This is a genomic window from Cyanobium sp. ATX 6E8 (assembly GCF_024346335.1).
In the GTDB taxonomy this organism is placed as follows: domain Bacteria; phylum Cyanobacteriota; class Cyanobacteriia; order PCC-6307; family Cyanobiaceae; genus Cyanobium_A.
In genome coordinates, this window is the sequence record NZ_JAGQCT010000013.1 from 1 (window position 1) to 55,140 (window position 55,140).

General features: G+C 66.8%; 57 protein-coding genes and 1 tRNA gene (1 of these 58 only partly in view). 33 read left to right on the plus strand and 25 right to left on the minus strand.

Going from position 1 to position 55,140, the window contains the following annotated elements; genetic code table 11:
- Positions 1-639: 639 nt before the first annotated feature.
- Positions 640-711 (minus strand) — tRNA-Thr (locus KBY70_RS10715).
- A gap of 49 nt (positions 712-760) precedes the next feature.
- Between KBY70_RS10715 and KBY70_RS10720 the strand changes: the two genes are divergently transcribed.
- On the plus strand, positions 761-1,015 hold the full coding sequence (locus KBY70_RS10720) for a DUF3493 domain-containing protein (RefSeq protein ID WP_094561566.1): 255 nt from the start codon (positions 761-763) through the stop codon (positions 1,013-1,015).
- Here the strand turns inward: KBY70_RS10720 and KBY70_RS10725 are convergent.
- The 6 genes from KBY70_RS10725 to KBY70_RS10750 all read right to left on the minus strand — a co-directional run bounded on the left by KBY70_RS10725 (position 932) and on the right by KBY70_RS10750 (position 7,658).
- Entirely contained in the window at positions 932-1,696 is a 765-nt protein-coding gene (locus tag KBY70_RS10725) for a low-complexity tail membrane protein (protein ID WP_094561565.1), read from the minus strand. The genes KBY70_RS10720 and KBY70_RS10725 overlap by 84 nt on opposite strands.
- Before the next feature lie 5 nt (positions 1,697-1,701).
- A complete protein-coding gene (gene infB, locus KBY70_RS10730) occupies positions 1,702-4,965 on the minus strand; it encodes a translation initiation factor IF-2 (RefSeq protein ID WP_254988500.1) in 3,264 nt (1,087 codons plus the stop codon).
- 85 nt (positions 4,966-5,050) lie between these two features.
- Positions 5,051-5,329, minus strand: a complete 279-nt coding sequence (locus KBY70_RS10735; protein ID WP_198953901.1) for a YlxR family protein — start codon at positions 5,327-5,329, stop codon at positions 5,051-5,053.
- Positions 5,326-6,705: a transcription termination factor NusA gene (gene nusA / locus KBY70_RS10740; protein WP_254988501.1), complete on the minus strand. Its 1,380-nt coding sequence runs from the start codon at positions 6,703-6,705 to the stop codon at positions 5,326-5,328. The genes KBY70_RS10735 and nusA overlap by 4 nt, the downstream gene beginning before the upstream one ends.
- A gap of 43 nt (positions 6,706-6,748) precedes the next feature.
- A complete protein-coding gene (rimP, locus tag KBY70_RS10745) occupies positions 6,749-7,222 on the minus strand; it encodes a ribosome maturation factor RimP (protein ID WP_254988502.1) in 474 nt (157 codons plus the stop codon).
- Between the two features lie 136 nt (positions 7,223-7,358).
- The gene (locus tag KBY70_RS10750; protein ID WP_254988503.1) at positions 7,359-7,658 is read right to left on the minus strand and encodes a hypothetical protein; all 300 of its coding nucleotides are present in this window, start codon (positions 7,656-7,658) and stop codon (positions 7,359-7,361) included.
- Positions 7,659-7,859: 201 nt separating this feature from the next.
- Here KBY70_RS10750 and KBY70_RS10755 point away from each other — a divergent pair, with 201 nt between their 5' ends.
- Both KBY70_RS10755 and rpiA read left to right on the plus strand, forming a co-directional pair.
- Positions 7,860-8,999, plus strand: a complete 1,140-nt coding sequence (locus tag KBY70_RS10755; protein WP_409996056.1) for a trypsin-like peptidase domain-containing protein — start codon at positions 7,860-7,862, stop codon at positions 8,997-8,999.
- Positions 9,000-9,036: 37 nt separating this feature from the next.
- The gene (gene rpiA, locus KBY70_RS10760; protein ID WP_254988505.1) at positions 9,037-9,750 is read left to right on the plus strand and encodes a ribose-5-phosphate isomerase RpiA; all 714 of its coding nucleotides are present in this window, start codon (positions 9,037-9,039) and stop codon (positions 9,748-9,750) included.
- Positions 9,751-9,760: 10 nt separating this feature from the next.
- On the opposite strand, the gene hisD is transcribed toward rpiA, so the two are convergent.
- Positions 9,761-11,068, minus strand: a complete 1,308-nt coding sequence (hisD, locus tag KBY70_RS10765; RefSeq protein ID WP_261356095.1) for a histidinol dehydrogenase — start codon at positions 11,066-11,068, stop codon at positions 9,761-9,763.
- A 157-nt stretch (positions 11,069-11,225) separates the two neighbouring features.
- Between hisD and rpsT the strand changes: the two genes are divergently transcribed.
- The 7 genes from rpsT to rlmN all read left to right on the plus strand — a co-directional run bounded on the left by rpsT (position 11,226) and on the right by rlmN (position 23,391).
- Complete coding sequence (gene rpsT / locus KBY70_RS10770) at positions 11,226-11,534, plus strand: 30S ribosomal protein S20 (RefSeq protein WP_094561558.1); 309 nt, start codon at positions 11,226-11,228, stop codon at positions 11,532-11,534.
- Positions 11,535-11,630: 96 nt separating this feature from the next.
- A complete protein-coding gene (locus KBY70_RS10775) occupies positions 11,631-12,452 on the plus strand; it encodes a TatD family hydrolase (protein ID WP_254988506.1) in 822 nt (273 codons plus the stop codon).
- A 209-nt stretch (positions 12,453-12,661) separates the two neighbouring features.
- Positions 12,662-15,952, plus strand: coding sequence for a DNA-directed RNA polymerase subunit beta (rpoB, locus tag KBY70_RS10780; protein ID WP_254988507.1), 3,291 nt, complete (start codon positions 12,662-12,664; stop codon positions 15,950-15,952).
- 80 nt (positions 15,953-16,032) lie between these two features.
- The gene (locus tag KBY70_RS10785) at positions 16,033-17,937 is read left to right on the plus strand and encodes a DNA-directed RNA polymerase subunit gamma (RefSeq protein ID WP_254988508.1); all 1,905 of its coding nucleotides are present in this window, start codon (positions 16,033-16,035) and stop codon (positions 17,935-17,937) included.
- Positions 17,938-18,008: 71 nt separating this feature from the next.
- Positions 18,009-22,124: a DNA-directed RNA polymerase subunit beta' gene (locus KBY70_RS10790; RefSeq protein WP_254988509.1), complete on the plus strand. Its 4,116-nt coding sequence runs from the start codon at positions 18,009-18,011 to the stop codon at positions 22,122-22,124.
- 5 nt (positions 22,125-22,129) lie between these two features.
- Positions 22,130-22,303 (plus strand): chlorophyll a/b-binding protein, encoded by a 174-nt coding sequence (locus KBY70_RS10795; RefSeq protein ID WP_094561570.1) that lies wholly within the window; start codon positions 22,130-22,132, stop codon positions 22,301-22,303.
- 38 nt (positions 22,304-22,341) lie between these two features.
- A complete protein-coding gene (gene rlmN, locus KBY70_RS10800; protein WP_094561569.1) occupies positions 22,342-23,391 on the plus strand; it encodes a 23S rRNA (adenine(2503)-C(2))-methyltransferase RlmN in 1,050 nt (349 codons plus the stop codon).
- On the opposite strand, the gene KBY70_RS10805 is transcribed toward rlmN, so the two are convergent.
- A complete protein-coding gene (locus KBY70_RS10805; protein ID WP_254988510.1) occupies positions 23,392-24,660 on the minus strand; it encodes an AmpG family muropeptide MFS transporter in 1,269 nt (422 codons plus the stop codon).
- A gap of 69 nt (positions 24,661-24,729) precedes the next feature.
- Between KBY70_RS10805 and KBY70_RS10810 the strand changes: the two genes are divergently transcribed.
- From KBY70_RS10810 to KBY70_RS10835, 6 genes are all read left to right on the plus strand, one after another.
- The gene (locus tag KBY70_RS10810) at positions 24,730-24,855 is read left to right on the plus strand and encodes a hypothetical protein (protein ID WP_254931229.1); all 126 of its coding nucleotides are present in this window, start codon (positions 24,730-24,732) and stop codon (positions 24,853-24,855) included.
- 9 nt (positions 24,856-24,864) lie between these two features.
- On the plus strand, positions 24,865-25,713 hold the full coding sequence (locus KBY70_RS10815; protein WP_409996055.1) for a HEAT repeat domain-containing protein: 849 nt from the start codon (positions 24,865-24,867) through the stop codon (positions 25,711-25,713).
- Positions 25,714-25,803: 90 nt separating this feature from the next.
- Positions 25,804-26,031 (plus strand): DUF2997 domain-containing protein, encoded by a 228-nt coding sequence (locus KBY70_RS10820; protein WP_254988511.1) that lies wholly within the window; start codon positions 25,804-25,806, stop codon positions 26,029-26,031.
- 21 nt (positions 26,032-26,052) lie between these two features.
- Complete coding sequence (locus KBY70_RS10825) at positions 26,053-26,442, plus strand: DUF1257 domain-containing protein (RefSeq protein ID WP_254988512.1); 390 nt, start codon at positions 26,053-26,055, stop codon at positions 26,440-26,442.
- Between the two features lie 50 nt (positions 26,443-26,492).
- On the plus strand, positions 26,493-26,858 hold the full coding sequence (locus KBY70_RS10830; protein ID WP_094561550.1) for a ferredoxin: 366 nt from the start codon (positions 26,493-26,495) through the stop codon (positions 26,856-26,858).
- Complete coding sequence (locus KBY70_RS10835; RefSeq protein ID WP_254988513.1) at positions 26,858-28,072, plus strand: aldo/keto reductase; 1,215 nt, start codon at positions 26,858-26,860, stop codon at positions 28,070-28,072. Before KBY70_RS10830 ends, KBY70_RS10835 begins: the two co-directional genes overlap by 1 nt.
- Here the strand turns inward: KBY70_RS10835 and rsmG are convergent.
- Positions 28,050-28,826 carry a 16S rRNA (guanine(527)-N(7))-methyltransferase RsmG gene (gene rsmG, locus KBY70_RS10840; RefSeq protein WP_094561548.1) on the minus strand — a complete coding sequence of 259 codons (777 nt, stop codon included), beginning with the start codon at positions 28,824-28,826 and terminating at the stop codon, positions 28,050-28,052. The genes KBY70_RS10835 and rsmG overlap by 23 nt on opposite strands.
- 95 nt (positions 28,827-28,921) lie before the next feature.
- Here rsmG and KBY70_RS10845 point away from each other — a divergent pair, with 95 nt between their 5' ends.
- Positions 28,922-29,434 carry a J domain-containing protein gene (locus KBY70_RS10845; RefSeq protein ID WP_094561547.1) on the plus strand — a complete coding sequence of 171 codons (513 nt, stop codon included), beginning with the start codon at positions 28,922-28,924 and terminating at the stop codon, positions 29,432-29,434.
- A complete protein-coding gene (locus KBY70_RS10850; protein WP_094561546.1) occupies positions 29,431-29,697 on the plus strand; it encodes a DUF3143 domain-containing protein in 267 nt (88 codons plus the stop codon). Before KBY70_RS10845 ends, KBY70_RS10850 begins: the two co-directional genes overlap by 4 nt.
- A gap of 70 nt (positions 29,698-29,767) precedes the next feature.
- Here KBY70_RS10850 and KBY70_RS10855 read toward each other — a convergent pair whose 3' ends face one another.
- The 5 genes from KBY70_RS10855 to KBY70_RS10875 are packed head-to-tail and all read right to left on the minus strand — an operon-like array spanning position 29,768 to position 33,212.
- On the minus strand, positions 29,768-29,923 hold the full coding sequence (locus tag KBY70_RS10855; RefSeq protein WP_198953899.1) for a hypothetical protein: 156 nt from the start codon (positions 29,921-29,923) through the stop codon (positions 29,768-29,770).
- 13 nt (positions 29,924-29,936) lie between these two features.
- Positions 29,937-30,593 (minus strand): dethiobiotin synthase, encoded by a 657-nt coding sequence (gene bioD, locus KBY70_RS10860; RefSeq protein WP_094561545.1) that lies wholly within the window; start codon positions 30,591-30,593, stop codon positions 29,937-29,939.
- Positions 30,590-31,381: a methyltransferase domain-containing protein gene (locus KBY70_RS10865; protein WP_254988514.1), complete on the minus strand. Its 792-nt coding sequence runs from the start codon at positions 31,379-31,381 to the stop codon at positions 30,590-30,592. Before KBY70_RS10865 ends, bioD begins: the two co-directional genes overlap by 4 nt.
- On the minus strand, positions 31,378-32,061 hold the full coding sequence (locus KBY70_RS10870) for an alpha/beta fold hydrolase (protein WP_254988515.1): 684 nt from the start codon (positions 32,059-32,061) through the stop codon (positions 31,378-31,380). The genes KBY70_RS10865 and KBY70_RS10870 overlap by 4 nt, the downstream gene beginning before the upstream one ends.
- The gene (locus KBY70_RS10875; protein WP_094561567.1) at positions 32,052-33,212 is read right to left on the minus strand and encodes an aminotransferase class I/II-fold pyridoxal phosphate-dependent enzyme; all 1,161 of its coding nucleotides are present in this window, start codon (positions 33,210-33,212) and stop codon (positions 32,052-32,054) included. Before KBY70_RS10875 ends, KBY70_RS10870 begins: the two co-directional genes overlap by 10 nt.
- Before the next feature lie 258 nt (positions 33,213-33,470).
- Here KBY70_RS10875 and KBY70_RS10880 point away from each other — a divergent pair, with 258 nt between their 5' ends.
- The 5 genes from KBY70_RS10880 to KBY70_RS10900 all read left to right on the plus strand — a co-directional run bounded on the left by KBY70_RS10880 (position 33,471) and on the right by KBY70_RS10900 (position 38,031).
- Positions 33,471-33,740, plus strand: a complete 270-nt coding sequence (locus KBY70_RS10880; RefSeq protein ID WP_094561371.1) for a ribbon-helix-helix protein, CopG family — start codon at positions 33,471-33,473, stop codon at positions 33,738-33,740.
- Positions 33,737-34,114, plus strand: a complete 378-nt coding sequence (locus KBY70_RS10885) for a type II toxin-antitoxin system PemK/MazF family toxin (protein ID WP_233128708.1) — start codon at positions 33,737-33,739, stop codon at positions 34,112-34,114. The genes KBY70_RS10880 and KBY70_RS10885 overlap by 4 nt, the downstream gene beginning before the upstream one ends.
- A 79-nt stretch (positions 34,115-34,193) precedes the next feature.
- Entirely contained in the window at positions 34,194-36,956 is a 2,763-nt protein-coding gene (locus KBY70_RS10890; protein ID WP_254988516.1) for a DEAD/DEAH box helicase, read from the plus strand.
- A gap of 22 nt (positions 36,957-36,978) precedes the next feature.
- Complete coding sequence (locus tag KBY70_RS10895; protein WP_094561376.1) at positions 36,979-37,413, plus strand: 23S rRNA (pseudouridine(1915)-N(3))-methyltransferase RlmH; 435 nt, start codon at positions 36,979-36,981, stop codon at positions 37,411-37,413.
- Positions 37,414-37,542: 129 nt separating this feature from the next.
- A complete protein-coding gene (locus KBY70_RS10900) occupies positions 37,543-38,031 on the plus strand; it encodes a YbhB/YbcL family Raf kinase inhibitor-like protein (RefSeq protein ID WP_254988517.1) in 489 nt (162 codons plus the stop codon).
- 35 nt (positions 38,032-38,066) lie between these two features.
- On the opposite strand, the gene purB is transcribed toward KBY70_RS10900, so the two are convergent.
- Both purB and KBY70_RS10910 read right to left on the minus strand, forming a co-directional pair.
- Positions 38,067-39,362, minus strand: coding sequence for an adenylosuccinate lyase (purB, locus tag KBY70_RS10905; RefSeq protein ID WP_254988518.1), 1,296 nt, complete (start codon positions 39,360-39,362; stop codon positions 38,067-38,069).
- Between the two features lie 69 nt (positions 39,363-39,431).
- Positions 39,432-39,644 carry a hypothetical protein gene (locus KBY70_RS10910; protein WP_094561367.1) on the minus strand — a complete coding sequence of 71 codons (213 nt, stop codon included), beginning with the start codon at positions 39,642-39,644 and terminating at the stop codon, positions 39,432-39,434.
- Between the two features lie 112 nt (positions 39,645-39,756).
- On the opposite strand from KBY70_RS10910, the gene KBY70_RS10915 reads away from it, so the two are divergent.
- On the plus strand, positions 39,757-40,680 hold the full coding sequence (locus KBY70_RS10915) for a TlyA family RNA methyltransferase (protein WP_254988519.1): 924 nt from the start codon (positions 39,757-39,759) through the stop codon (positions 40,678-40,680).
- A gap of 31 nt (positions 40,681-40,711) precedes the next feature.
- Here KBY70_RS10915 and KBY70_RS10920 read toward each other — a convergent pair whose 3' ends face one another.
- Positions 40,712-41,050, minus strand: coding sequence for a P-II family nitrogen regulator (locus tag KBY70_RS10920; RefSeq protein WP_094561365.1), 339 nt, complete (start codon positions 41,048-41,050; stop codon positions 40,712-40,714).
- 203 nt (positions 41,051-41,253) lie between these two features.
- On the opposite strand from KBY70_RS10920, the gene queF reads away from it, so the two are divergent.
- Positions 41,254-41,679 (plus strand): preQ(1) synthase, encoded by a 426-nt coding sequence (gene queF, locus KBY70_RS10925; protein WP_094561364.1) that lies wholly within the window; start codon positions 41,254-41,256, stop codon positions 41,677-41,679.
- A 9-nt stretch (positions 41,680-41,688) separates the two neighbouring features.
- On the opposite strand, the gene KBY70_RS10930 is transcribed toward queF, so the two are convergent.
- The 7 genes from KBY70_RS10930 to KBY70_RS10960 all read right to left on the minus strand — a co-directional run bounded on the left by KBY70_RS10930 (position 41,689) and on the right by KBY70_RS10960 (position 49,776).
- The gene (locus tag KBY70_RS10930) at positions 41,689-42,999 is read right to left on the minus strand and encodes a cytochrome c biogenesis protein ResB (protein WP_254988520.1); all 1,311 of its coding nucleotides are present in this window, start codon (positions 42,997-42,999) and stop codon (positions 41,689-41,691) included.
- Positions 42,996-43,742 (minus strand): cytochrome c biogenesis protein CcdA, encoded by a 747-nt coding sequence (locus tag KBY70_RS10935; RefSeq protein ID WP_094561362.1) that lies wholly within the window; start codon positions 43,740-43,742, stop codon positions 42,996-42,998. The genes KBY70_RS10930 and KBY70_RS10935 overlap by 4 nt, the downstream gene beginning before the upstream one ends.
- 9 nt (positions 43,743-43,751) lie before the next feature.
- The gene (locus tag KBY70_RS10940; RefSeq protein WP_254988538.1) at positions 43,752-44,903 is read right to left on the minus strand and encodes an FtsW/RodA/SpoVE family cell cycle protein; all 1,152 of its coding nucleotides are present in this window, start codon (positions 44,901-44,903) and stop codon (positions 43,752-43,754) included.
- 221 nt (positions 44,904-45,124) lie between these two features.
- The gene (locus KBY70_RS10945) at positions 45,125-45,325 is read right to left on the minus strand and encodes a phycobilisome linker polypeptide (protein WP_094561360.1); all 201 of its coding nucleotides are present in this window, start codon (positions 45,323-45,325) and stop codon (positions 45,125-45,127) included.
- Positions 45,326-45,360: 35 nt separating this feature from the next.
- On the minus strand, positions 45,361-45,849 hold the full coding sequence (apcB, locus tag KBY70_RS10950; protein ID WP_094561359.1) for an allophycocyanin subunit beta: 489 nt from the start codon (positions 45,847-45,849) through the stop codon (positions 45,361-45,363).
- A gap of 42 nt (positions 45,850-45,891) precedes the next feature.
- Positions 45,892-46,377: an allophycocyanin gene (locus tag KBY70_RS10955; protein WP_094561358.1), complete on the minus strand. Its 486-nt coding sequence runs from the start codon at positions 46,375-46,377 to the stop codon at positions 45,892-45,894.
- Between the two features lie 375 nt (positions 46,378-46,752).
- Positions 46,753-49,776, minus strand: coding sequence for a phycobilisome rod-core linker polypeptide (locus KBY70_RS10960; protein ID WP_254988521.1), 3,024 nt, complete (start codon positions 49,774-49,776; stop codon positions 46,753-46,755).
- 163 nt (positions 49,777-49,939) lie between these two features.
- On the opposite strand from KBY70_RS10960, the gene KBY70_RS10965 reads away from it, so the two are divergent.
- The 8 genes from KBY70_RS10965 to atpA all read left to right on the plus strand — a co-directional run.
- Positions 49,940-51,139 (plus strand): class I SAM-dependent methyltransferase, encoded by a 1,200-nt coding sequence (locus KBY70_RS10965; RefSeq protein ID WP_254988522.1) that lies wholly within the window; start codon positions 49,940-49,942, stop codon positions 51,137-51,139.
- 133 nt (positions 51,140-51,272) lie between these two features.
- Positions 51,273-51,710, plus strand: a complete 438-nt coding sequence (locus KBY70_RS10970) for an ATP synthase (RefSeq protein WP_254988523.1) — start codon at positions 51,273-51,275, stop codon at positions 51,708-51,710.
- 54 nt (positions 51,711-51,764) lie between these two features.
- Positions 51,765-52,484 (plus strand): F0F1 ATP synthase subunit A, encoded by a 720-nt coding sequence (gene atpB / locus KBY70_RS10975; RefSeq protein ID WP_094561356.1) that lies wholly within the window; start codon positions 51,765-51,767, stop codon positions 52,482-52,484.
- Between the two features lie 159 nt (positions 52,485-52,643).
- A complete protein-coding gene (atpE, locus tag KBY70_RS10980; RefSeq protein WP_010315318.1) occupies positions 52,644-52,892 on the plus strand; it encodes an ATP synthase F0 subunit C in 249 nt (82 codons plus the stop codon).
- 97 nt (positions 52,893-52,989) lie between these two features.
- The gene (locus KBY70_RS10985) at positions 52,990-53,460 is read left to right on the plus strand and encodes a F0F1 ATP synthase subunit B' (RefSeq protein ID WP_094561355.1); all 471 of its coding nucleotides are present in this window, start codon (positions 52,990-52,992) and stop codon (positions 53,458-53,460) included.
- Entirely contained in the window at positions 53,457-53,981 is a 525-nt protein-coding gene (locus KBY70_RS10990; RefSeq protein WP_094561354.1) for a F0F1 ATP synthase subunit B, read from the plus strand. Before KBY70_RS10985 ends, KBY70_RS10990 begins: the two co-directional genes overlap by 4 nt.
- Entirely contained in the window at positions 53,981-54,529 is a 549-nt protein-coding gene (atpH, locus tag KBY70_RS10995; RefSeq protein ID WP_094561353.1) for an ATP synthase F1 subunit delta, read from the plus strand. The genes KBY70_RS10990 and atpH overlap by 1 nt, the downstream gene beginning before the upstream one ends.
- Positions 54,530-54,617: 88 nt before the next feature.
- Positions 54,618-55,140, plus strand: partial view of a F0F1 ATP synthase subunit alpha gene (gene atpA / locus KBY70_RS11000; RefSeq protein WP_254988524.1) — the 5' end (the start) only. It continues 995 nt past the right edge of the window; only the first 523 of its 1,518 coding nucleotides appear in the window; it begins with the start codon at positions 54,618-54,620; its stop codon lies off the right edge, out of view.

Consider the following 55,140-nt stretch of genomic DNA (forward strand, 5'->3'; position numbering starts at 1 on the left):
GCAGAAGCCACCCCCGTGGCTCTGACCGCACCGGCAATCGGCTGAGGCAACAGCCTCTGCTGAGCGTGACGCTCAAACGGAATCCCTCAAGCCCCCTCCTCGGAGGGGGCTTTTTCATGGGAGATGGATGTGGATATCGATCTGAGTGTGGGTGCGGAGATGGATGTGAATGTGGTTGTGGCGTTGTTGCACAGGCTGTTTCACAACCGCAACAGCGGCTTTAAATACACCACCTGGGGATCGGGATCAGGCCTTCCGCCAGATCACCGCGCTGCGGCGCCGGGGATACAGCTCTCGGCACAGTGGGCAGCTGGAAGTCGACGGGCCTTCTGCTGTTTTCTTGGGGTTAGTGAGCAAGGAGAATGGATATCAGTTTTCTTGGGTACTCTTTGCTTCTAGTGATTTTGCCGCGATCATTATCGGCTTTTGAAAGATTTAAATTCTGAGTGCTGCTGGCTTTTCGTACTCTGAATGGTGAAGAAGCTTTTCTTTTGATGAGCTGAAGTCAGACCAGCTTGCGCCTGGCGTTGCATTTCGGCAAGCAGGCAGCTTGGCTGGGGCCCTCTGCTCAAAAGCCCTGGCTTCATCTGCCAGAGGGCTCTTTCGATTGCGACTGCTCGACTTTCTCTGTGTGGATCAAGCCGGTGATCGGATTTGAACCGACGACCTACTGATTACGAATCAGTTGCTCTACCCCTGAGCTACACCGGCATTCTGTTGAAATTAGCATTCAGCGGTCAGCCTGAAGCGGTGCGTGACGATGGGATCCAAGCCTGAATCGATTGATCCCGCATTGAGGGAGCGACTGTTGCTGGAGGCTCGCACTCCGTGGCGGGGGCTGCGCCGTGCGGTGTGGCTTGCCCTAGCGGCCTCGGGGGCGGTGGGGTTGGCGACGATGGCGATGCGATCAGCGAGTGGGGCTGACGTGCCCTCAGGTGATCTCCTCATCCAGATCGGCGCTTTCGCCCTCTTCGGTGGGTTGCTCTGGTTCGATCGCAACCGTGCCACCAGCTAACGGCTCAGGAGCGGAGGTTGGCGCTGGAGGCTCCGGCTCAGGCTCAGGTGTCACTTCCGACGCGGTGGGCGTTGGCTGGGGCGGGGTGGGATTGGTGATTTGCAGGGGGCTCAGCAGCAGCAGCGGCAACCCCAAGCACAGCCGCTCGGATTCCAGTTGCACGGGGGTGAGGGGCACGCAGGTGGCGAGTGCAGCTGGGCTCCGGCTCAGCAGCCCGATCGCCTGGCTCAGTTGTTGCCACTGCCACAGCATCAGGGCCAGCAGAGGGCAGGCCAACAGCAGCCCAACAAAACGGGGGCTGGCCGCCAGGGGCGAGAGGGGGGAGGCCAGGGCGGCGTGCTGATCCATCCACCAGAACAGGGGCAGCAGGGCCGCCGCTGCCAGCACCAGGGCCACCTTTGCGGGCAGCGGACTCTGCAGGGCAGCCAGGCTGCGCTGGGCTTCGCTGCGCGCTCTCACGGGCACCTGGACCAGCAGCAGTGAGCAAACGTCAGCAGGACGCTGCCAGAGCACGATGGCGGGCCCCAGGGCCCCGATGGCCCAGGCCAGCAGGCGCTCCAGGCCAGGCAAAGGGCCGGGATCCGCGCCAGCAAGCACCAGCAGCAGCCCCAGCAGCTCCAGCGGAATGGCCCCGAGGGCCACGAGCTGGAGCCAGAGCAGGGGCTCGCTGCGAGGGTTCACAGGGCTCAGGTGCTGAGGGTGCGGCGCTGGGTGACCAGCTTGTAGGCCTCGACGCGATCCGCTTCCTGCCAGCCGGTGTAGCGATCGGTGCCGATGCCACACTCGAAGCCAGTGGCGACTTCCTTGACGTCGTCCTTGTTGCGACGCAGGGAGTCGAGGTCGCCCTCGAACACCTTCTCCTTGCCGCGCCACACCCGCACCTTGCAGTTGCGCTGCAGCTTGCCGGTGGTGACATAGCAACCGGCCACCGCACTGCGCCCGATCGTGAACACGGCGCGGACCTCGGCTTCGCCCAGGGACTCCTCAACCAGCTCCGGTTCCAGTAGGCCTTCCATGGCCATCTGGATGTCTTCCAGCAGCTTGTAGATGACGTCGTAGTCGCGTACGTCGACGCCGGTGGCATCGGCGGCTCGCTTGGCCCCTGGCGCCATCGAGGTGTTGAAGCCGACGATCACCGCGCCCGAGGCGGCGGCCAGGTCGACGTCGGTTTCGGTGATTTCGCCCGGAGCCGAGAGCAGCACCCGCACCTGCACTTCGCCTTGGGGCAGCTGCTCGAGGGAGCCGAGGATCGCCTCGACGGAGCCCTGCACATCGGCCTTGAGGATCAGGTTGAGCTCCTTGAGCTCGCCTTCGCTGGCCTGGCCCGACATCGAAGCCAGGGACACCCGGCGGGAGGCCATCTGTTGGGCCAGGCGGGTGGCGCGGGCCTCGTTGGCCCGATCGCCCACCACGGAGCGGGCGGTCTTCTCGTCGGGGTACACCTCAAACTCGTCGCCGGCGGTGGGCACTTCGCTGAAGCCGAGGGCTTCGACGGCATAGGAGGGGCCGGCTTCCTTCACGCGCTTGCCGGTGTCGTCGACCATGGCGCGCACCTTGCCGAGCACCGGACCCGCCGCCAGCACGTCGCCGGCCTTCAGGGTGCCGTTCTGCACCAACAGCGTGGCCACTGGTCCCTTGGCCTTGTCGAGGTGAGCCTCGATCACGGTGCCCCTGGCCATCCGATCCGGGTTGGCCTGGAGGTCTTCCACCTCCGTCACCAGCAGGATCATCTCCAGCAGCTTGTCGACGTTCTCGCCCTTTATGGCGCTCACCTGCACCATCACGGTGTCGCCGCCCCAGTCTTCGGCCACCAGTTCGAGGGCCGAGAGCTCCTGCTTCACGCGGTCGGGGGAGGCGCCTTCCTTGTCGATCTTGTTGATCGCCACCACGATCGGCACCTTGGCCGCCCGAGCGTGGCTGATCGCCTCCAGGGTCTGGGGCCGCACGCCGTCGTCGGCGGCGACCACCAGCACGGCCACGTCGGTCACCTTGGTGCCGCGGGCCCGCATGGCGGTGAACGCCTCGTGGCCCGGGGTGTCGAGGAAGGTGATCTTGCGCTGTTCGCCCGCGTGGGGGATCTCCACCTGATAAGCACCGATGTGCTGGGTGATGCCCCCGGCTTCGCCGGCGGCCACACGGGTTTTGCGGATGGCGTCGAGCAGGCTTGTTTTGCCGTGGTCGACGTGGCCCATCACGGTGACCACAGGCGGGCGACGGATCAGGTAATCGCGGTCACTCTCCTCGATCATTTCCACTGTCTTGGCGGCGGCTTCCTCGACGTCGTCCTCGAGCACCGGCACGCCGAATTCTTCGGCCACCGCTTCGATCGTCGAGAGGTCGAGGCTTTGGGTGACCGTGGCGATGATCCCCTTGAAGAAGAGGCTCTTGATGATTTCGGAGCTCTCAACGCCGAGTTTCTCGGCCAGCTCCTGCACCGTGAGGTTGCCCTCCGGCACGATCAGCATCTCGGGCCGCACGGCCTTGGCTTCGCGGGAGGCCCGCAATTCCATGGCGCGGCGGCGCTGCCGCTGACGGGTGGTTTCCTTCTTGCGCTTCCGCATCGCCGCAATGGGCTTGGCGGCAGGGGTGGAGGCGGTGCGGGGCTTGGCGGGGCGGGCCAGGCTGGCCTGCAGCACGAAGGCTTCCTGCTCGCCCGCGTAGCCGCCGGTTTCGGCGGTGAGCGCATCATCGTTTTCGCCGATGATGTGCACCTTGGTGCGCTGCTTTTGCGGCGTGCGGCTGCGCAGCGCCTCCAGTTTGGCGCTGTCGTCCCAGTCGGGTCGGCGGGGGCGTCCTGCTGCACCAGCGGGCGTGGGGGCCCGGAAGCCAGGCCGCCGCGGTGCGGCCGGTGGGGTGGCGCTGGGGCGCACCAGATCGGGCGTGCCCGGGCTTGACGGTGCGCCGGCTTCGGTTCGATCCCCGGGGCGCCGTGGCGGTGGAGCAGTGGGTCGGCCGGAGGGCTTCTGGAGCTGCATCAGCTCGCCAGGGGCCATCGGCTTGCGCATGCCGGCGGGCATGCCTGGGCGGCCCGGGGCGGCGGGGCGCCCAGGGGCTCCGGGGGCGGCGCTATCGCGGCGAATCGGTTTGCCGACCAGCTCGAGAGGGGTTGGGCCGGGACGACCTGGTGCCCCTGGCTTGCCGGGGCGAACAGGGGCCGGAGCTCCAGCCCGCTGGGGTGGTGCCGGCCGCTGGCTCAGTGGCGGGCGGCCCGCCGGAGAGGCGGGGCGGCTGCTGGTGCCGCTGCCAGCGCCGGCGGGGGCGCTGGTGGGGGCGCTGGTGGGACGTCCCACCAGTTGAGGCTTGCTGGGGGCAGGTCGAACGGGCAGCTCAGGTTTCCGACTTGGCGTGGGAGCTGCCGCTGCTGGGCGGGCTGGGGGTGGGGTGCCGGGGCGAGCGGGTTTGGAGGCAATCACAACCGGCTTGCTCGGTGCGGCCGCCGCAGGCCGGGCCGGTGCTGCGGGCTTGCTGGGTGCGGGGGGCTTGCTTGCCGCCGCAGGCTTGCTGACCACGGTTGGTTTGCTAACCACTGCAGGCTTGCTGGGAGCGGCCGGTTTGCTTGAGGAAGGCGGTTGGTTGGCTGGCTTGGCCGCCACGGGCCGGGCCGGGGGCATGGCTGGCTTCGCGGCCATGGGCGGTGCTGCGGCCGTTTGGGTTGGGGTCGCTGGCCGTGGGCCGGCGGCAGGCTTGGACGCCTCGGCAGCATCATTGGTGGCCTTCTTGACCGAGAGAATCGCCTTCGTCGGGGCGGTGGGGGCAGCGGCAGCCGCCCGGTTGCCGTTGCTGCCCGCCTCGATCAGGGAGCGGATCCGGGACGCTTCGTCGTCGCTGATCGAGCTGCTGTGGCTCTTGGCCGCAACCCCCAACTTCTCGGCGGCATCGAGCACGTCCTTGTTCTCCAGGCCCATGTCCCGGGACAGCTCATAAATTCTGACTTTGCCGCTGCTGGTCATTCAGGTCTCCATGGATCGGGGCCCAGGGGCCGCCAAGCGGGGCCAAGGGGCACACCAGGCCGCACGCACACTCTGCGGCCAATGTTCATCTTGCCTTAGAGGCGAGATCAGCGCCGGGTGTTAGGCGCTTTTGCAGGGTTTCAACGATGGAATCTGAAACCTGACAGCGCAGGGCCCGTTGCAGACGCTTGCGTCGTCTGGCCTCTTCCAGGCACACCGGATTGGGGCAGAGGTAAGCCGAGCGGCCCATGCCCTGGTCCAATCCGATTCCTCCTTCGGCCAGCCGGATCACCCGCCAGAGCTGCTGGCGATCCAGCAGCGCACGACAGGCCACACAGCGCCGAAGCACGATCCGGGGCGTCACCGGGCCTCATCCTCTGCGAGGGTCTCCTGTGCGACGGCCTCCTCGGCAGCAAAATCTTGGCCGTCTTCGCCAAGGTCCTCCTCGTCTTCGGGCAGGGGGTAGAGCTCCCGCAGGCGGGCGTCTTCCTCGGCCCGGGCCGCCTGCTCGATCTCCAGACGGGCTTCGGCTTCGGCCTGGAGAGCCTCCTCCTCCTGGCGCTGGGCGATCAGCTCAGACACCACGGCATCTTCGGCGGACTGGTCGTATTCGCTGGCGTTCTTGATGTCGATCTTCCAGCCCGTGAGGCGGGCCGCCAGACGCACGTTTTGCCCTTCGCGGCCGATGGCGAGGCTGAGTTGGTCAGGGGGCACCAGCACGTGGGCGTGCTGGCCTTCCGGGTCCACCAGTCGCACCATCTCCACTCGCGCCGGGCTGAGGGAGTTGGCGATGTATTGGCCCGGGTCGGGCGACCAGCGGATCACGTCGATCTTCTCGCCGCGCAGCTCGTTGACCACCTGCTGGATGCGGGAACCGCGGGCGCCGATGCAGGCACCCACTGGGTCGACTTCGCGCTCCACGGAATCCACGGCCACCTTGGTGCGCGGCCCCACTGAGCGGGAGGGGGGATTGGCTTCCCGCGCCACAGCCACGATCCGTACCGAGCCCTCCTGGATCTCGGGCACCTCGTTCTCAAACAGGTACACAACCAGGCCGGCGTTGGAGCGGCTCACAAACAGTTGGGGGCCTCGCCGGGCCACCTCGCTCACTTCCTTGAGGAACACCTTGAAGGTGGCGTTGGCGCGGTAGTTGTCGTTGGGTAGTTGGTCGCGGCGGGGGAGCTCAGCCTCCACCTCGGGCCGGCCCAAGCCACTGCTCACAGCCATGATCACGCTCTGGCGCTCGAAGCGGATCACCCGGGCCGTGAGCACGGGGTCTTCGAGGTCGGCGAATTCCTCCTGAATCATGCGGCGCTGTTGGTCACGCAGCTTCTGGGCCAGCACCTGCTTGGTGGTGGCGGCGGCCATGCGGCCGAACTCTTCTTTTTCGGGGGTGACGTCGAGCACCACGGTGTCGCCGATCTGGGCGTCATCGGCGACCTGTTGCACCTCGGCCAGGGAAATCTGGTGGTCTTCGCTCTCCACCTCCTCGACAATGATTTTCGAGGCCAGCACCCGGTAGCCCTCCTCTTCCAGGTCGAGGCCGACGTCGAAGTTGGAGAAGTAGTCCTCCTCAAAAGGGTCTTCGCTGATTCCCAAATACAGGGTGCGGCGATAGCGCTCGTAGCCCTTGAGCAGGGCTTCACGCAGGGCGGCCTCCACAACGGCGGGTGGCAATTTCTTCTCGTCGCTGATGTCCTCGATCAGGTTGTTCAGACCGGGGAGCAAAACCAGGGCCATGGATCAGGGGTGAGAAATGGTCAGGGAGCGGTGAAGAGGCGGATCAGGTGGGCTGGGTCGGGGTGGCCAGGCAGACGCTGATCACCGAGTCCCGCGGGATGCGCTGGGTGCGGCCGCGGATGTTGAGGTGCACATCCGTTGCATCGCGCCCTAGCAGGAGCCCTTCGCGCCGCACTTCAAGGCCCTTGCTATCGCGGCAGTGCACGGCCACTGGAAATCCGCGAAAGCTGCGGAAATCCCGGTCGTCGTGCAGATCGTCGCTGACGCCAGGGCTGCTGACCTCCAGAACATAGGCGTCGCCGAGGAGCTCGGCTGCTTCAATCGCCTCGCCGAGGGGCGCGCTCAGGGAGGCGCACTCATCGAGGCTGATGTCGCTGCCATCGGCGCGTTGCACCAGCACCTGCACCGTCATGGGGATGCGGTGGGTGAACAGATGCACGCCCTTGAGCGCGAAGCCGGATTGCGCCACAGCCGCTTGGGCCAGGCGCTCCAGATCGGGCAGGAGGGGGTGGGGCAACGCTGCAGTGGGGCTGGGGGCAGGAGGCCCGCCGGCTTTTGCAGTCTGGAAAACTGCCCATCTGCACGGTCTGTTGCATGCGCCCTTGGGCGCAAAGCTGAACCGTGACGATTGGGATTGCCCGCCGGGCAAGCCATCACCCTAGGGGATGGTCCGTCCCAGGCCCCATGCCGCCCAAGGGAGGCATCTCAATCACCGGGGCTTCGGCGAAGTAGTCGCTGGGCTGCACGGTGCCGCGCTGGCCGGCGTCCTGGTTGAGGCACTGGCCCTTCTGCTCGGCGGTGCGCAGGTATTGGCAAACCCTGGCCCAGAGCTTGGCGCGCGTGCCCGGGGCGCCCTGGCTGAAATGCACCAGGTCGTTGCCGCCAACCATGCCCTGGATCTCCACCTGGCAGAGCGTGCAGCGCTGGCGGGTGCCGGGGGGGATTGCTGCCATGGCCGCCTATGCGATCAAACGCCAACTTAGGCGGATGGGCCTGCCTCAGTTCACTCTGCTGTGTTGGCGGCGTCCCTAGCCTTGGAGCCGCGATTGCAGGGCTCCTGCCCCTTTTCCGTGAATGGGTTGTCGATGAAGTGGGTGAGGGTTTGCTCCGTGCTGCTGGTTCCCCTGCTCTGGCTGGGCTCGGCAGTTGGCCTGATGGTTGCCTGGGAGGCCGGTTGGGGGGGTGGCGAGTCTGCAGCCCTGGCCCTGGAGATGCCCGCCACTGCCGTGGTGCCAACCAGTCCCGTGGTGCCAACCAGTCCCTTGGTGCCCACCAGTCCCCATAGCTTTGTGGCTGATGCGGCCCGGGCCGTGGCCCCCGCGGTGGTGCGCATCGACACCGAGCGGGAGGTGGCCCGCCAGCCCTTTGATCCCGCCCTGCTGGATCCGTTGTTGCGCGACCTGTTTGGCGATCCCTCCGGCAGCATGCGCGAGCGGGGTCAGGGCTCCGGGGTGGTGATCGATGCCGGCAAGGGCTTGGTGCTCACCAATGCCCACGTGGTCGACCAGGTGGACAGCGTTGAGGTGACCCTGGCCGATGGCCTGCACGTGGATGGGGCTGTGGTGGGGGCCGACTCGGTCACCGATCTGGCCGTGGTCAAAATTCCTGGCTCCCGGGATCTGCGCGCCGCGCCCCTGGGGGATTCCGAAGCCCTGGAAGTGGGCGACTGGGCCATTGCCATGGGCAGTCCTTACGGACTTGAGCGCACGGTGACGCTGGGGATCGTGTCAAGCCTGCACCGCAACATCAACAGCCTCGGTTTCGCCGATAAGCGCCTCGACCTGATCCAGACCGACGCCGCGATCAACCCCGGCAACTCCGGGGGGCCGCTGATCAATGCCACTGGTGAAGTGATCGGCATCAACACCCTCGTCCGCTCAGGCCCTGGTGCTGGCCTCGGCTTTGCGATTCCGATCAACCTGGCCCGAGGGGTGGCCGCCCAGCTCAGCACCGGCGGCCAGGTGGTGCACCCCTATCTCGGGTTGCAGCTGGTGCCGCTCACCGCCCGTCGGGCCCGCGACAACAACCGCGACCCCGACGCCCTGTTGCAGCTTCCGGAGCGGGATGGGGCGCTGGTGCAGCGGGTGCTGCCCGCCAGTCCGGCGGAAACGGCGGGCTTGCGTCGCGGCGATCTGGTGGTGGGCGTCGCCGACCAGCCGGTGCCCGATCCGGCCAGCCTGCTTGAGCGGGTGGAACGCAGCAGTGTTGGAGAGCCCCTGCCGCTGACCGTGGTCCGCGGCCAGCGGGAGCTCAGCCTCACGATCAAGCCGGCGGCGTTGCCCCACACCGGATGAACGCTGCTACGGTCGCGGCCCGAGAGAGGAGCACTGGATGTCGGACCTGCAGGACCGGATGAAGCAGGCCGTGGCAACGGCTGCCACCGAGCAGATCCGCAGCGGCATGGTGGTGGGCCTGGGCTCCGGCTCCACCGCGGCCCTGATGATTCAGGCCCTCGGGGCGAAGCTCAACAGCGGCGAACTCACCGATGTGGTGGGGGTCACCACATCGTTTCAGGGGGAGGTGCTGGCCGCCGAGCTGGGCATTCCGCTCAAGAGCCTCAATGCGATCGAGCGCATCGATCTCGCCATCGACGGGGCCGATGAGGTCGATCCCTCCTTCCAGCTGATCAAGGGCGGTGGCGCCTGCCACGTGCAGGAGAAGCTGGTGGCCCGCCGCGCCGAGCGCTTTGTGGTGGTGGTGGATGCCACCAAGCTTGTCGACACGCTCAACCTGGGCTTTCTGCTGCCGGTGGAGGTGCTTCCCGGCGCCTGGCGTCAGGTGCAGGCTGAGCTCGCCGCCATGGGCGGTGATGCCCAGCTGCGCATGGCTGTGAAGAAGGCCGGCCCGGTGGTGACCGACCAGGGCAACCTGGTGCTGGATGTGAAATTTGCCGGCGGGATCAGCGATCCGGCGGGCCTGGAAGCGGCGATCAATAACCTGCCCGGCGTGCTGGAGAACGGTCTGTTCGTCAACATCACCGACCAGGTGCTGGTGGGTGAAATCGTTGATGGCCAGCCGCGGGTGCGTGATCTGGTGAAGCGCTAGGCCAGCCCGCTCACGTCAGCCGGCGCCGCACCGATTCGGCGTGGCTGTGGAGTCCTTCACTCTCCGCCAGGCTGATGACGGCAGCCCCGGTGGCCTCCAGGGCCTCCCGGTTGAACCGGATCAAACTGGTGTGGCGCAGAAAGGTCTCCACGCTCAGGGCGCCGGCAAACCGTGCCGTGCCTGAGGTGGGCAGGGTGTGGTTGGGGCCGGCGAGATAGTCGCCCACGGCCTCGGGTGTGTAGGGCCCCATGAAGATGGCGCCGGCGTGCTGGATCTGCTCGGCCAGGCGCTCCGGGTCTTCGACCAGCAACTCCAGGTGCTCGGGCGCAAAACAGTCGCTGAGCCGGGCCGCCTGGGTGAGGCTGTCGCACACCACGATCAGGCCCCAGTCGTTCAGGGCCGTGCGGGTGATCTCGGCCCTGGGGTGGTTTTCAAGCTGGGCCTCCAGCGCTGCGGGTAGGGCCGCAGCCAGCGCTTCGCTGGTGGTGAGCAGGATGGCTGCGGCCAGGGGGTCGTGTTCGGCCTGGGCCAGCAGGTCGGCTGCCACTTGGTCGACGCGGGCTGTGTGGTCGGCGATCACCAGCACCTCGCTCGGGCCGGCGAGGGAATCAATCGCCACCCGGCCAAATACAGCCTTTTTCGCCAGGGTCACGTAGAGGTTGCCCGGGCCGCTGATCACGTCCACCTGGGGAATGGTTTCGGTGCCGTAGGCCAGGGCGCCGATTGCCTGAGCACCCCCCACCCGGTACACCTCCTCCACACCGGCCAGATGGGCGGCCGCCAGCACGGTGGCGTTGGGTTCGCCCCCGGGGCCGGGGGGCGTCACCATCACCAGCCGTTGCACCCCTGCCACCCGCGCCGGCACGGCGTTCATCAGCACGGTGCTGGGGTAGGAGGCCCGCCCCCCCGGCACGTAGAGGCCAGCCCGCTCCACCGGTCGCCAGCGCCGACCCAGCTGTTCGCCGTGGGGACCGGTGATGGCGAGGTCGGCGGGGAGTTGCTGCTGGTGGAAGGCCAGGATTCGCTGGTGAGCCAGGCGCAGGGCTTCCTGCAGTGGCACGGGGGTGGCCTGCCATGCCGCCGCCAGCCGTTCGCGCGGAATGCGCAGCGGATCGGGTCGCACGCCATCAAACCGTTCGGTGAGCTCCAGCAGGGCCTGATCCCCCTGGGTCTGCACCTGGGTGAGGATCGCCTCCACACGGGCCATCTCCTCCTGCATGCGGCCGCCGCTAGTGCGTTCGGCGATGGCGGCTAGGCGTTCGGCCGCGGGGCTGCCACCGGCCGAGGGCCTGGCAACGGACGAGGCGTCATCCCGCAGGCAGGTGATCGACAGAGCGGTAGGCGACGCGACCACGGGTCAGGACTGGCGGCAACACGTCGACAAGCTAGTGCGGCACTGCCTTGGCAAGGTTTTGGGGGTTGCTGGGCAGCCTGGCGGTAGGATCCGCGTTTGCCGATCCAGCGTCCGTCCGCCTGTGGCTAATAACAAGTCGTCGAAGAAGCGCATTGAAGTTGCCGAGCGCAATCGCCTCCGCAACCGCAACTACAAGTCGGCCCTGCGCACCTTGATGAAGCGCTGCTTCACCGCCTGCACCGCCTACAGCCAGGAGCCTGGCGAAACCGCCAAAACGGCCGTTCAGACCAGCATGAACGCCGCTTTCAGCAAGATTGATAAGGCCGTGAAGGTGGGTGTGCTGCACAGCAACACCGGTGCTAACCAGAAGTCGCGCCTCAGCGCGGCCGTGAAAAAAGTGATCGAGCCGGCGGTGGCCGCCAAGGCCTGAGCTCCTGCCTCGACACCTTGAGCCTCCGGTGCCCACCGAGGCAGCAGATCCTGGGAATGGCCACAATGGTTGCCATCCCCAGGATTTTGTTGTGCCATGGCTCTGAGCCCAGCCACAGCCGTGACTCCAGCGGCGCTGGTCGACAGCCACTGTCACATCGTGTTCCGCAATTTCGACGAGGACCTCGAGGAGGTGGCCCAGCGCTGGCGGGATGCCGGCGTGCAGGCTCTGGTTCATGCCTGCGTGGAGCCTTCGGAGATTCCAGCGATCCGGGCCCTGGCCGATCGCTTTCCCGAGCTGCGCTATTCCGTGGGAGTCCATCCCCTCGATACCGAGCACTGGCGCGACGACACCGCTGGCGTGCTGCGCCAGGCCGCCCAGGCCGATTCCCGCGTGGTGGCCATTGGTGAGCTGGGCCTCGATCTGTTTCGTGACCACAACCTCGAGCAGCAGCTCGCCATGCTGGAGCCCCAGCTGGATCTGGCGGTGGAGCTGGATCTGCCGGTGATCGTGCACTGCCGCGATGCGGCCGAACCGATGTTGGCCCTGCTGCGCCAGCGGGCTGCGCGCGGTGCTTGCCCCCGCGGCGTGATGCATTGCTGGGGGGGCAACCCCAAGGAAATGGAGGGGTTTCTGGAGCTGGGTTTTTACATCAGCTTCAGCGGCACCGTCACGTTTCCCAAAGCGGAGGCCACCCATGCCTGTGCCCGGCAGGTGCCCGCGGATCGCTACCTGGTGGAAACCGACTGCCCCTTTCTGGCGCCGGTCCCCCGGCGGGGCAAACGCAATGAGCCGGCGTTCGTGGCGTCGGTGGCGGCGCGGGTGGCCGAGCTGCGTGGGGAAACCCTCACGCAAGTGGCCAATACCAGCACTTCCAATGCGGCCGAGCTGTTCCGACTGCCGCTTCACAATGTATGATGTTTCATTGGCCTGGAAGCGGAAGCGCTCCTTGTTGTCGACGTCTGCAGTCTTGAAGCAATCCCGTTGAGCAAGCCCCCTCGGGCAGCCGTTCCCCGCTCGGGGGGCGGCTGTTTGTGTGGGCGGCTGCGGGCCGTCAAGACTGCAGCGCCCGCCATGGGGTGCCCCACCGGCCAGTCCTTTCCCACCCGTTCCTGCAGGTTCACCGCATGAGCAGCGCGATCCAGGTCGCTAAGACCGTTACTTACCTGCCCGATTTGGTGGAGGTGCAGCGCGCCAGCTTCAAATGGTTCCTGGAGAAGGGGTTGATCGAAGAGCTCGAGAGCTTTTCGCCGATCACCGACTACACCGGCAAGCTTGAGCTGCACTTCATCGGTAGCGAGTACCGTCTGAAGCGCCCCCGCCACGATGTGGAAGAGGCCAAGCGCCGTGACGCGACCTTCGCGTCCCAGATGTATGTCACCTGCCGCCTGGTCAACAAGGAGACCGGCGAAATCAAGGAGCAGGAGGTGTTCATCGGCGAACTGCCGCTGATGACCGAACGCGGCACGTTCATCATCAATGGCGCCGAGCGCGTGATCGTCAACCAGATCGTCCGCTCGCCCGGCGTCTACTTCAAGGACGAGCAGGACAAGAACGGCCGCAAGACCTTCAACGCTAGCCTGATCCCCAATCGCGGTGCCTGGCTGAAGTTCGAGACTGACAAGAACGACCTGCTGCACGTTCGCGTCGACAAGACCCGCAAGATCAACGCCCACGTGCTGATGCGGGCCATTGGTCTGTCGGACAACGATGTGCTCGACAAGCTGCGGCACCCCGAGTACTACCAGAAGTCGATCGAGGCGGCCAACGACGAGGGCATTTCCTCGGAAGACCAGGCCCTGCTGGAGCTCTACAAGAAGCTGCGTCCCGGTGAGCCCCCCTCCGTCAGCGGCGGCCAGACCCTGCTGCACAGCCGCTTCTTCGACCCCAAGCGCTACGACCTGGGTCGGGTGGGCCGCTACAAGATCAACAAAAAGCTGCGCCTCACCATTCCCGATGCGGTGCGCACCCTCACCCCTGAGGACGTGCTGAGCACGATCGACTACCTGATCAACCTTGAGCTCGATGTGGGCGGTGCCTGCCTCGATGACATCGACCACCTCGGCAATCGCCGCGTCCGCTCCGTCGGCGAGCTGCTGCAGAACCAGGTGCGCGTCGGCCTGAATCGCCTCGAGCGCATCATTAAAGAGCGCATGACGGTCGGCGAAACCGAATCGCTTACCCCTGCCCAGCTGGTGAACCCCAAGCCCCTGGTGGCGGCGATCAAGGAGTTCTTTGGCTCCAGCCAGCTGAGCCAGTTCATGGACCAGACCAACCCCCTGGCGGAGCTCACCCACAAGCGCCGCATCAGTGCCCTCGGCCCAGGCGGTCTGACCCGCGAACGGGCCGGCTTTGCCGTGCGCGACATCCACCCCTCCCATTACGGGCGCATCTGCCCGATCGAAACGCCGGAAGGTCCGAACGCCGGTCTGATCGGTTCGCTGGCCACCCACGCCCGAGTCAATGAGTACGGCTTCATCGAGACGCCATTCTGGAGGGTGGAAGAGGGCATCGTTCATAAAAGCGGTAATCCCATCTACCTTTCTGCCGATCTCGAGGATGAGTGCCGCGTAGCTCCTGGCGACGTGCCCACCAATGCCGATGGCTACATCACTGCAGATCTGGTGCCTGTGCGCTATCGCCAGGACTTTGAGAAGGTGCCCCCTGAGCAGGTCGATTACGTCCAGCTTTCGCCGGTGCAGGTGATCTCGGTGGCCACCTCCTTGATCCCCTTCCTGGAGCATGACGACGCCAACCGGGCCCTGATGGGCTCCAACATGCAACGTCAGGCGGTGCCCCTGCTCCGCCCCGAGCGTCCCCTGGTGGGCACGGGCCTGGAAACCCAGGTCGCCCGCGACTCCGGCATGGTGCCGATCACCCGGGTCAACGGCACGGTCACCTTCGTCGATGCCACCGCCATCGTCATCCGTGATGAGCAGGGCACCGACCATGTGCACCACCTGCAGAAGTATCAGCGCTCCAACCAGGACACCTGCCTCAACCAGCGTCCGATCGTGCGTCAGGGCGATCCCGTGATTGCCGGTCAGGTGCTGGCCGATGGTTCTGCCTGCGAGGGCGGCGAGATCGCCCTTGGCCAGAACGTGCTGATCGCCTACATGCCCTGGGAGGGTTACAACTACGAGGACGCGATCCTGCTCAGCGATCGGCTGGTGCACGACGACCTCTACACCTCGGTTCACATCGAGAAGTACGAGATCGAGGCCCGTCAGACCAAGCTTGGCCCTGAGGAGATCACGAGGGAAATCCCGAACGTGGCCGAGGAGAGCCTGGGTCATCTCGACGAGATGGGCATCATCCGCATCGGCGCCTATGTCGAAAGCGGCGACATCCTGGTGGGCAAGGTGACCCCCAAGGGTGAATCCGACCAGCCCCCCGAAGAGAAGCTGCTGCGCGCAATCTTCGGTGAGAAAGCCCGCGATGTGCGCGACAACTCCCTGCGGGTTCCCAGCACCGAGCGGGGTCGCGTGGTGGACGTGCGCATCTACACCCGCGAGCAGGGCGATGAACTACCGCCCGGCGCCAACATGGTGGTGCGGGTTTATGTGGCCCAGCGCCGCAAGATCCAGGTGGGCGACAAGATGGCCGGCCGCCACGGCAACAAGGGCATCATCAGCCGGATCCTGCCCCAGCAGGACATGCCCTACCTGCCTGACGGCACCCCCATAGACATCGTGCTCAACCCCCTGGGTGTGCCGAGCCGCATGAACGTGGGCCAGGTGTTCGAGTGCCTGATGGGCTGGGCCTCATCGCACCTCGACTGCCGCGTCAAGGTGGTGCCCTTTGACGAGATGCACGGTGCCGAGAAGAGCAAGCAGACGGTGCAGGCCTACCTGGAAGAGGCGGCCAAGCTGCCTGGCAAGGATTGGGTCTACGACCCGGAAAACCCTGGCAAAATCCAGCTGATCGATGGCCGCAGCGGCGAACCGTTCGACCAGCCGGTGACCGTGGGTTATGCCCACATCCTCAAGCTGGTGCACCTGGTGGACGACAAGATCCACGCCCGCTCCACCGGCCCCTACTCGCTGGTGACCCAGCAGCCCCTGGGCGGTAAGGCCCAGCAGGGCGGCCAGCGCCTGGGTGAGATGGAGGTGTGGGCCCTCGAGGCCTACGGCGCCGCCTACACCCTGCAGGAACTGCTCACCGTCAAGTCCGACGACATGCAGGGCCGCAACGAGGCGCTCAACGCCATCGTCAAGGGCAAGCCGATTCCCCGCCCCGGCACTCCCGAGTCGTTCAAGGTGCTGATGCGCGAGCTGCAGTCGCTTGGTCTCGATATCGCCGTGTACACCGATGCCGGCGAAGAAGTGGATCTGATGCAGGACGTCAACCCCCGCCGCAGCACCCCCAGCCGGCCCACCTACGAATCCCTCGGCGTCGCGGACTATGACGACGACTGATCGCTGATTGATCGCGGACCGCTCCTCTGGGCGTTGCCGTGCCACTCCTTCCTCTCTCGATCTCCGCGAGCTCCAAGCCGATGTCCAACAGCAACCTCCGCACCGAAAACCACTTCGACTACGTCAAGATCACCTTGGCGTCGCCTGAGCGGATCATGCAGTGGGGGCAGCGCACGCTGCCCAATGGTCAGGTGGTGGGTGAAGTCACCAAGCCCGAAACCATCAACTACCGCACGCTGAAGCCCGAGATGGACGGGCTGTTCTGCGAGAAGATCTTTGGCCCGTCCAAGGATTGGGAATGCCACTGCGGCAAATACAAACGGGTGCGTCACCGCGGCATCGTGTGTGAGCGCTGCGGTGTGGAGGTGACCGAGAGCCGGGTGCGGCGCCACCGCATGGGCTTCATCAAGCTGGCGGCACCCGTGTCCCACGTTTGGTATCTCAAGGGCATTCCCAGCTACGTGGCGATACTGCTGGATATGCCCCTGCGCGATGTCGAGCAGATCGTCTATTTCAACTGCTATGTGGTGCTCGATCCGGGCGACCACAAGGACCTCACCTACAAGCAGCTGCTCACCGAAGATGAGTGGCTGGAGATTGAAGATCAGATCTACGCCGAGGATTCGGAGATCGAGAATGAGCCCATGGTGGGCATCGGCGCCGAAGCGCTGAAGCAACTGTTGGAAGATCTCGAGCTCAACGAAACCGCTGAGCAGCTGCGGGAGGACATCGCGGCCAGCAAAGGCCAGAAGCGGGCCAAGCTGATCAAGCGCCTGCGCGTGATCGACAACTTCATCGCCACCGGGGCCCGGCCCGAATGGATGGTGCTGGATGTGATCCCGGTGATCCCCCCGGATCTCCGCCCGATGGTGCAGCTCGACGGCGGTCGCTTCGCCACTTCCGACCTCAACGATCTCTACCGCCGCGTCATCAACCGGAACAACCGCCTGGCGCGTCTGCAGGAGATCCTGGCTCCAGAAATCATCGTCCGCAACGAGAAGCGGATGCTGCAGGAGGCTGTCGACGCCTTGATCGACAACGGTCGCCGCGGTCGCACCGTGGTGGGTGCGAATAATCGGGCGCTGAAGTCACTCAGCGACATCATTGAAGGCAAGCAGGGTCGCTTCCGTCAGAACCTGCTCGGCAAGCGGGTCGATTACTCGGGTCGGTCCGTGATCGTGGTGGGTCCGAAGCTGAAGATGCACCAGTGCGGTCTGCCCAAGGAGATGGCGATCGAGCTGTTCCAGCCGTTCGTGATCCATCGCCTGATCCGCCAGAACATCGTCAACAACATCAAGGCCGCCAAGAAGTTGATCCAGCGCGCCGATGATGAGGTGATGCAGGTGTTACAGGAGGTGATCGAAGGGCATCCGATTCTGCTCAACCGCGCTCCGACCCTGCACCGCCTCGGCATCCAGGCCTTTGAGCCGAAGCTGGTCGATGGCCGCGCCATTCAGCTGCACCCGCTGGTGTGCCCCGCCTTCAACGCCGACTTCGACGGTGACCAGATGGCTGTGCACGTGCCCCTGGCCATTGAGGCGCAGACCGAAGCCCGCATGTTGATGCTGGCCAGCAACAACATCCTGTCGCCCGCTACCGGTGAGCCGATCATCACTCCGTCCCAGGACATGGTGCTCGGCGCGTACTACCTCACGGCGGAGCAGCCCGGCTCGGTGAAGCCCGAGTTTGGCGATCGCGCCAAAACCTTCGCCAGCCTCGATGACGTCATCGACGCCTTTGAAGAAAAGCACCTGTCGCTGCACGATTGGGTGTGGGTGCGCTTCAGCGGCGAGGTTGAGAGCGACGACGAAGACAACCAGCCCCAGAAGGAAGAGACCCTCAGCGATGGCACCCGCATCGAGCAGTGGCTGTACCGCCGCGACCGTTTCGATGAAGACGGAGCGCTGATCAGCCGTTATCTGCTCACCACGGTGGGCCGCGTGGTGATCAACCACACGATCATCGACGCCGTGGCTGCGACCTGACGGCCGTTGCGAATCCAGGGTCTGGGTTCCCGTTTTTCGTTTCTCCTTTCGTCTTTCCTCCGCGCGCAGCCATGACCGCCACCCCCGCCAAGAAAACCACCAAGAAGAGCGCCAAAAAGGCCGCCGAGGCTGCTGCCCTGGAAACTGCCGCCATCGCCGCGGTAGCCGCCAGCAAAGCCCTCAGCAAGCAGGCGCCGCCGTTCCGCAATCGCGTGATCGACAAGAAGGCCCTGCGCAACCTCGTGGCCTGGGCGTACAAGCACCACGGCACCGCCGCCACGGCCTCGATGGCCGACGAGCTGAAGGACCTGGGTTTCCACTACGCCACCCAGGCGGCCGTGTCGATTTCCGTCGACGACCTGCGCATCCCCGGTGATAAGGCGGCGTTGCTGGCAGAAGCCGAAGAGCAGATCACCGAAACCGAAGAGCGCTACCGCCTCGGCGAGATCACCGAGGTGGAGCGTCACACCAAGGTGATCGACACCTGGACCGAAACGAACGAACGTCTCGTGGCGGCCGTGCGCCGCAATTTCAACGACAACGATCCACTCAACTCGGTGTGGATGATGGCCAACTCCGGCGCCCGGGGCAATATGTCCCAGGTGCGCCAGCTGGTGGGCATGCGCGGCCTGATGGCCAACCCGCAAGGGGAAATCATCGACTTGCCGATCCGCACCAACTTCCGTGAGGGCCTCACCGTCACGGAATACGTGATCTCCTCCTACGGCGCCCGCAAGGGCCTCGTCGACACGGCTCTGCGCACCGCTGACTCGGGCTACCTCACCCGGCGTCTGGTGGACGTGGCTCAGGACGTGATCGTGCGCGAGGACGACTGCGGCACCACCCGCAGCATCCCGATCGACGCCGATGAGAAGGGCGCTTTCGGCAGCAAGCTGATCGGCCGTCTAGCGGCCGAGCCGGTGGTGGCTGAAGACGGCGAAACCCTGGTGGAGCGCGATGGCGAGATCGACGCCCCCCTGTCGCGGCGGATCGAAGCCGGTGGCGTGAAAACCGTAAAGGTGCGCTCCCCGCTCACCTGTGAAGCCTCCCGTTCGGTGTGCCGCAAGTGCTACGGCTGGGCCCTGGCCCACAACCAGTTGGTGGATCTGGGCGAGGCTGTCGGCATCGTCGCCGCCCAGTCGATCGGTGAGCCTGGAACCCAGCTCACCATGCGGACCTTCCACACCGGTGGTGTGTCCACGGCTGAAACCGGTGTGGTGCGCTCCCTGGTGGATGGCACAGTTGAATTCGGTCCCAAGGCCCGGGTGCGCCCCTTCCGGACCCCCCACGGCGTGGAGGCCCAGCTCGCAGAAACCGATTTCACCCTCACCGTTAAACCCACCGGCAAGGGCAAGATCCAGAAGCTCGACATCGTCAACGGCTCGATCCTGTTTGTGGCCGACGGCGACACCGTTCCCGGTGACACGATCCTGGCCCAGATTGCGGCTGGTGTGACGGTCAAGAAGAGCGTTGAGAAGGCCACCAAGGATGTGATCTGCGACCTGGCTGGCCAGGTGCGCTATGAGGTCGCGATTCAGCCCAAGGAGGTCACCGACCGCCAGGGCAACATCACCCTCAAGGCCCAGCGCCTGGGCCGGATGTGGGTGTTCAGCGGCGATGTCTACAACCTGCCCCCCAATGCCTTGCCCGTGGTAGAGGGCAACAAGGCCGTCACCACCGGTGAGGTGTTGGCGGAAAGCCGCCTGGTGAGCGAATACGGCGGTGCCGTGCGCCTGCGGGAGAGCGCCGGCGACTCCCGCGAAGTGCAGATCGTTACCGCCAGCCTCACCCTCAAGGACTGCAAGTTGGTGGGCGAATCCACCCACTCCGGTGAGATCTGGCACCTGGAGGGTAAGGACAACATCCGCTACCGCCTCAACACGGCCCCCGGCAGCAAGATCGCCAATGGCGAAGTAATCGCTGAGCTGGCCGACGACCGTTTCCGCACCCAAACCGGTGGCACCGTCAAATTTGCGCCCGGCCTAGCGATCAAGAAAGCCCGCAGCGCCAAGAACGGCTACGAGGTGAGCAAGGGCGGCACCCTGCTGTGGATCCCCCAGGAAACCCACGAGATCAACAAGGACATCTCCCTGTTGATGATCGAGGACGGTCAGTGGATTGAAGCCGGCACCGAGGTGGTGAAGGACATCTTTAGCCAAACCGCCGGCATCGTCACGGTGACCCAGAAGAACGACATTCTGAGGGAAATCATTGTGCGCTCCGGCACCTTGCATCTGGTGTCCGATAGCAAGACCCTCGCCAAATATGCCGATGGCAAGATGGCGACTCCGGGCGAAGAGATCACCAAGGGGCTCAAGACCGAGGCCATGGTGTTCGTCGAGGCGGTCGATACACCGGATGGCGGCGCGCTGCTGTTGCGCCCGGTGGAGGAGTACGCCATCCCCGATGCAGCCCACCTGCCTGAGCTGGGCACGGTGAAGCAGTCCGGCGGCCCCTCGCTGAACCTCAAGGCCACCCAGCGTCTGGCCTTCAAGGATGGCGAGCTGATCAAGAGCGTGGATGGCGTTGAGCTGCTGCGCACGCAACTGATCCTGGAAACCATCGACACCACCCCCCAGATGACGGTGGATGTGGAGGCCGTGTCCGACAAGCGGGCCAAGACGATTGAGCGCCTGCAGCTCACCATCCTGGAAACCCTGCTTGTGCGGCGCGACACCCTCTCCGATGCGAGCCATGGTTCAACCCACACCGATCTTCAGGTGGAAGATGGAATCGCGGTGAAGCGTGGAGATGTGGTGGCCACCACCCAGATCCTCTGCAAAGAAGATGGGGTGGTGCAGCTGCCCGATCTGGTCGATGGCGAACCGATCCGCCGCCTGATCGTGGAGCGCGACGGCGACACCCGCACCATCGAACTGGGTTCGGCCAAGCCTGAGGTCGGCCTCGACCAGCGGATTGTGGATGGCGACCGGCTGGCCGAGGGTGTCGAAGCCCCCTGCTGCGGGCAGGTGGAGGCCATCAACGGCAGCACCCTCACCATCCGCCTGGGCCGCCCCTACATGGTGTCGCCCGACTCGGTGCTGCACGTGCGCGACGGCGAGCTGGTGCAGCGGGGTGATGGCCTGGCCCTGCTCGTGTTTGAGCGCCAGAAGACCGGTGACATCGTGCAGGGTCTGCCCCGGATTGAGGAACTGCTCGAAGCCCGCCGTCCGCGGGAATCGACGATCCTCTGCCGCAAGAGTGGCACCGTGCAGATCAAGCAGGGCGAAGACGACGACTCCATTACCGTCTCGGTGATTGAGCATGACGACGCCATCACCGAGTACCCGATCCTGCTGGGCCGCAACGTGATGGTGAGCGATGGCCAGCAGGTGAGCGCCGGTGAGTCGCTGACCGACGGCCCGATCAACCCCCACGAGCTGCTGGAGTGCTTCTTCGAAGACCTGCGCAGCCGCAAGCCCACAATGGAAGCGGCCCAGGAGGCGATCTCCAAGCTGCAGTTCCGGATGGTGACCGAGGTGCAGAACGTCTACAAGAGCCAGGGCGTCTCGATTAGCGACAAGCACATCGAGGTGATCGTGCGCCAGATGACCAGCAAGGTGCGCATTGAGGACGCCGGGGACACCACCCTGCTGCCCGGTGAGCTGATCGAGCTGCGTCAGGTGGAGCAAGTAAACAGCGCCATGGCGATCACCGGTGGGGCTCCCGCCGAATTCACGCCGGTGCTGCTGGGCATCACCAAGGCCTCGCTCAACACCGACAGCTTCATCTCGGCGGCCTCCTTCCAGGAGACCACCCGGGTGCTCACCGAAGCTGCCATCGAGGGCAAGAGCGACTGGCTGCGTGGCCTCAAAGAGAACGTGATCATCGGTCGTCTGATCCCGGCTGGTACCGGCTTCAGCGGCTTCGAAGAGGAGCTGCGGGCTGAGGCCGGCCCCCATCCCGACATCCTCGAGGAAGATGCCATGGGCTATCGCCGCATGCAGAACCTGCGTCCCGACTACACCGTCGAGATGCCGGCTCCGGCCGCGTCGATGGCAGTGCTTGACGATCCCTCCGATGCGGATCTGGAGGCCACCCGCAGCCGCCATGGCATCGAGGCCAGTGCCAGCGGGCTGGCGGCGTTCACCCGCCCCAACCTGGATGACGCCCTGGAGGAGGAGCTGATCGCCGATCCTGCAGCTCTCGAGGGTCTTCAGGAAGAGGGACTGCTCACCGATGAGTGATCACCATGGCTAATTCCCTGCGCACCAGCCTGAACACGCCGGTGCCCCAGCGCCGGCTGCCCCGCTTCGGCTTCCACACCCACACCGAGCTGCTCAATGGCCGCCTGGCCATGCTGGGCTTTATTGCCCTGGTGGCCGTGGAATGGAAGCTGGGGCACGGGCTGCTGATCTGGCCTTGAGCACCGAGCCGGCTGCGCCTGCCTTGCCCCTGTTGGGGATGGGCCTGCCGGCGCTGGAGCACTGGGCTACCGCCCACGGCCAGGCCGCTTTCCGCGGCCGTCAACTGCACGACTGGCTCTACGCCAAGGGGGTTCGCAGCCTCGAGGGGGTGACTGTGTTGCCCAAAGCCTTTCGCGAGCACCTCGCGGCCCAACCCCCTTCTGGGGCCTTCGATTGGATCGGCCGCTCCCGGGAGCTGCACCGCAGCGTGGCCCGCGATGGCACCACCAAGCTGTTGCTGGGCACGGCCGACGGCCTCAGCATCGAAACCGTTGGCATCCCCGCCGAGGGACGGCTCACGGTTTGCGTGAGCAGTCAGGTGGGCTGCCCGATGGCCTGCCGCTTCTGCGCCACGGGCAAGGGCGGCCTTCAGCGCTCTCTGGCGGTGCACGAGATCGTCGACCAGGTGCTCAGCGTGCGCGAGGTGATGGATGCGCGCCCTAGCCACGTGGTGTTCATGGGCATGGGCGAGCCCCTGCTCAACAGCGAGGCGGTGCTGGATGCGATCCATTGCCTCTGCACCGACCTGGGCATGGCCCAGCGCCAGATCACGGTGAGCACCGTGGGGGTGCCGAAAACCCTGCCCACCCTGGCCGAGCGGGCCCTGGAGCGCCTGGGCCGCGCCCAGTTCACCCTGGCGGTGAGCCTGCATGCGCCGGATCAGCGGCTGCGCGAAGAGCTGATCCCCACAGCCCATGCCTATCCGCTCGAGGCCTTGCTGGACGACTGTCGCCGCTATGTGGCCATCACCGGCCGGCGGGTGAGTTTTGAATACATCCTGCTGGGCGGGCTCAACGACCAGCCCCGCCATGCCGTCGCCCTGGCCCAGCTGCTGCGGGGCTTCCAGAGCCATGTCAATTTGATTCCCTACAACCCGATCGCCGAGGAGGAATTCCAGCGGCCGGCTCCCGGCGCGGTGGAGGCCTTTCGCCAGGCCCTGCAGCAGCGTCATGTGGCCGTGAGCGTGCGCGCCAGTCGGGGTCTCGATGCCGACGCCGCCTGCGGCCAGCTGCGCCGGCGGCTTGAGGGGAGCCTGCAGCCGGCTTGATCAGGTGGGGTCTTTGGCGGGATCGAAGGCCCCCTTGGCCCCGTCGCCGTTCCAGGGGGTGAGCCAGGCCATCAGCAGGAAGGCCGGCAGGGAGGAGGCCACGGTGAGCAGGAAGAAACTGCTCCAGCCCACACCTTCGGCCACAAAACCAGCTTGGCCGGAGAGCACCGAGCGGCTCAGGGCGTAGACCCCAGAGAGCAGGGCGTACTGGGTGGCGGAGAAGCGGGGGTTGCAGAGGCTCATCAGCAGGGCCACGAACGCAGCGCCCACCAGCCCGCCGCCCAGGTTTTCCAGCCCCACCGCCATCAGCAGGGCCGGCATGCCGCCCTTGAAGCTCGCCAGGCCCCAGTAGGACAAGTTTCCCGCCGCCCCCACCAGGGCAAACACCCAAAGCGATCGGTTCATGCCCAACCTGGCGAACAGGATGCCGCCGAGGATCGTGCCGACGATGGTGGCGCCGATGCCCCAGCCGGCCAGCACCGAGCCCACCACCTCCGGCGGGAATCCCTGCTGGATCAGGAAGGGCACGGCCATCACGTTGAGCAGGCCATCGGGCCAGCGGTAGAGCAGCACCAGGGCCAGCAACATCAAGGCTCGGCCAGGGCCGGTGCGGTGCAGGAACTCCCAGGCCGGCCCTGCCACCGCCTGGCGCAGGCTGGACACCTGGTGCTGGATCGGCGGCAGTTTCGGGGCCGTCAGGGTGAAGGGCACCACCAGCAGCATCAGCACCGCCGAGCCAAGGAAGGCCAGGGGCCAGCCGCTGCGGCCGGCCAGGATGAAGCCACCGGCGCCGATGGCGAGCATGGCGCCGCGGTAGCCGAGGTTGGTGGCGGCGGCGCCGCCACCCCGCTCCCGTTCGGGCAGCAGGTCGGTGCGGTACGCATCCACCACGATGTCCTGGGTGGCGCTCACCAGGGCCAGCAGCAGGGCCATCAGGCCGATGGCCGTCAGGCTGGCGGGATCCTGGCTGGGCCGCAGCAGGGCCATGGCAGCGATCACCAGCACCAGCAGCAGCTGCAGCAGCAGCAGCCAGCCCCGCCGCCGGTCGGGCCAGGGGATCGGCCAGCGATCCAGGGCCGGCGCCCAAAACATCTTCAAGGTGTAGGGCAGTTCGGCGTAGGCCAACAGGCCGATCAGCCCGAGCGGCACGCCGGAGGCGGTGAGCCAGCCCTGCAGGAGCTTGGTGCCCACCATGTAGGGCGTGCCGCTGGCCACCCCTTCGGCCGCCACCGCGGTGAAGCGCCGCCAGGTGCCGGAGGACGGGGCCATCAAGCGGGGGGCAGTTCGGCGAACACTAGGGGCGATGATGGGTCCAGGCGCTCGCTCACCCCCAAGGCTGTGCAATTTTTTCGCTCCACCCTGCTGCCGGCCGCCATCGTGGTGCTGTTCGGATTGGCGCTCTTTGCCGTGAGTGCTCGGATCTGGTTGCCCGGCGACATGGCTGCCCCCGCCCCGATCGGCTGAGTCCCCGTCGTGAGCCTTTCCCCGCAGCCCGATCAGCCCCAGCCTGACCAGCCGTCAGGGCCCTTCGGCGACAGTCCCCAGCAGCTGCACCTCGACCCTGAGGTGCTGGCCCAGGAATTGGCGGAGGAGCTGCTCGGCGATCCCCTCGACGACCTGGAGACCAGCGATCCAACGGCCAGCGACGTGGCCGCTGAATGCGACCAGGGTTTGGTGTTGTTGCGCGCTGAGGCTGGCGGCAGCACCCACGAGCAGTGCATGCAGGGGTTGCGCATCTTTTGTGAGCACCGCGATCCGCGGGCCCTGCCGCTGCTGTTGCCCCTATTGGCGGTGAGCTGCCCGATCCTGCGGATGAGTGCGGTGTATGCCCTGGGCCGCAACCCCAGCCCCCTGGCGGTGGAGCCGCTGCTGGCCCTGCTGGGCTCCGACGACAACGGCTATGTGCGCAAGGCGGTGGCCTGGAGCCTGGGCAACTACCCGGATGCGCCGGTGCTCAATCCCCTGATCCGCTCGCTCCAGGTGGATATCGCCGCCGTGCGCCTCTGGGCTGCGAGCTCTCTGGCGGAGGCGGGCTCCACCGGAGCGGCGAAGGCCGATCCGGCGGCGGCCCAGTTGCTGCTGAGCTTGCGCATCGATAGCGAGCCGGCCGTGCGCAGCAACAGCGCCTGGGCCCTGGGTCGCCTCTATGGCGACCTGGTGCAGCCCCGCCAGCAGGTGGTGGTGGAATCGCTGTTGCACGCCATGCTTCACGACGCGGAGCCGAGCGTGCGCGATGAGGCGCGGCTGGCCCTCGAGCAGCTGGAGCAACCCGAGGTGCTCGAACGCCTGCAGACGCTGGTGGATGAGGGCCTGCTCAGCTGACGCTGACGAAGCTGACGCGTCCCCGGGCCCAGCCTCTCGCCCAGCCATCAGAAATCGCGGCTAACATGTATAAACCTGTCCAGGCCTGGGATGGATCAGTACACCATCAGTTTTCGGATCCGGCCCGATGGCCGCGTTGAAGAGTTGGTGGAAGGGGTGCGGGGGTTGGGTTGCGAGCAGCTCACCGAGCGGATCGAGGCCCGGCTCGGGGCTGTACAACAGCGTGAGCGCACGGCCGCGGCCTTCCAGTCCCACGACCAGGTTCAAGGCGAGGTCCAGCCCCTAGGGCAATCCCTGGCCAATCCCACCTCCCTGTAAACCGTCGCTGCTCCTGAACCGATGTCGCACTTCAGCACGATCAAGACCGAGCTCCGCGATCGCCAGGCCCTGCTGGAGGCGCTCCGGGATCTGGGCCTCGACCCTCGCGAGGGCGCCTTGCCGGTGCGCGGCTACCGCGGCCAGACGCTGGAGGCCCAACTGGCAGTGGCCCAGCCCAACGGCGCCGACATCGGGTTTCGTTTCAACCCGGAAACCGGGAGCTATGAGCTCGTAACAGACCTGGATCTGTGGAAGCAGCCGGTGCCGGTCGAGCGCTTCATCGCCCAGCTCAACCAGCGCTATGCCCTGCGCACCATCCTGGCGGCCACCGCCGAGGAGGGCTTCCAGGTGAGTGAGCAGATCCAGCAACAGGACGGCACTATTGAGCTGGTGGTGACCCGCTGGGCCTAGCTGTTGTGAGCTCCTCCGGCAGGGTGGATCCAGCACTGGCTTTCACAGTGATGCCCCCAGGGGCCGAGGCGCAGCGCACCGGCCTGGAGCCTCTGCTCGGAGGCTCCCTGCGCCAGAAAGCGGTGTGGGTCGATGAGGCGGTCTGCATCGGCTGTCGCTACTGCGCCCATGTGGCCACCAATACGTTTGTGGTGGAGCCCGATTGGGGGCGCTCCCGCGCCATCCGCCAGGACGGTGACACCACCGAGCTGATCCAGGAGGCTATCGACACCTGTCCCGTCGATTGCATTCATTGGGTGGCCTACGAGCAGCTGCCTAGGCTGCAACAACAGCTGGCGGATCAGGAGATCCTGCCCCTGGGGGTCCCCTCTCCAGCGCGTCCCAAGCGCACCCTGCCGCGGCGGGAGTCGTCCTGATGCTTCCCACCCGGCGGTTCGGCCGCACCGAGCTGGCCATGCCGGTGCTCTCCCTGGGCTGCATGCGCTTTCAGCAGAGCTGGACCGACCTGCCGCCCGATCAGATCACCGCGGCGAGTCAGGCCAACCTGCGCACCATCCTGGAGAAGGCGGTGCCGGCGGGCTTCCACCACATCGAGACGGCCCGTCACTACGGCACCTCGGAGCGGCAGCTGGGCTGGCTGCTCGACCAGGTGCCCGATCCCCTGCGCATCCTGCAGACCAAGGTGCCGCCCCACCCGGAGCCGGAGGCCTTTGAGGCCGAGCTGCGCACCAGCTTTGAGCGCCTCGGGGTGGCGTGGGTGGATCTGGTGACGCTCCACGGCCTCAATCAACCGGAGCACCTCGAGCAGAGCCTGCGGCCCGCCGGTTGCCGCGAGGTGCTGCGGCGCTGGCAGGCCGAGGGCCGAATCGGCCATGTGGGCTTCTCCACCCACGCTCCCCTGCCCCTGATCTGCGAGGCGATCGCCAGCGACGCCTTCGACTACATCAACCTCCACTGGTATTTCATCCGCCAGGACAACCGCCCTGCCATCGCGCTGGCCCAGGCCCACGACATGGGGGTGTTTGTGATCAGCCCCACCGACAAGGGCGGCCATCTGCATACGCCCTCCGCTCGCCTGAGCGCCCTGTGCGCGCCGCTGCACCCGATCACCTTCAACGATCTGTTCTGCCTGTCTGAATTGGGTTCTGCAGGGGTGCCGGCGGTCCATACCCTCAGCGTCGGAGCAGCCCGTCCTGAAGATCTCGACCTGCACATCGAGGCAGTGGCGCAGCTGGACCAGGCCAGTGCCCTGGTGCCCCCGGTGCTCGAGCGCCTGGAGCAGGCCCGCCGGGACGCCCTTGATCCGGCCTGGCTGGCCAGCTGGGAGCAGGGCTTGCCGGAGTGGTCTGAGGTGCCGGGGCAGATCAACGTGCAGGTGTTGCTCTGGCTGCACAACCTCCTCGAGGCCTGGGATCTCGAGGGCTTTGCCCGGGCCCGCTACGGGTTGCTCGGCCAGGGCGGCCACTGGTTTCCCGGCCGCAATGCCGACCTTCTCGACGACGCGGTGAGCGAGGCGGAGCTGCGGGCCGCTCTCGCCCGCAGCCCTTGGGTCGATCAGATCCCCGCGATCCTGCGGGGCCTGCGCAGCCGCCTGGGCGGCCAGACCGTCACCCGGCTGATGGGCTCGTGACGGCTGCCGTTGTGGCTGCGGCTCCCAGCGGTTGCTTGGCCGGGACTCCGACCGCTCGGGGGTAGGCGGGGGGACAAGGGGCTAGGGGCTTCACCAGCAGCGCGTGGCGAATGCCCCGGCCGTGGGGGAGTTCCCGATTCAGGCACTGGTCGGTGCGGGCCTTCAGGGGGGCCAGGGCGGCGTCGAGCTCGCGCTGATCCGCCGGCGACCACTGGCCGCGATACAGCAGCGCCAGGCCGTTGGGGTGCAGCAGTGGCACCAGGTATTCGGCCACCACCGGCGCACTGGCCACAGCCCGGGCCAGGGCCCAGTCGAATTGGCCGCGGCAGGCCTTCTGCCGCCCTGTGCGTTCAATCCGCTCGCAGCGCAGCTGCACCCGTTCGCCCAGCCCCAGGGTGTCGGCCATGGCCTGCACGGCCTCCACCTTGCGGCCCACTGAATCCACCAGGGTCAGCTGGGCCTGGGGAAAGGCGATCGCCACCGCCAGGCCGGGGAAGCCGCCGCCGGTGCCCACATCGATCAACCGGAGGGGCGCCTGGGCGGCCTCCGTCTGCAGCAGGGGCACCAGGGGCCAGAGGCTGTCGAACACCTGGGCGATCCAGAAGTCGTCGCCTTCCACCAGCCGGGTCAGGTTGAGCTTGCGGTTCCACTGGCGCAGCTGCTCCTGCAGCTCGGCCAGCAGCTGCTCCTGGCCGGAGCTGGGCTGCCACCCGAGTTCTTGCCAGAGGGCGTTGCCGGTGAGGGTGGGGGCCATCCAGCCTGGCAGTGGGGTTGTGATCTCTAGGATCCCGCAGAACGGATCTCCCCGCCGGATCTCGCAGTCCCGCTTCCCTTGCCGCTGCCGTCTCCTTGGCCAGCTCCTCTTCCAGCCCACCACCCAGCTCGCCATCCAGCTCCCGGCCCAGCCACTACGCGCTGCTGCAGGTGCCGGAGACGGCCTCGCGCCAGGAGCTGCGCCAGGCCTTCCGCGGGTTGAGCAAGCGGTATCACCCCGACACCACCGTTTTGCCGGCAGGCGAAGCGGCCGCTGCCTTTCAGCGCCTGCAACAGGCCTATGCGGTGCTCAGTGATCCTGTGTTGCGCCAGCGTTACGACGCCCAGCTCCATCCCTCCCCAGCACCGTTGCCGCCATCCCCGCCGTCGCTGGCGGGGGATGTCCCTCGGCCGACCTCGGTGCGTCGGGATCTCTCCGGCGGGGAGTGGTTAGCCCTGCTGCTGCTGGGGTTTGCCCTGGTGCTGAGCCTGGTGCTTGGGGTGGGTGTGGCCTGGATGCGCGGTGCCGAGCTGGTGCAGTGGCCCAGTTGGTGGACGCAGGCGCAGGCCGCCAATGCCACCGGCGCCATGACAGGGTTGGCGCCATGACCGAGTTGCCCAGCCCCCAGACCCCGCTGTATCACCATCCGCTCCCGGCCCTGGAGCTCTGGCTGGAGCAGCTGGGTGCCCGGCGCCAGCGGGCCAACTCCTGCCTCTGGGACCTGCATCGTCCCGATTGGAGCGCCCTGGTGGAACTGGAGGTGGAGGAACTCAAGGTGAGCTGGCACCGCGACGGCGAAGTGTCGGTGCGCCACTTTCCCTACGGCCTGTCGCGGGCGGATGCCGAAGCGGTGATCCTGGCCGGTCCTTAGGGGTCCAGCGCTTTCTCTGATCCGTTCAGGGGGCAGGCCCAGGCTCGGTGATAGAGGTCAGCGCCAGAGCTCAGCGGCAGATGTCACTGCGGCGCTCGCTGGCCGTGGACACGGGTCCGCAATTGACCCAGCGCACCAGCGAATCCTCCACGTCGGTGAACAGCACCAACACACCACCGCACAACAGCACCAGCACGCCACTCACCAGCCAGTGTTGTTTGGTCATCCGGGTTGCATGCTTATCGGTGGGTGGCCAAAGCCTTGATGAAAGTATCGCCCAGCCGTTGGATCTGCCATTGGCGGGCCAGCTCCCCGGCGGTGAGGGGCTCCAGCGGTGGCAACTGGGCCAGCACGGGCGTCTGGGCCAGGGCGGCCAGGGTGCGGGGGTTGTCGGGGTGGAGCGGCCCGTTGAGCACCAGGCCCAGAAGCGGAATGCCGCGGCGGCGCAGGGCTTCCACCGACAGCAGGGTGTGGTTGAGGGTGCCCAGGCCGCTGCGGGCCACCAGCAGCACCGGCAGCCCCCAGGCGGCCAGCTGCTCGATCTGCAGCCAGTCGCGGCGCAGCGGCACCAGCAGCCCGCCAGCGGTCTCCACCACCAACGGGGCATTCACCACCGGCAGGGCCAGTCGGGCCGGGTCGATCGTGAGGCCCTCCTGCTCGGCGGCCCAATGGGGCGACACCGGCGTCTGCAGTCGGTAGGCCTCCCGCAGCAGCCGTTCGGCCGGTAGCTGCAGCAGGGCCTGCAGCCGACCGCTGTCGCCGCCCCCCTCGAGCCCGCTCTGCACGGGCTTCCAGTAGTGAGCGCCCAGGCCCTGCACCACCAGGGCGCTCACCACCGTTTTGCCCACGTCAGTGTCGGTGCCGCAGATCACCAGCTGGGGGTGGCGGTGGTTCATGGGCTGGGGGCTTGGTTGGGGCGTTGGCCCAGCAGCAGCAACACCTCCCAGCTGACTTGGCCGTCGCTGGGCCAGCAGTCGAGCAGCCGGCGCAGTTGGGCTGGGCTCAGGCGGCCCGAGCGGCTGGTGCCCGCTCCGAGGGTTTTCAGCTGCTGCAGGAAGCCCAGGCCGCTGCCGTAGCCGCGGCTGAACTGCAGCCGGTGGCAGTGGCGCAGGCGCAGCCCCCCTTGGGCGCTGGCGGCCAGCAGCGCTTCGGCATTGGGCAGATCCAGGGCCGTGCAGGGCACGCCGGCAGCGGCGGCGGCGCGGTGCCACTGGGGGAAGCTGCCGCTCGTGGGCACGGCCACTGCCAGCCAGCCACCGGGTTGCAACTGGCCGCACCAGTGCCGCAGATGGCGGGCGGGATCGTCGAGCCACTGCAGGGCAAAGCTGGAGGTGAGCAGGGCGGCGTGCTGCAGCTGCTCGGGCAGGGGCTGGTTGAGGTCCCACACCAGTTGGTTGCTGGGGGCCGCCAGGGGGTTGTGGCTTAGCAGCGCGGGGCAGAGATCCAGCTGCAGCAGGGGTTGGTGGTCGCCCTGGTGGCGCAGGGCCTGCCCCACCAGTCCACTGCCGGCGCCCAGGTCGGCCCGTGGACCGTCGGGCAGGGGCAGCGCTCGGCAGAGGTGGGCCAGGCGCCAGGCCACCCCCTGCTGCAGCCGGGCCTGCTGGGTGTAGTGGTGGGCCTGCCGCGCGAAGCGGGCACTCACCTGGTGGCTGAAGGTTGGATTGGGGGCGGCAGCTGGGTTCATGCCAGAGCCTCGATCCATCTGCATACCAGGGGCATCAACGCCGGGCTCAGCAGGCAGTGCCCCACCCCGGCCAGGCTGAGCCGGTCGGCGGTAGGCAGGGCGTCGCGCAGCAGCGCGCGCGCCTCGGGCACCACGATCTGATCGGCGCCCCCCTCCACGATCAACACCCGGGCGCGGGCCGGAAACGCCGGGGGCAGGCCGGCGGTGGCGGCCAACAGGGCCAGGTCTTGCGCCAACCGTTGCCGACCGGCTTCGGTCAGGGGGGCCGCGGTGATGCCAGGCGGCAGCAGGTTGACCGGCTGGGGGGCTGCCGCCCGCTCCAAAAAGCTCTCCAGCATGGCGCCGGCCTGGGCGGAGGCCAGCTGCTCGGCCATGGCCGCCACCGCGGCGCGCAGCCGGCGGCCGGCGGGACCCTCGGGCACGAAGCGGCCGAAGCTGGCTAGCAGCACCACCGCGTCGGCTTGCTCCAGCACGGCGGGCGGCACCAGATGGGGGCCGAGCGAGTGGGCGATCAGCACCCGCGGCCCAGCTCCCTGCTGCCAGGCCACAGCCTTGGGGGGCTGCTGTCCGTAGCCCCGTTCGCCGCACTGCCAGCCCCAGCTGCGCTGCTGCCAGGCGGCCTGGAACGGTTCCCAGCCCTGGGCATCGCCGGCCCAGCCGTGCATGGCGATCACCTGCATGGTGGGTCTCCCAGGGCGGCCAGCAACCGCCCCAATGTGCCGGCTGGCAGGTCGTGACGCAGCACCAACCGCAAGCGCGCCGTGCCCTCCGGCACGGTGGGCGGGCGGATCGCCACGCTCAACAGTCCGGCGGCCTCCAGCCGGTGTTGCAGGGCCAGGGCGGCGCGGTCGTCGCCTACCAGCAGCGGCAGGATCGGCCCCACCCCGGGGGGACGCGGCCAGCCCGCGGCCTCCAGGGCGGTGCGCCAGCGCTCGGCTCGTTGCAGCAGCGCCGGGCCATGGGGCTCGGCCTGGATCTGGTGCAGGGCGGCCAGGGCGCCGGCGGCCAGGGGCGGAGCCAGGGCGGTGGTGTAGCGGAAGGGTCCGCTGAACTGCAGCAGCCACTCCATCACCAGGGTGTCGCCAGCCAGAAACGCCCCGCCGCTGCCGAAGGCTTTGCCGAAGGTGCCGCTGATCAGGGCGATCTCCGGCTGCCCCCCCTCCCCATTGAGGCCATAGCCCAGCCCCCGTCCGCCGGGGCCGAGCACCCCGAGGGCATGGGCTTCATCGAGCAGCAGCGCGGCGCCGTGGCCAGCGCACAGGGCCGCCAGGGCCGCTACATCTGGACTGGAGCCCTCCATCGAGAACAGGCTTTCGCTCAGCACCAGCAGCCGTTGGTTGGGGCGTTCCCGTCGGGCGGCCTGGAGCCGACGATCCAGATCGGCCAGGTTGTTGTGGGCAAAGCGCTGCAGCCCGGCGCCGCTGGCCCGCACCCCCGTGAGCAGGGACTGGTGAATGAGCCGATCGGCCAGCACCAGGCTGTGGCGATCGACCAGAGCGGCCACGGCCGCCAGGTTGGCCTGGAAGCCGCTGGGGAACAGCAGCGCCCGCTCGCGGCCCAGCCAACGCGCCAGGGCCGCTTCCAGTGCGGCATGGGCCGGCCGGCTGCCGCTCACCAGCCTTGAGGCGCCGGCGCCCACGCCCTCCCCCGCGGCGGCGGCCTGGGCCGCGGCCACCAGGGCGGGGTGGCGGCTCAGTCCGAGGTAGTCGTTGCTGGCCAGATCGAGCAGGGGGGCTGCGGCGCTGGTTCGGAGGGCTGCGGCGTCAGCGGGTTCAAAGCTGCGCAGGGCGCGCCGGCGCTGCTCGGGAAGGTCCGCGAGCTGGCGCTGCAGCTCCTGCCGCCAGTGGGCGGACGGGTCGCTGCTCTCTGATGAGCTCCATCCCAATGGCCTTGATCCCAATGATCCGACCGCAGTGGCCAAACGCTAGATCGCGCCTGGGACAGGGCGGGCACTAACGGTTTGAACGTGCCCGTGCCCAAGGTCCTGGTGTGCCTTCCCCGGGAAGCTCATCTCTGAGGGCTTTGCGACCTGTTGAACGTTCTGTTTCACAAACCCAAATCGCCTCCACCCCCCCCACCCCACCCCCCCGTGCGTTCAGCCCTCTCCCTCCCGAAGCCCCTCTCCGCCGGCCGGCACCTGGGGGTGCGGCTGGATCCTGAGCTGGAGGCGAGTCTGCAGCTGGTGGCGGCTCAGACCGGTTCCAGCGTCAGCGATTGCGTGCGCCGTGCCTTGCGGCTGTATCTGCGTCCATTTCGCGATGGCGAGGAGTGTCGCCGCCAGTCGCGCCTGGTGGCCCGATGGGAGGCCTGTGATGCGCAGCTGGCCCGGCTGCCCTGCTGGAGTGATTGGACCCCATGACGGCCCCTAAGACCCAACCCCAACGGCAGCCTGTGATCCCCTTGCGCCGTGGGGCGGTGGTGCGACTGGGTAATCCTGTGGCGAGTGGTGATCCCCAGCGGCGGCTGGCCGTGGTGGTGCAGGCCGATCGCTGGCTGAGCGATCATCCGACCCTCACCTGCTGTCCGCTCACCACCCGGATGCTGGAGGCCCCGCTGCTGCGCTTGTCCCTGGAGCCCTCAGCGGTCAATGGCCTGCCGCGGCCAGCCCAGCTGATGGTGGACAAGCTGTTCACGGCATCGCGGCCCCAGGTGCGCGCGCTGCTGGGCCTGTTGCAGGGGGAGGAGCTGGCCCGGTTGGAACGGGCGCTGCGCCAGTGGCTGGAGTTGGCTTGAGCCGGATCACCCCCGTGCCGGCCACCGGTGCGCAACGCGCAAGGCTGCGTCCCTCAGCCGGGGCCCATAGGATCACTCCATGCCCCAGTCTGCGCCGGTGTCTGCAGCCCTCGATCCGGCGGCAATTTTTCCCTTTCCGCTCGACGACTTCCAGTTGGAGGCGATCGATGCCCTCAACCAGGGCCACTCGGTGGTGGTGAGCGCTCCGACGGGTTCGGGCAAGACGCTGGTGGGCGAATACGCCATCTACCGAGCCCTGGCCCACGGCCAGAAGGTGTTTTACACCACGCCGCTGAAGGCACTCTCCAACCAGAAGCTGCGCGATTTCCGCGCGCAGTTTGGCGCCGACAAGGTGGGCTTGCTCACCGGCGACCTCAGCCTCAACCGTGAGGCCCAGGTGGTGGTGATGACCACCGAGATCTTCCGCAACATGCTCTATGCGGAAGTGGATGGGGGAGACGATCCGCTCGAGGGCGTGGAGGCGGTGGTGCTCGATGAGTGCCACTACATGAACGACTCCCAGCGGGGCACCGTGTGGGAGGAATCGATCATTCACTGCCCGCCGCCGGTGCAGCTGGTGGCCCTCTCGGCCACGGTGGCCAATGCCGGCCAGCTCACCGATTGGATCGAGCGGGTGCACGGCCCCACCCGCCTGGTGTTCAGCGACCACCGGCCGGTGCCGCTCGCGTTCAGCTTCTGCAGTGCCAAGGGCCTGCACCCCCTGCTCAACGAGGAGGGCACCGGGCTCCATCCCAACTGCAAGGTGTGGCGGGCCCCCAAGGGCAGCCACCGCAAGGGCCCGAAAACGCCCAAGCCGCCCCAGCCCGAGGCGCCGCCGCTTGGCTTTGTGGTGGCCCAGATGGCCGAGCGCGAGATGCTGCCCGCCATCTATTTCATCTTCAGCCGCCGCGGCTGCGACAAGGGGGTCAAGGAGCTTGGCAAGGCCAATCTGGTGACCCCGGCGGAGCAGGCACGCATCAAGGCCCGGCTCGACGCCTTTGTGGCGGCCACCCCCGAGGCGGTGCGGGAGGGCGGCCACGCCGAGGCGCTGCTGCGGGGCATAGCCGCCCACCATGCCGGCGTGCTGCCGGCGTGGAAGGAACTGATCGAGGAGCTGTTCCAGCAGGGCTTGATCAAGGTGGTGTTCGCCACCGAAACCCTGGCCGCCGGCATCAACATGCCGGCCCGCACCACGGTGATCTCGGCGCTGTCCAAGCGCACTGAGCGGGGCCACCGGGCACTGATGGGCAGTGAATTCCTGCAGATGGCCGGCCGTGCCGGCCGGCGGGGCCTCGACTCCCAGGGTTATGTGGTGACGGTGCAGAGCCGCTTTGAGGGGGTGCGCGAAGCGGGCCAGCTGGCCACCGCGCCTGCCGATCCGCTGGTCAGCCAGTTCACGCCCAGCTACGGCATGGTGCTCAACCTGCTGCAGCGCTACGACCTGGCCAAGGCCAAGGAGCTGGTGGAGCGTAGCTTCGGGCGCTATTTGGCCACCTTGGATCTGGCTGAAGACGAGGCCCGGATCGCCCAGCTGATGCAGCAGCTCGAGGGCCTCGAAGATGGCTCCGGCGAGGTGCCCTGGGACGACTTCGAGGACTACGAGAAACAGCGGGGGCACCTGCGCGAGGAGCGCCGCATCCTGCGGATCCTGCAGCAGCAGGCCGAGGAAACCCTCGCCCATGAGCTCACCCTGGCCCTGCAGTTCGCCAGCGAAGGCACCCTGGTGAGCCTCAAGGCCCCTCAGCTGCGCGGCCGGGTGACACCAGCGGTGATCGTCGAGAAGGTGAAGGGGCCGGGCCAGTTCCCCCTGCTGCTCTGCCTCACCGACGACAACGTATGGCTGCTGCTGCCCTGCGGCGCCGTGGTGGCCCTGCATGCCGAGCTCAGCTGCCTGCAGGTGGGCCAGGTGGAGGCGCCCGAGCTGCGCCATGCCGGCGAGCTGCGCCACGGCGACCAGGCCAGCGGCGGCCTCGCCCTGGCGGTGGCCCACATGGCCAGCCGCCACGACATGGTCACCCCCCAATACGACCTGGCGGGCGAGGTGCAGGCCCACGCTCAGCTGGTGCATGACCTGGAGGAGCAGCTGGAGCTGCATCCGGCCCACCGTTGGGGTGACCGCCGCCAGCTCAAGAAGCACCGCCGGCGCATGGAGGAGCTGCAGCTGGAGATCGACGAGCGCCAGCGGCTGCTGCACTTCCGCTCCAACCGCCACTGGGACACCTTCCTGGCCTTGATCGAGGTGCTGCGCTTCTTCGGGGCCCTGGCGGGGGCCGATGGGCTGGAGCCCACCGTGGTGGGCCGCACCGTGGCGGCCCTGCGCGGCGACAACGAGCTGTGGCTGGGGCTGGCGTTGATGAGTGGCCACCTCGATGAGCTCGATCCGCCCCAGCTGGCGGCGGTGTTTGAGGCGATTTCCACCGAGGTGAATCGGCCGGATCTCTGGTGCGGCTACCCGCAGCCCCCGGCTGCCGAGGAGGCCCTGCACGATCTGCGCGGTCTGCGCCGGGAGCTGGAGCGCCAGCAGGAGCGCGCCAAGGTCACTTTCCCGCTCTGGTGGGAGCCCGAGCTCACCGGCCTGGTGCACGCCTGGGCCAAGGGGGCCAGCTGGAGCGACGTGATCGCCAACACCTCCCTCGACGAAGGCGATGTGGTGCGGATCCTGCGCCGCACGGTGGATCTGCTGGCCCAGGTGCCCTACTGCGAGGCGATCAGTGAGCAGCTGCGCACCAAAGCCCGCGCCGCCCTGAAGGCGATCAACCGCTTCCCGGTGTGCGAGATCGAAGATCTGCTGGCCAGCGGCAATGGCCAGCTCGACCCGGCCACCGAACGCCCCCAGGCCTGAGGTTGGTGGGCAGTAACCCGTGATCAACTCCGCCCGCATCCGCATCATCGCCGTGGGCAAGGTGCGCAAGGGTTGGGTGCAGGAGGGAGTCGCTCTCTACCGCAAGCGCCTGCCAGGACTGGTGATCACGGAGCTCAAGGACTCCACGATGGTCAAGGAAGCTGCGGCGATCACGGCGGCCCTCCAAGCTGATGAACGGCTGGTGGTGCTTACCGAAGAGGGCCGCAGCGTCGATTCGCTCAGCTTCGCCGAGCAGCTGCGCGATTCAGGCTCGGATCGCCTCGCCTTCGTGATCGGCGGCGCCGATGGGCTGGACCCAGGGCTCAAGGCCAGAGCCAGCTGGCGCCTCAGCCTCTCACCGATGACATTCCCCCACGAGCTGGCCCGACTGCTGCTGCTGGAGCAGCTCTATCGCGCCACGTCCATCCTCCAGGGTGGCCCGTATCACAAGGCTTAGTCGCGCGGCTCTGTCGTGATCGTCAGGCAGCGGATGCGTGGCGACCCTGCTGTGATCCCAGCGAGAAGGCGCGGCAACGCTTCGGGATTGGTTGGCACCGGCTCAGGCTGTGGAGGCCGAGACCGAACGATGTCGAGCAGCAACGGCTCCTTCCAGCTCACCTCCCCTGGGTTTGTCGATGGGGGCAGGATTCCTTCGATCCACTGTGCCGATGGCCTGAATCTCTCCCCGCCGCTGCGCTGGCACGGAGCACCGAGCTCCACCGTCAGCTTTGCGCTGGTTCTGGAGGATCCCGATGCGCCGGGGGGCACCTGGGTGCACTGGGTGCTGTTCAACCTCCCGGCTGAGCACCAGGGCCTGCCGGCCGGCCTGGATCGGGCACCCCAGCTTCCCAGTGGCGCCTGCCACGGTGCCTGTTGGGGCGTCGCCGACTTCCATCGCATCGGCTACCAGGGGCCGGAGCCGCCACTGGGGCAGACCCATCGCTACATCTTCAGCCTGTTTGCCCTCGACACCAGCCTGGATCTGGAGCCTGGCATCACGGTGGCACAGCTCCAGCAGGCCATGGCCGGCCATCAGCTGGCTACGGCCCAGCTCACGGGGGTTTACAGCCGCTAGTGCTGCACCCCCTCTGGGGCCCAGCGCTGAGACGCTCAAACCCCCAGCCGCTCCCAGATCACGCCCAGGTTCTCCTGGTGCAGGTCGGTGGAGAAGCAGTCGGCCAGCTGCTCGAGGCTGAGGCGGCTGGTCACCTCACCGTCGGCCTCGAGGTTGGCGCGGAAGTTGCCCCCCTCGGTGTTCCAGGCGGTGTGGGCGTTGCGCTGCACGATCCGGTAGGCATCTTCGCGGTTGATGCCGCTCTCCACCAGGGCCAGCAGCACCCGCTGGCTGAACACCACGCCGCCGTAGACGTTCATGTTGCGGGCCATGTTGTCGGGGTAGACCCCCAGGCCCTTCACCACGTCGGTCATCTCCCGCAGCATGAAGTGCAGGGTGGCCGAGCAGTCGGGCAGCATCATCCGCTCCACCGAGCTGTGGCTGATGTCGCGCTCGTGCCAGAGGGCGCAGTTTTCCAGGGCCGCCACTACGTAGCTGCGCAGCACCCGCGCCAGGCCGCTGATGCGCTCGCTGCGGATCGGGTTGCGTTTGTGGGGCATGGCCGAGCTGCCCTTCTGCCCCTTGGCGAAGTTCTCTTCCACCTCGAGCACATCGGTGCGCTGCAGGTTGCGGATCTCGGTGGAGAAGCGCTCCAGGGCGGCGCCCACCAGGGCGAGCGTTTGCACGTATTCGGCGTGGCGATCGCGGGAGATCACCTGGGTGCTGGCCGTATCCGGCTCCAGGCCGAGCTTGGCGCAGGCGATCGCTTCCACCTGGGGGTCGGTGTTGGCGTAGGTGCCCATGGCACCGCTGATCTGGCCCACGCTCACCACCCGCTCGAGGCGATCCAGCCGGTCGCGGTTGCGCTCCACCTCCGCCAGCCAGCCCGCCACCTTGAAGCCGAAGGTGATCGGCTCGCCGTGGATGGCGTGGGAGCGGCCGATCATCACCGTGCCCTTGTGGGCGCGGGCTAAAGCCCTAAGGGCGTCTGCGAGAGCGTCAAGCTCGGTGCGCAGCAGCTGCACCGAGGCCTTCAGTTGCAGTGCCAGGCCCGTGTCGAGCACATCGGAGCTGGTCATGCCCACGTGGATGTGGCGCCCGGCGTCACCCACGTGCTCGTTCACGTTGGTGAGAAAGGCGATCACGTCGTGCCGCACTTCCGCCTCGATCTCGAGGATGCGCTCGACGCTGAAGCTGGCCTTCTGCTTGATCGTGGCCACGGCCTCGGCGGGCACCCGGCCCAGCTCGCAGTTGGCTTCGGTGGCGGCGATCTCCACATCCAGCCAGCTCTGGAACTTGGCTTCCTCACTCCAGAGGTTGCCCATTTCGGGCAGGGTGTAACGCTCGATCAAGGCCGCGTTTGGCTCACGTCCAGACCAATGTATGGGTGCGTCCCCTGGGGACTGGTTAGGCCGCAGTTGTCAGGCCGCCGCAGTCAGGCGACGGTGCTCCACTTCCCAGTGCACCTGATGTCCCCAAGCCTGCTGGCGCACCCAGCAGCGTCCGCCGCGGCACTGGATCAGTTGGAAGGGAGGCAAATCATGCGGTTGGTTGCGCAGTTTGACGAAGCTGCCGGGGTAGAGCAGCTCCAGCACGTTGTTGGTTTTTTGGGCGCGGTGGATCAAGGTGGCCATCGCTGCCGCTTCGAAGTTGGAATATATCCTCCGCTGAGTTTTGAGCGGGAGACGGGCTTGCTTGGAATGTGTTCCGTTTGCGTTGTGGTTTGATCACAAAAGCGCGAGTGCCATGGCCAGCAAACAACGCCTGGATCTGGAGCTGGTGGCCCGCGGCCTGGCCGCCAGCCGCCAGCAGGCCCAACAGCTGATTCGGGCCGGGAGGGTGCGGCAGGGCGATCGTGTGCTCGACAAGCCGGGCACGGAGGTGTTGCCGGAGGCGGAGCTGCTGGTGCAGCAGCCGCCCCGGTTCGTCTCCCGCGGTGGTGAGAAGTTGCTCGAGGCGCTGGCGCGCTTTCCGCTGCAGGTGGAGGGCCGCGTTTGCCTCGATGGCGGCATCTCTACCGGCGGCTTCAGCGACTGCCTGCTTCAGCACGGCGCCGCGCGCGTCTATGGCATTGATGTGGGTTACGGCCAAACCGCCTGGAGCCTGCGCAGCGATCCCCGAGTGGTGCTGCGCGAGCGCACCAACCTGCGCCACCTCAGCCCCGCAGACCTCTACGGCCCGGAGGACCCTTTGCCCGATCTGGCGGTGGCCGATGTGTCGTTCATCTCCCTGGCCCTGGTGTTGCCGGCCCTGCTGGGCTTGCTCCAGAACGAGGTGCCCGTCGATCTGGTGCTGCTGGTCAAGCCCCAGTTCGAGGTGGGCAAGAGCCGCGTCGGCAAGGGCGGGGTCGTGCGCGATCCCGTCGCCCACTGCGATGCGATTGCGGGGGTGATTGCGGCGGCCGGGGCGTTGGGGCTGAAGGCCTGCGGCCTGGTGGCGTCGCCGATCACCGGGCCCGCCGGCAACCACGAATACCTGTTGTGGCTGCGGCGCTTGGGCGTTGTTCAACACGATGTTGCACAAACCGCAAACCCCCAACAGGCAAACCCCCAACAGGTAAACCCCGAACAGGCAACCCCTGCTCCGCTAGCCACGGCGACCGTGGGCCCCGCCCAGATCAAAGCCCTGGTGGCCAGCACGCTGACCACCAGGGCTCGAGGGGATGGCTGAACGGCGCTGGTGCCGACAAGCTCAGCTCAGATCAGATGGCGCCGCTGTCGCGGTCGCCGGTGCGGATGCGGATCACCGAGTCGATCGTGCTGACGAAGATCTTGCCGTCACCGATTTCGCCGGTACGGGCCGCGTCCTGAACCGCTGAAACCACGGTATCGACTTTGTCGTCGTCGACGACGATTTCCAATTTCAGCTTCTGCAGGAACTCCACGGTGAATTCCGAGCCGCGGTAGCGCTCCACCTGGCCCTTCTGACGGCCAAATCCGCGCACCTCGCTCACGGTCATGCCCACGATCCCCGCGTTCACCAGCGCGATCTTGACGTCCTCGAGCTTGAAGGGACGAATGATGGCCTCAACTTTTTTCATAGGAACAGCTCGGGCTAGATAGAAGTCTCTCAGGAAATCCCTGCCGGTGGGAGGGAATCGCCCCATTAGGCCCGAGCTTTGCGGGGGTCGTCGTAGCGGTTGTTACCGGCGGGGGCGCTCGCGCGGGGCGCCGGAGTGGCTTCCCGGTTCTTTCTAGGATCGCCGTGCACGCCGGGCCTCTGGCCGGGCCGTTTCCCCTTTCCATGTCCTCCAGCTCCGCAGCTCCCGCCAGCCCTGATCGCACCCAAACGCCGCTCTATGGCGAGCGGGCCATCGCCGAGGCGGAGCTGATCTGCTTCGACAATCCCCGGCCCGGACGCCCCTACGAGATTTCGATCGAGCTGCCCGAGTTCACCTGCAAGTGCCCGTTTTCGGGCTACCCCGACTTCGCCGTGCTGCGTCTGCTCTATCAGCCTGGCCCCCGGGTGGTGGAGCTCAAGGCGATCAAGCTCTACGTGAACAGCTACCGCGACCGCTCCATCTCCCATGAGGAGGTGGCCAACCGCATTCTCGACGACCTGGTGGCCGCCACCGATCCCCAGTGGATGCAGCTGGAAGCCGACTTCCATCCCCGCGGCAACGTGCACACCGTGGTGCGGGTCAGCCACGGCACGCGGCTGCCCTGCTGACGGGCCACCTCAGAGCTGGCTCAGGAGCTGGGGTAGTTCGGTGGCAAAGCCGGTGAGGTTGCGGTTGCACAGCCCGGCCACGTGCAATTGGCCCTGCTGGCCCGGTTGCTCCTCGGCGATCGCCCACAGCTGACGGGTGGCCAGCAGGCTGAGGCCTCCACCGGCCAGGGCGATGGCAAAGCCGGCATAAACGAGGGGCACGCCCGGATCCCGCTTCAGCAGGATGCCGCTGGCGGGCAGCACGCTCTCCACCCGGATCGGCAGACCCTTCACCTCCACGGGTTCACCACCGGGGGCGATCTGGCTGAGCAAGCTGCCATCGGCGCCGTACACATCCACTGGCCCCTGCTCACTGCTCAGGCTGAGCAGCACCGGCTCGCTGCCATCGGGCCGGGTTGGCAGCACCAGCCCCCACACCTGCTCGCCCAGCTGAGGGAAGCTCTGCAGCGGCAGTTGCAGCAGCGGACTCTTGCCCAGTTGCACCGTGATCGCCGCCAGGGCCCAGTCGGCCTGATAGAGGGTCACTCCCTGGAAGCGCAGCGGATGGTTGACGCTGATTTGCGCCTGCTTCAGCAGGCTGCCTTCGCTGCCGTCGCCCTCAAGGATGCGCAGCTGGGACGTGAATTGCTCTGGTAGGCCGGCGGGATCCCGTTGGATGGCGAAGCGGTCGAGGGCGAGAGTGAGCCGGCTGCTGCCGCGGCTGTCCATCAGCTCGAGGCTGCGGCCGGGGGCCAGGTATTGCTCGGCCCGCTGACCGCCTACGGCCCCCCAGGCGGCACCCAGCATCAACACCACCATGCCGGCATGGACGAGCATGGGGCCCACCCGGCCCACCACCCCCTTGCGGGCCGCCAGGCGCCCCTCCTGGAGCTGGATCTGCCAACCCTGACGCTGCAGCAGCTGGGCCAGCGTGTCCAGGCTGGAGCTGGGGCTAGGGGTGGGCAGGGTTTCGGCCACGCTCAATTTGCTGAGCTGGCGAGGGGAGCGGTAGTCGATCCAGCGCAGGGCGGCCTGCAGGGCGGGCCACTGGCGGCGCCAACTGCAGAGCAGCAGTGACAGGGCCAGCCAGGCCAGCAGCCCTAGAAACCAGCCGCTGGAATAGACATGGTCGAGCTGCAGGGCCATCACCCCATCGCCGCCCAGCAGGCCCAGCCAGGGTTGGGGGTCGTAAAGCCGGTGATAAAACTCGGCGGTTTCCTGCTGCGGGATGGCCGTGCCAACCCCGCTGGCGACGGCAATCACCAGCAGCAGCACAATCGCCAGGCGCAGATCGGAGATCCAGCCCAGCACCCGGGTGAAGCCTCTGATGGAGCTGGTCATCGCCAGTTGGCCACCAGGGTGAGGGCACCGGTGGTGACCAGCACCACGCCGCTGATCGGTGGCACCCATTGACCCACCCGGCGAAGGCTGAGTAGGTGCGGCAAACTGGCCGCCGCGGTGCCCGCCAGCAGCAGCGGCACGACCTGGCCCGCGCCGAAGCTGGTCAGCAGCAGCATCCCCACCAGGGGTTTGCCGTTTTGGGCTATCCAGGCCAGCAGCACCGCTAACACCGGCGTGGTGCAGGGGGTGGCCGCCAGCCCGAAGGCCAGGCCCGCAGCCATCGGCGCCAGTGGCGCCGGCACGCGGCGACGCCACACCTCCGGATCGGGGCCGGCGGGCAGGGGCAGCTTGAGCAGGCCAAGCAGGTTGAGCCCCATCAGCAGGGCCAGCACCGCCACCACAGTCGGAATCAGGCCAGGAATCTGGCCATAGATGCGGCCCAGCAGCCCACTCACCAAGCCCAGCAGCACCAGGGCCGCCACAATCCCTGCAGTGAAGCTGAGGCTGCGCAGCCAGGGGGTCTGACGCTGGGCCAATGCAGCACTGCCGGTTTCGTTGCTGAAGCCGGCCAGGTAGGCCAGGGTGATTGGCAACAGCGATAGCGAGCAGGGGCCCAGGCTGGTGAGCAGCCCGCCTGCAAACACCACGGCCACGGTGCCGGGTGAGGGGCTGGCCAGGGATTGCTGCAGCAGCGCCTCGCTGGTGCGGGCCCAATCGGCCAGTTGGGGCCCAAGGCTGATCATCTGGTCAGCCTATCGGGCGGCTGCGGTGCGCCGGCGGCGGGGGGTGGAGGCGAGGCCGCCTGCTTCCAGCGAGCAGCGGATCAGCAGGCCGCACACCAGCAGGCTGGCCATCAGCGAGTTGCCGCCGTAGCTGATCAGCGGCAAGGGCAGGCCGGTGGTGGGCATGGCGCCACTGGCCACCGCGATGTTGAGAATCGATTGACCCACCAGCAGGGTGGTGCAGCCGATGGCGATCAGGCGCTGCTGGTTGCTGCGGCAACTCAGAGCTACCCGCAGGCCCACAAAACCAAACAGCAGCAGAAACAGCAGCAGCACCACCGATCCCACAAAGCCAAACTCCTCGGCAAACACAGCGAAGATGAAATCGGTGCTCTGGATCGGCAGGTATTGCAGTTTCTGGGTGGATAGGCCAAAACCCTCCCCCAGAACGCCTCCCGAGCCGATGGCCAACAGGCTCTGCACCAGCTGGTAGCCATCGCCCTGGGCATCGCGCCACGGATCGAGAAACGACGCCACCCGCAGGCGCTGATAGTTGTTCATCAGGATGCTGGCGCTGCCGAGCAGACCCCCGGCACCGGCGGCCCCCAGCAGCAGGGGTAGAGAGAGGCCGCCGGCCAGCGCCATCAGCCAGAGCAGCAGGCCGGAAAGGGCGGCGGTGCTGAGGTTGGGCTGCTTGAGGATCAGCAGAATCAGCGCCCCGAACACCCCAAGCCACAGCAGCTTCTGATCGCCGCCGATGCGCTTCCAGTGGGCAAACAGCGCAGCCCCCTGCAGCACCAGGAAGGGCTTCACCAATTCCGACGGTTGCAGCTGGACGGGACCGACCACCAGCCAGCGGCTCGCCCCATTGACGGTGCTGCCGACCACCAGGGTGGCCGCAATCATGATGATGCCGACCCAGAGCCCCAGGGGGGCGAGGTGCAGCCAGCGCCGCAGGCTGGTGCGTAGGCCGAGCCAGAGCAGGCCCCAGCTGGCCACCATCCAGATGAGCTGGCGCTTGAGATAGAAGGCTCCATCGCCCATTTCCCGTTCCGCCACCCACCAGCTCGCTGAGGTGAGCACCAGCAATCCGATCACGCTCCAGAGCGCCACCATGCCCAGCAGCAGCCGCGCCTCTGCGGGCCACTGGTCCCAGGGCAGGGGCAACAGGCCTCCGCCGATGCTGCGGCTTGGCGAGGCGTTGCTGCTGGTGGTGTGGGTTGCGGTTCGGGCCAAGACAAGGAGTAAGGAGTGCCGGAGCGGCACCATCCTGAGGCCCTATTGAGCCGTGTTTGGGTGGTGGTTGTCGAGCCCCTTCGAGCCAATCGGTACCCAATAAAAAAGCCCAGCGAATGCCGGGCATGTGGGAGTTGTGTGGCCAGACCAGTGGAGCTTGACGAGACTCAGTTGCCGACGTTTTGTTGGCGACGGCCAGTGGCCAGTTCCACCTTGAGGATCTTGCCGCCCTGCTTCATGATTCGCTGCTGCTCAGCGAACCAGCTGTCGTAGGGCACCCATTTCGTGAAATAGGTGTTCTGCAGCTCGCGCTGGGTGCGGCTTTTCTCCGGACAGGGGATGCAGGCCGTGATCTTGAACAGACGCATGGTGGTGATCCTCGGGGTGTGCCGCTGGCAGCGGATCAGTTGCCCAGGCCGGAGCAAATGTAGTCGAAATACACCCCCATTTCACGGCCCGCATCAGGACCCACGAGGGCAGCCGTGGTTTCCTTCATGGCCTGGATCGACTGCACGGTGGCGCCGATGGGCACGCCTAGGGAGTTGTAGGTCTCTTTGAGGCCGTTCAGCACACGCTCATCGAGGATCGAGGTATCCCCCGCCAGCATGGCGTAGGTGGCGTAACGGAGGTAATAATCCAGGTCGCGGATGCAGGCCGCATAGCGACGGGTGGTGTACATGTTGCCGCCGGGACGGGTGATGTCCGAATACAGCAGCGACTTGGCCACGGCCTCTTTGATGATGGCTGAACCGTTGGCGCTGATGGTGGCAGCAGCCCGAACCCGCAGCTCACCGCTGGCGAAGTACTGCTCCAGGCGGCCCATGGCCGAACCGTCGAGGTACAGGCCCTGGACGTCGGCCTGGTTGATGACGTTAGTGATGGCGTCTTGCATGAATCCGGCTTGGGTGGCGGGGAATGGGGAAGGAACGTCGCCTCAGGAGAGGGCGCCGATGACGTAGTCGAAGTAGAAACCGGCTTCTTCAGCGTCAGAGCCCGTGAGCAGGCCCATGGCGGCGTTCTTCATTTCCCGCACGGACTCAGCCATGGCGTCCAGGGGAGTGCCGAGGGAGCGATACATCTCCTTGGCGCCGATGATGCCGATCTCTTCGATGGGCGTCACGTCACCGGCGATGATCCCGTAGGTCACCAGGCGCAGGTAGTAGTCCATGTCGCGAAGGCACGAAGCGGTCATCTCCTCGCCGTAGGCATTGCCGCCAGGGGAGATGACGTCGGGACGCCGCTGGAACAGGGCTCCGCCTGCGGTTTTCACGATGCGCTCGCGGCTCTCGCTAAGAACCTGAGCCACGCGAAGACGACGTTGACCAGCGCCCACGAAGGACTTGATCTGGTCGAGTTCGCCAGGGCTGAGGTAGCGGGCTTCGGCGTCCGCGTTGATGATCGAGTTGGAGACGATGCTCATGCAGTTCTGCCTCGAAACAAGCGGCCGCCTTGACGGAGACCGATATCCGGTGGGTAAGGGAAGGATCGACTCGCGCCGATCGTCGAATCATTCTGCGCTAAGCCCCCGCACAGCCCTTGGCAGCGGTAACAGTTCTTCACGGCGCTTTTGACTCGAAGATCCCTTGGGCTGCAATGGTTTTGGTCGATGTTGTTCATAGCGACCGACCGCAGCAATTGTTCATTATTCAGTGGCGCTGATTGGCGCACTTGTTTCACGGTGTGAATCAAAAGTTGTGGCAATTGATGTTTCTGAAGATGAAAAACCCCCCCCCCCGAAGCAAATTCGGGAGGTGGGAAGGTTCGTTAGTGGCCCCGTTGGCCCCTGCCTGTCGATTCAGATGGGGGCTTTCGGCCGAGGGGTGAGGCCGGCGTTGCCCCCATACAGCTCTGCGGTGCGGTTCACCGTGCTGAGGGGGATGCCATCGGCAGTTGCCAGGCCGCGCAGATAGGGAACGGTGTCCTGGCCAAAGGCTTGGCCATATTCTTCACTGCTCAGCAGGGCATCGACGGCCGCCTGTTGGCCTAGGCTGGCTCGTGTGGCCAGGAATGCACTCACTTCCTGGGGCTGGGCGGCCCGTCCGAGCAAGGCGAGGTAGGCGGCTGACGCTGCCCGAAGCAGCGCCATGCGGTTGAGGCGCTGTTGGAAGAGGTCGCTGCCAGCGATCTGGGTGACCAGTTCGGCCACGGTGAGCTGCTGGTTGCGGAATTGGGATTCCGCATCGCCCAGCCGCTCGGCGGCAAATGGAACCCGGTTGAGCAGTTGCTTGTAGACGCTCTCCAGGGCCTCCTGAACTTGGGTTTCGCTGCTGGTGCGGCCCACCTGCACGGGCCTGCCAACGCTCTGGCGACGGCTGAAGCCCTGGGGGCGGCCCGGTTGAATCGCCTTGGCCATCGCGGCGCCAGGTTGGCTGGCGAGTCCGCTGGTCTGGCCGCTGCCCACGGAGGCCCGCCAATTGCCGCTGATCGGGGTCCGCGTGCTGGGGGTGGAGGGTGGGCTGCCGCCGGGCGTTGAGGTCCAGAACCCTGTTGTGGTGGCTGGGGCTTGGTTCCAGCGCCGGGTCGGGGCTGGTGCTTGGCGAATGCTGCCGGGGCCCGTGGGAATGGCCGTTGCCTGGGCTGCCATCGTTTCCCCACCGGCGATCTGGGCGCTCCATCCACCCATCACCACGCGGGGGCGATCGGCCAGGTTGCGCGACACCGTGTCAGTGGTGGTGCGCAGGGTCTGGGGAGCGGCCACATCAGGGCGTTTGCCCGGGGTGATGTCGGCATAGGCCGCCGCATTGAAGGGCCGGTTGAGGGCTGGCACTTGGCGGGCATTGCGATCGCCGGCGGTGATGAACCGCTCATAAGGAACGGTGTCCTCGCCGAAGCAATCGTTGTATTCCCGGCTGTTCAGCATCTTGTCGACGACGCCGTAGAAGCCCGAGCGGGCGGCGGTGTCGAAGTAGGCGTCGATTTCCCAACGCCCGAAGCTGGGGCGGCCCAGGATGCGGCGGTGCATCACCTCGATCGCTTTGGTGATGTAGAGGCCACTCCAGTAGCGGCGCCGGAAGGCGGTGGAGCGGGCCACCTGACGCACGAATTCGCGCAGGCTGATGTCGCCGTTTTCGAGCTTGATTTCCTCGACTTTGTTGCGTTCACCGGCATAGCCAGCGGTGCCGAGGATCTGCACGTACACCGCGTTGATCACCGCCTGGGTGCTGGCCTCTGTGCCGCGCACGCTGGGCTGACCGCCGCGGCGGGGCACGGAACTGCCGCCGGTGGCGATCTGCTGCAGCCGCACCACCTTCGGGCCCACGCGGCGAGGCATGGCCTTGCGGAACTGGACGCTGTCCATCTGGCCCGGCTGGGCCAAGCCGTTGCCGATCAGGATCCGACGGCTGTCGTAGCCGTAGGGCGCTGGGCGGGTGGCCACCGAAGCGGTGCCAGAGGGGAAGATGGCGCCGTAGTTGAGGGCCAGCGGGTCATTGCCGCCGCCGTAGACGTGCTGGTCGGGGAAGGGCTGGCGGTAGGAGGCGTAGAGGGTGACGTACTGGGGGGCGCCTTCAAACGGTGCGCTGAAGCGGAACAGCTTGCGGTTGGACCCCCAGCCGGCGCTCTCCTGGGCTTCTTCACCCAGATCCCGCAGGTAGGGCACGGTTTCCTCCCCGAACACCCGGGCGTACTCGATGGTGTTGATCAGGGCATCCACGAGGCCGTTGAGCCCCTGGGCGCTGACGATGTCGAAGTAGCGGGTGAACTCCTCGCGGGAGCTGATGCCCCGGCCGAGGAAGTGGCGGAAGGCCAGCTCGACGGCCCGGCTGTTGGAGAAGCGGCCGAAGAATTGCTGTCGGTATTCCTTGCTACGGCCGAGGGCGCGGATGAACTCGCGCATCGACAGCTGGCCCTGGCGCACCTGGGTGGCCTCCACCGGGCAGGGCATCTGGCTGTAGGCCTTGGCGATGTCGCGTTCAAACACCTGGCGATAGGCCGCGCGGATCACCTCGGCCTTTTGAGCGCCACTGAGGCGCGGCCGCATGATGAAGCGCTGCTTGCCATCGGCTGCGAGGGCGTAGGTGGCCGGCAGCTGCAGACCCTGGTTCTCAGGGCTGCCGAGGCGCTGGCGGGTCGAGGGGGTGGGCACCTCCAGCTCGGCGATCAGCACGTTGAAGTACTGAATCACCAGCTGGCGGGCCTGGGGATTGTCCTTGCAGAGGCCGGCGGCGGCGGCGCGCATCTCCTGCAGCGCCACATTGGTGGCGGCCAGGGAGCAGGCCTTCTCGAGCACGTCGCGCAGGCCGCGGGTGTTGACGGCCAGGATGCTGGGATCGCCAGCCACCAGGGCATAGCCCACGTAGCGCAGGAACCAGGCCATGTCGCGCAGCGATTTGCGCATCCGGTCGGTGCCGTAGCGGCCCACCGCGATCGGGCTGAAGCCGGTGGGCAGCACCACGCGCACGTCGGCATCGCCGCCGGCGCCCTCGAGCAGACGGGTGATCAGGTTGCCGCCGGAGCTGTCGGTGCCCTGGGCGAAGGTTTGCACCGAGCGCTGGAAGGCGGCCTGGTCGGCGGCGAGGGGCGTTTCATTGCCGCTGGCTTTAGCGGAAATGCTTAGGGGCGCATCCAGATAGGAGAGCGGCGTGCCGCCGGCAAAGATCCGGTTGGCCGCCTTGGCCACGATGAAGTCGGCATTTTCCGAGATCCGGCGCGCGGCCTCCAGCCGCTGCTGACCGCTCTGGAAGAAGGCCACCAAAGTGTCGAGTTCCCCGCCGTCGGGGAAGCGGTCCTGTTGCTCCGCCTGACGGACGCTGGAGAGCGGCAGGGTGTCGTAGCGCTGGGGGGAAACCCTGGTGCTGCCGCTGCTGGCGGTCACGGTCATTGACGAGAGCGAACCGGGCTGGGCCACATTACGGCGGGCCCTCTGGGCCTTCGTCGGGCCATGAACAAATGTTTGCAGCCGCGTCGGGGTCCGCTGTTTGGATCGGGCGCGCAGGCATGAAAAGCTCGGCCGGTTGCCGTTCACGATTCCTGTGCCTGCCCCCGTGCCCGCCAGTGATGCCGCCACGCCAGTGGTGAGCGCCTTCTACGACCGCTTCCCCTACCCAGGCGATCCCCTTCAGGACGGCCCTCCACCGGGATACAACTGGCGCTGGTGCGTTGACAGCGCCTGGGCCGCCGCCTTCGGTGGCCTTCCGTCCCGCCCCAGCAGCGGCCCGCGCAGCTGGCGGATCCTCGATGCCGGCTGCGGCACCGGCGTCAGCACCGACTACCTCTGCCATCTGAATCCCGGTTCCTCGGTGCTGGCGGTGGACATCAGTCCGGGCGCTCTTGAGGTGGCGAGCTCGCGCACCCGCCGCTCCGGGGCCGCAGCCCAGGTGCGCGAGCTGCGTATCGAGCAGCGCAGCCTGCTCGACCTGGCCGGGGAGGGTCCGTTCGACTACATCAATTCGGTGGGGGTGTTGCACCATCTGCGCCAGCCGGAAGCCGGCCTGCGGGCCTTGGCGGGGCTGCTGCGGCCCGGTGGCCTGCTCCATCTTTTTCTGTACGCCGACGGTGGTCGCTGGGAAATTCACCGCACCCAGCGGGCCCTGGCGCTGCTGGGTGCAGGAACAGGCGATGAAGGCCTGCGCCTGGGCCGGCAACTGCTGGCGGAGCTGCCCGAAACCAATCGGCTGCGCCGCCACCACGAGCAGCGCTGGGCCCTCGATACGACGGCCGATGCCAACTTCGCCGACATGTACCTCCACCCCCAGGAGACCAGTTACAACCTGGACCGCCTGATGGTGTTCGTGGCCGCAGCTGGTCTCGAGTTCGTCGGGTTCTCCAACCCGGAGGTGTGGGATCCGGCGCGGCTGCTGCAGGGTGACCTGCTGGAGCGGGCCCAGGCCCTCAGCCCTCGCGATCAGTGGACTCTGGTCGAGGAGCTCGACCCCGACATCAGTCACTTCGAGTTTTTCCTGAGCCAGGGTGCGGTCTGCCTCCCGGACTGGGGTTCCGATGCTGCCCTCCTGGCCGCCCGTGCTGAGGTCAACCGCTGCCTCTGGGGCTGGCCATCGACCAGTCTGATGGGCCCCGATCTGATGCCACTCAGCCTCAGCGCGGAGGGCCTCAGCCTGATGCGGGCACTGGAGGCCGCCCCAGAGCTGGCGATCGACGAGCTGCCCCTGGATTGGCCCCTTGCTCAGCGGCTTGCGGTGGCCCGTCAGCTGCTGGAGCAGCGCGTGTTGCTGCCCGTGCTTTGACCCGCACGTGATAGATTCCACGCGCCTTTTCAGGGGTTGAACGCGGTTGTCAGTTTCCCTCCCCTGCTCCTCCGTTCCCGACTCCGGGAGTGCCGCTCTGCCGGCCTCTTCCGTCTGCGTGGACCTGGAGCAGATGGTGGACTCCACCGCCGTATCGATCCCTGTGGTGGTGGCACCTGCGGCGCACGATCGTGCCTCGGCCGACCCCAGCACCAGCGCTGATCCCAGCAATGGAATGGGCGATTACTTCCGGCTCCAACGGCGGTTGTTGCTGGCCACCATGCTGCTCTCCGCAGCGGCAGTGGTCGTCACCGCCCTCGTCGGTTCCCTTGCCACGGCCTTCAGCCTGTTGGTGGGTGCCCTGGCTGGATTGCTCTACCTGTGGCTGTTGAGCCGCAGTGTCACCCGGCTGGGGGAAAACTCCCGCCGCTTGAGCAGGGCCCAGCTGCTCGTGCCGGTCGCTCTGGTGCTCGTCTCCACCAGGGTCCCCCAGCTCTCCACCCTGCCGGCCCTGTTGGGCTTCCTGCTCTACAAACCGGCGGTGATCCTTCAGGCCGTCTTCGACTCCTGATCCCCACACCGTTCCGTCGCTCCGGCGACCCCGAACTCCCCTTCGCTGGCTCCGATGCCTCTCCTTCTCCCCTTTGCTGAACTGGAGGTTGGTCAACACCTCTACTGGCAACTCGGCAACCTCAAGATCCATGGCCAGGTATTCCTGAGCTCGTGGGTTGTGATCGGTGCCCTTTTGGCCCTGGTGGTGGTCGGCACCCGCAAGTTGGAGCGTGATCCCCGCGGCACCCAAAATCTGCTCGAGTTCGTGTGGGATTACATCCGCGACCTCTCGCGCGAGCAGATCGGTGAGAAGGCCTACCGCGACTGGATGCCCTTCATCGGCACCCTGTTTCTGTTCATCTTCGTGAGCAACTGGGGCGGAGCCTTGGTGCCCTGGAAGCTGATCCACCTTCCCAGCGGCGAGCTCGGTGCTCCCACCGCCGACATCAACACCACGATTGCGCTGGCGCTGCTCGTGTCGCTGGCCTATTTCTATGCCGGCTTGAGCCGCAAGGGTCTGCGTTACTTCGAGTACTACGTGGAACCCACCCCGATCATGCTGCCGTTCAAGATCGTCGAGGATTTCACCAAGCCTCTCTCCCTCTCCTTCCGTCTCTTCGGCAACATCCTGGCCGACGAGTTGGTGGTGGCGGTGCTGGCGTTCTTGGTGCCCCTGATCGTGCCCCTGCCGGCCATGTTCTTGGGACTGTTCACCAGCGCCATTCAGGCCCTGATCTTCGCCACCCTTGCCGCCTACTACATCGGTGAGGCGGTGCACGAGGAGCATCACTAGGTGCCTCCACTCAGCAGGGTTGCTCAGGCGCTCTGCTAAATCTCACTCGCGCAGGTCCGGATGCACCCCGGGCCCATTCCTTCGGGGATGTCCCAGGCGCAGGGTTTCAATCCCGGTCCACTACGCGCTGTCAAGGCGCCTCCCATCCCCCACTCCACCATGGATTCCATCACCTCCGCTGCGTCTGTTGTGGCCGCTGGCCTGGCTGTCGGCCTCGGTGCCATCGGCCCCGGCATCGGTCAGGGCACCGCAGCTGGCGGCGCCGTTGAAGGCATTGCACGTCAGCCCGAAGCCGAAGGCAAGATCCGCGGCACCCTGCTGCTGTCTTTGGCCTTCATGGAAGCTCTCACCATCTACGGCCTCGTGGTCGCCCTGGTGCTGCTGTTCGCCAACCCCTTCGCCGGTTGATCGTTGCGTGAGTGGACGGAAGGTGGGGGCTTGAGCCCCTGCCCTCCCAGCCTCACGACCGCCCATCCCGCTCGATCGTTCCAGCGCCCTCGCCCCAATGACCAGCTGGCTTCTGCTCGCCGAAGCAGGTGTCCCGGAGGGAGGTCTGTTTGACCTCGACGCCACACTCCCGCTCATGGCGGTGCAGGTGGTGCTCCTCACCTTCATTCTGAATTCGTTGTTCTTCCGCCCCGTTGGCCGGGCCGTGGAGGACCGCGAGAGCTTTATTTCCACCAGTCGCGCCGACGCCAAGCAGAAGCTGGCTCAGGTTGAACGGCTGGAGTCCGACCTCAAGGAGCAGCTCAAGGACGCGCGTCAGCAGTCCCAGAAGCTGATTCAGGAGGCGGAACAGGAAATGGATCGTCTCTACCGCGATGCCCTGGCGGCCGCTACAGCGGATGCCAATGCATCCCGGGAGCAGGCTCGCCGCGAGATCGATGCCCAGAGGGATCAGGCGATGACCCAGCTCAACAAGGATGCCGACAAGCTCGGTGACCTGATCGTGTCCCGCTTGCTGGCCACCTCATGACCCACCTGCTGCCACCCTTGCTCGCCAGTCACGGCGGCTTTGGTCTCAATCTCAACCCGTTTGAGACCAACATCATCAACCTGGCGATCGTCATTTTTGGCCTCTGGAAGTTTCTGCCCGGTTTCCTGGGCGGCATCCTGGAGCGCCGTCGCAACGCCATTCTGAGCGACCTTCAGGACGCTGAAGAGCGTCTGGCCTCCGCCACCACGGCCCTGGCCCAGGCCCAGCAGGACCTGGCGGCTGCTCAGCAGAAAGCTGACCAGATCCGCACGGATGGTCAGGCCCGCGCCCAGGCGCTGCGCCTGGAGAGTGAAAAGCGCACCATTGAGGAGATGGCCCGCCTCAAGCAGGGTGCCATGGCCGATCTCAGCTCTGAGGCGGCCCGGGTTACAGACCAGCTGCGCCGTGAGGCTGCCAACCGCGCCATCGCCAAAGCGCTCGCCACCCTCCCTGGGAAGCTCGATGCCGATGCGCAAGCGCGGTTGATCGATCAGTCCATCACCACCCTGGGGAAAGCCTGATGCCACTCCTCAACTCGATTGCCACCCCCTACGCCGAAGCCCTGCTGCAGGTTGCTGAGTCGCGCAAGGAAACCGACACCGTGGCTGACCAGGCCAAGGGTGTGTTGGCGGTGCTCAACTCCAGCCCTGAACTGCGCGCAGCTCTCGCGTCTCCAGTGCTTGAGCCCGAGGCCAAGAAGGCCGCGCTGGCCAGCCTGTTCAACGACCAGGTGACTCCATCTTTTCAGAACCTGCTCAAGCTGCTGGCGGATCGTCAGCGCCTGCCCATGCTCGATGCGGTGCTGGCTCGTTTCCTTGAGCTCTACCGAGAGCTGCGCAACATCACCCTGGCCAAGGTCACCTCGGCCGCAGTGCTCACCGAAGAGCAACAGGCTGTGCTCAATCAAAAAGTGCAGGCGATCGCCGGTTCTAAGGCCGTGGAATTCGACCTCGCAGTGGACCCCAGCCTGATCGGTGGCTTCATCGTCAGCATGGGTTCCCAGGTGATCGACGCCAGCCTTTCCGGTCAGGTGCGCCGCCTCGGGCTGGCGCTGGCCCAGGTGAGCTAGCTCGGCTGCCAATTCCGGCCTTTCGGTCACCCCTTCTCCGCTTCAACGCCTCCCCTTTCATCAGCTCCCCCTGTGGGGACTTCCTCCCATGGTTTCCATCCGCCCCGACGAGATCAGCGCCATCCTCAAGCAGCAGATTGAGGACTACGACAAGTCGGTCTCGGTCAGCAACGTCGGAACCGTGCTGCAGATCGGCGATGGCATCGCCCGCGTGTATGGCCTGCAGCAGGTGATGGCCGGCGAGCTGGTGCAGTTTGAAGACGGCACCGAAGGTATCGCCCTCAACCTCGAGGACGACAACGTGGGTGTGGTGCTGATGGGCGAAGGCCGCGGCATCCAGGAAGGCAGCACCGTCAAGGCCACCGGCAAGATCGCCGCCGTGCCCGTGGGCGACGCCATGCTCGGCCGGGTGGTGAATTCCCTCGGCCAGCCGATCGATGGCAAGGGCGACATCGCCACCACCGAAACCCGCCTGATCGAATCGATGGCGCCTGGGATCATCCAGCGCAAATCGGTGCACGAGCCCATGCAAACGGGCATCACCGCCATCGACGCGATGATCCCCATCGGCCGTGGCCAGCGCGAACTGATCATCGGCGACCGCCAGACCG

Excerpts from the sequence above, each read along its gene's own strand:
- KBY70_RS10945 (WP_094561360.1), bottom strand. The coding sequence starts at position 45,325 with ATGCGTCTGTTCAAGATCACGGCCTGCATCCCCTGTCCGGAGAAAAGC.
- KBY70_RS10960 (WP_254988521.1), bottom strand. The coding sequence starts at position 49,776 with ATGACCGTGACCGCCAGCAGCGGCAGCACCAGGGTTTCCCCCCAGCGC.
- KBY70_RS10835 (WP_254988513.1), top strand. The coding sequence starts at position 26,858 with ATGCTTCCCACCCGGCGGTTCGGCCGCACCGAGCTGGCCATGCCGGTG.
- KBY70_RS10920 (WP_094561365.1), bottom strand. The coding sequence starts at position 41,050 with ATGAAAAAAGTTGAGGCCATCATTCGTCCCTTCAAGCTCGAGGACGTC.
- KBY70_RS10870 (WP_254988515.1), bottom strand. The coding sequence starts at position 32,061 with ATGCAGGTGATCGCCATGCACGGCTGGGCCGGCGATGCCCAGGGCTGG.
- KBY70_RS10885 (WP_233128708.1), top strand. The coding sequence starts at position 33,737 with ATGACGGCCCCTAAGACCCAACCCCAACGGCAGCCTGTGATCCCCTTG.
- rsmG (WP_094561548.1), bottom strand. The coding sequence starts at position 28,826 with ATGGCCCCCACCCTCACCGGCAACGCCCTCTGGCAAGAACTCGGGTGG.
- rlmN (WP_094561569.1), top strand. The coding sequence starts at position 22,342 with ATGGGCCTGCCGGCGCTGGAGCACTGGGCTACCGCCCACGGCCAGGCC.
- apcB (WP_094561359.1), bottom strand. The coding sequence starts at position 45,849 with ATGCAAGACGCCATCACTAACGTCATCAACCAGGCCGACGTCCAGGGC.
- atpH (WP_094561353.1), top strand. The coding sequence starts at position 53,981 with ATGCCACTCCTCAACTCGATTGCCACCCCCTACGCCGAAGCCCTGCTG.
- KBY70_RS10910 (WP_094561367.1), bottom strand. The coding sequence starts at position 39,644 with ATGGCCACCTTGATCCACCGCGCCCAAAAAACCAACAACGTGCTGGAG.
- KBY70_RS10790 (WP_254988509.1), top strand. The coding sequence starts at position 18,009 with ATGACCGCCACCCCCGCCAAGAAAACCACCAAGAAGAGCGCCAAAAAG.
- KBY70_RS10775 (WP_254988506.1), top strand. The coding sequence starts at position 11,631 with ATGGCTCTGAGCCCAGCCACAGCCGTGACTCCAGCGGCGCTGGTCGAC.
- KBY70_RS10755 (WP_409996056.1), top strand. The coding sequence starts at position 7,860 with ATGGTTGCCTGGGAGGCCGGTTGGGGGGGTGGCGAGTCTGCAGCCCTG.
- KBY70_RS10900 (WP_254988517.1), top strand. The coding sequence starts at position 37,543 with ATGTCGAGCAGCAACGGCTCCTTCCAGCTCACCTCCCCTGGGTTTGTC.
- KBY70_RS10825 (WP_254988512.1), top strand. The coding sequence starts at position 26,053 with ATGTCGCACTTCAGCACGATCAAGACCGAGCTCCGCGATCGCCAGGCC.
- queF (WP_094561364.1), top strand. The coding sequence starts at position 41,254 with ATGTCCTCCAGCTCCGCAGCTCCCGCCAGCCCTGATCGCACCCAAACG.
- KBY70_RS10865 (WP_254988514.1), bottom strand. The coding sequence starts at position 31,381 with ATGAACCCAGCTGCCGCCCCCAATCCAACCTTCAGCCACCAGGTGAGT.
- rpiA (WP_254988505.1), top strand. The coding sequence starts at position 9,037 with ATGTCGGACCTGCAGGACCGGATGAAGCAGGCCGTGGCAACGGCTGCC.
- bioD (WP_094561545.1), bottom strand. The coding sequence starts at position 30,593 with ATGAACCACCGCCACCCCCAGCTGGTGATCTGCGGCACCGACACTGAC.
- KBY70_RS10955 (WP_094561358.1), bottom strand. The coding sequence starts at position 46,377 with ATGAGCATCGTCTCCAACTCGATCATCAACGCGGACGCCGAAGCCCGC.
- rpoB (WP_254988507.1), top strand. The coding sequence starts at position 12,662 with ATGAGCAGCGCGATCCAGGTCGCTAAGACCGTTACTTACCTGCCCGAT.
- KBY70_RS10720 (WP_094561566.1), top strand. The coding sequence starts at position 761 with ATGGGATCCAAGCCTGAATCGATTGATCCCGCATTGAGGGAGCGACTG.
- KBY70_RS10970 (WP_254988523.1), top strand. The coding sequence starts at position 51,273 with ATGGTGGACTCCACCGCCGTATCGATCCCTGTGGTGGTGGCACCTGCG.
- KBY70_RS10850 (WP_094561546.1), top strand. The coding sequence starts at position 29,431 with ATGACCGAGTTGCCCAGCCCCCAGACCCCGCTGTATCACCATCCGCTC.
- KBY70_RS10915 (WP_254988519.1), top strand. The coding sequence starts at position 39,757 with ATGGCCAGCAAACAACGCCTGGATCTGGAGCTGGTGGCCCGCGGCCTG.
- KBY70_RS10830 (WP_094561550.1), top strand. The coding sequence starts at position 26,493 with ATGCCCCCAGGGGCCGAGGCGCAGCGCACCGGCCTGGAGCCTCTGCTC.
- KBY70_RS10795 (WP_094561570.1), top strand. The coding sequence starts at position 22,130 with ATGGCTAATTCCCTGCGCACCAGCCTGAACACGCCGGTGCCCCAGCGC.
- KBY70_RS10855 (WP_198953899.1), bottom strand. The coding sequence starts at position 29,923 with ATGACCAAACAACACTGGCTGGTGAGTGGCGTGCTGGTGCTGTTGTGC.
- KBY70_RS10750 (WP_254988503.1), bottom strand. The coding sequence starts at position 7,658 with ATGGCAGCAATCCCCCCCGGCACCCGCCAGCGCTGCACGCTCTGCCAG.
- KBY70_RS10820 (WP_254988511.1), top strand. The coding sequence starts at position 25,804 with ATGGATCAGTACACCATCAGTTTTCGGATCCGGCCCGATGGCCGCGTT.
- nusA (WP_254988501.1), bottom strand. The coding sequence starts at position 6,705 with ATGGCCCTGGTTTTGCTCCCCGGTCTGAACAACCTGATCGAGGACATC.
- KBY70_RS10985 (WP_094561355.1), top strand. The coding sequence starts at position 52,990 with ATGACCAGCTGGCTTCTGCTCGCCGAAGCAGGTGTCCCGGAGGGAGGT.
- infB (WP_254988500.1), bottom strand. The coding sequence starts at position 4,965 with ATGACCAGCAGCGGCAAAGTCAGAATTTATGAGCTGTCCCGGGACATG.
- KBY70_RS10935 (WP_094561362.1), bottom strand. The coding sequence starts at position 43,742 with ATGATCAGCCTTGGGCCCCAACTGGCCGATTGGGCCCGCACCAGCGAG.
- KBY70_RS10805 (WP_254988510.1), bottom strand. The coding sequence starts at position 24,660 with ATGGCCCCGTCCTCCGGCACCTGGCGGCGCTTCACCGCGGTGGCGGCC.
- KBY70_RS10930 (WP_254988520.1), bottom strand. The coding sequence starts at position 42,999 with ATGACCAGCTCCATCAGAGGCTTCACCCGGGTGCTGGGCTGGATCTCC.
- KBY70_RS10990 (WP_094561354.1), top strand. The coding sequence starts at position 53,457 with ATGACCCACCTGCTGCCACCCTTGCTCGCCAGTCACGGCGGCTTTGGT.
- atpB (WP_094561356.1), top strand. The coding sequence starts at position 51,765 with ATGCCTCTCCTTCTCCCCTTTGCTGAACTGGAGGTTGGTCAACACCTC.
- KBY70_RS10890 (WP_254988516.1), top strand. The coding sequence starts at position 34,194 with ATGCCCCAGTCTGCGCCGGTGTCTGCAGCCCTCGATCCGGCGGCAATT.
- atpE (WP_010315318.1), top strand. The coding sequence starts at position 52,644 with ATGGATTCCATCACCTCCGCTGCGTCTGTTGTGGCCGCTGGCCTGGCT.
- KBY70_RS10785 (WP_254988508.1), top strand. The coding sequence starts at position 16,033 with ATGTCCAACAGCAACCTCCGCACCGAAAACCACTTCGACTACGTCAAG.